The organism is Nocardia sp. NPDC004573, assembly GCF_053602135.1.
Genome location: NZ_JBSGDA010000002.1, coordinates 1 through 57,671 on the forward strand (window position 1 = coordinate 1; position 57,671 = coordinate 57,671).

35 protein-coding genes and 1 pseudogene (1 of these 36 running past the window's edge) are annotated in these 57,671 nt (G+C 69.1%); 25 read left to right on the forward strand and 11 right to left on the reverse strand.

Annotated features, from left to right (window positions below):
• Positions 1-336: pseudogene (locus ACWEKR_RS03515) on the reverse strand (hypothetical protein); the annotation flags it as partial.
• A 574-nt stretch (positions 337-910) separates the two neighbouring features.
• On the opposite strand from ACWEKR_RS03515, the gene ACWEKR_RS03520 reads away from it, so the two are divergent.
• From ACWEKR_RS03520 to ACWEKR_RS03570, 11 genes are all read left to right on the forward strand, one after another.
• Positions 911-7,492, forward strand: a complete 6,582-nt coding sequence (locus tag ACWEKR_RS03520; protein ID WP_452353434.1) for an acyltransferase domain-containing protein — start codon at positions 911-913, stop codon at positions 7,490-7,492.
• Positions 7,482-12,776: a type I polyketide synthase gene (locus ACWEKR_RS03525; RefSeq protein ID WP_452353099.1), complete on the forward strand. Its 5,295-nt coding sequence runs from the start codon at positions 7,482-7,484 to the stop codon at positions 12,774-12,776. The genes ACWEKR_RS03520 and ACWEKR_RS03525 overlap by 11 nt, the downstream gene beginning before the upstream one ends.
• Positions 12,773-15,763, forward strand: a complete 2,991-nt coding sequence (locus ACWEKR_RS03530) for a type I polyketide synthase (RefSeq protein WP_452353100.1) — start codon at positions 12,773-12,775, stop codon at positions 15,761-15,763. The genes ACWEKR_RS03525 and ACWEKR_RS03530 overlap by 4 nt, the downstream gene beginning before the upstream one ends.
• Positions 15,760-16,425, forward strand: coding sequence for a glutathione S-transferase family protein (locus ACWEKR_RS03535; protein WP_452353101.1), 666 nt, complete (start codon positions 15,760-15,762; stop codon positions 16,423-16,425). Before ACWEKR_RS03530 ends, ACWEKR_RS03535 begins: the two co-directional genes overlap by 4 nt.
• On the forward strand, positions 16,422-17,630 hold the full coding sequence (locus ACWEKR_RS03540) for a cytochrome P450 family protein (RefSeq protein WP_452353102.1): 1,209 nt from the start codon (positions 16,422-16,424) through the stop codon (positions 17,628-17,630). The genes ACWEKR_RS03535 and ACWEKR_RS03540 overlap by 4 nt, the downstream gene beginning before the upstream one ends.
• Complete coding sequence (locus ACWEKR_RS03545; RefSeq protein ID WP_452353103.1) at positions 17,627-18,259, forward strand: hypothetical protein; 633 nt, start codon at positions 17,627-17,629, stop codon at positions 18,257-18,259. The genes ACWEKR_RS03540 and ACWEKR_RS03545 overlap by 4 nt, the downstream gene beginning before the upstream one ends.
• A 437-nt stretch (positions 18,260-18,696) precedes the next feature.
• Positions 18,697-20,067: a toll/interleukin-1 receptor domain-containing protein gene (locus ACWEKR_RS03550; protein WP_452353104.1), complete on the forward strand. Its 1,371-nt coding sequence runs from the start codon at positions 18,697-18,699 to the stop codon at positions 20,065-20,067.
• Positions 20,028-20,444, forward strand: coding sequence for a VOC family protein (locus ACWEKR_RS03555; RefSeq protein ID WP_452353105.1), 417 nt, complete (start codon positions 20,028-20,030; stop codon positions 20,442-20,444). The genes ACWEKR_RS03550 and ACWEKR_RS03555 overlap by 40 nt, the downstream gene beginning before the upstream one ends.
• A 140-nt stretch (positions 20,445-20,584) precedes the next feature.
• On the forward strand, positions 20,585-21,337 hold the full coding sequence (locus ACWEKR_RS03560; protein ID WP_452353106.1) for an aromatic-ring hydroxylase C-terminal domain-containing protein: 753 nt from the start codon (positions 20,585-20,587) through the stop codon (positions 21,335-21,337).
• A 137-nt stretch (positions 21,338-21,474) separates the two neighbouring features.
• Entirely contained in the window at positions 21,475-22,428 is a 954-nt protein-coding gene (locus ACWEKR_RS03565; protein ID WP_452353107.1) for a DNA polymerase domain-containing protein, read from the forward strand.
• Positions 22,429-23,001: 573 nt separating this feature from the next.
• Positions 23,002-23,418, forward strand: a complete 417-nt coding sequence (locus ACWEKR_RS03570; RefSeq protein WP_452353108.1) for a hypothetical protein — start codon at positions 23,002-23,004, stop codon at positions 23,416-23,418.
• Between the two features lie 1,153 nt (positions 23,419-24,571).
• Here ACWEKR_RS03570 and ACWEKR_RS03575 read toward each other — a convergent pair.
• A complete protein-coding gene (locus ACWEKR_RS03575) occupies positions 24,572-25,522 on the reverse strand; it encodes a hypothetical protein (protein WP_452353109.1) in 951 nt (316 codons plus the stop codon).
• Positions 25,523-25,793: 271 nt separating this feature from the next.
• Here ACWEKR_RS03575 and ACWEKR_RS03580 point away from each other — a divergent pair, with 271 nt between their 5' ends.
• Complete coding sequence (locus tag ACWEKR_RS03580) at positions 25,794-26,396, forward strand: TetR/AcrR family transcriptional regulator (RefSeq protein ID WP_452353110.1); 603 nt, start codon at positions 25,794-25,796, stop codon at positions 26,394-26,396.
• A 394-nt stretch (positions 26,397-26,790) separates the two neighbouring features.
• Here ACWEKR_RS03580 and ACWEKR_RS03585 read toward each other — a convergent pair whose 3' ends face one another.
• The 3 genes from ACWEKR_RS03585 to ACWEKR_RS03595 all read right to left on the reverse strand — a co-directional run bounded on the left by ACWEKR_RS03585 (position 26,791) and on the right by ACWEKR_RS03595 (position 29,173).
• Positions 26,791-27,000, reverse strand: a complete 210-nt coding sequence (locus ACWEKR_RS03585; protein ID WP_452353111.1) for a hypothetical protein — start codon at positions 26,998-27,000, stop codon at positions 26,791-26,793.
• Between the two features lie 440 nt (positions 27,001-27,440).
• Positions 27,441-28,055 (reverse strand): class I SAM-dependent methyltransferase, encoded by a 615-nt coding sequence (locus tag ACWEKR_RS03590; RefSeq protein ID WP_452353112.1) that lies wholly within the window; start codon positions 28,053-28,055, stop codon positions 27,441-27,443.
• Between the two features lie 32 nt (positions 28,056-28,087).
• Complete coding sequence (locus ACWEKR_RS03595) at positions 28,088-29,173, reverse strand: aldo/keto reductase (protein WP_452353113.1); 1,086 nt, start codon at positions 29,171-29,173, stop codon at positions 28,088-28,090.
• 46 nt (positions 29,174-29,219) lie between these two features.
• Here ACWEKR_RS03595 and ACWEKR_RS03600 point away from each other — a divergent pair, with 46 nt between their 5' ends.
• The 9 genes from ACWEKR_RS03600 (at position 29,220) to ACWEKR_RS03640 (ending at position 47,921) form a co-directional block, all read left to right on the forward strand.
• Complete coding sequence (locus ACWEKR_RS03600) at positions 29,220-33,125, forward strand: non-ribosomal peptide synthetase (protein WP_452353114.1); 3,906 nt, start codon at positions 29,220-29,222, stop codon at positions 33,123-33,125.
• The gene (locus ACWEKR_RS03605; RefSeq protein ID WP_452353115.1) at positions 33,112-33,609 is read left to right on the forward strand and encodes an OsmC family protein; all 498 of its coding nucleotides are present in this window, start codon (positions 33,112-33,114) and stop codon (positions 33,607-33,609) included. The genes ACWEKR_RS03600 and ACWEKR_RS03605 overlap by 14 nt, the downstream gene beginning before the upstream one ends.
• Positions 33,606-41,093: an acyltransferase domain-containing protein gene (locus ACWEKR_RS03610; protein ID WP_452353116.1), complete on the forward strand. Its 7,488-nt coding sequence runs from the start codon at positions 33,606-33,608 to the stop codon at positions 41,091-41,093. The genes ACWEKR_RS03605 and ACWEKR_RS03610 overlap by 4 nt, the downstream gene beginning before the upstream one ends.
• On the forward strand, positions 41,090-41,812 hold the full coding sequence (locus ACWEKR_RS03615; protein WP_452353117.1) for a class I SAM-dependent methyltransferase: 723 nt from the start codon (positions 41,090-41,092) through the stop codon (positions 41,810-41,812). Before ACWEKR_RS03610 ends, ACWEKR_RS03615 begins: the two co-directional genes overlap by 4 nt.
• An 80-nt stretch (positions 41,813-41,892) precedes the next feature.
• On the forward strand, positions 41,893-43,098 hold the full coding sequence (gene hsaA, locus ACWEKR_RS03620; RefSeq protein ID WP_452353118.1) for a 3-hydroxy-9,10-secoandrosta-1,3,5(10)-triene-9,17-dione monooxygenase oxygenase subunit: 1,206 nt from the start codon (positions 41,893-41,895) through the stop codon (positions 43,096-43,098).
• A complete protein-coding gene (locus tag ACWEKR_RS03625) occupies positions 43,095-44,432 on the forward strand; it encodes a class I SAM-dependent methyltransferase (protein ID WP_452353119.1) in 1,338 nt (445 codons plus the stop codon). The genes hsaA and ACWEKR_RS03625 overlap by 4 nt, the downstream gene beginning before the upstream one ends.
• On the forward strand, positions 44,429-45,817 hold the full coding sequence (locus ACWEKR_RS03630; protein WP_452353120.1) for an FAD-binding oxidoreductase: 1,389 nt from the start codon (positions 44,429-44,431) through the stop codon (positions 45,815-45,817). Before ACWEKR_RS03625 ends, ACWEKR_RS03630 begins: the two co-directional genes overlap by 4 nt.
• Entirely contained in the window at positions 45,814-46,935 is a 1,122-nt protein-coding gene (locus ACWEKR_RS03635; RefSeq protein ID WP_452353121.1) for a class I SAM-dependent methyltransferase, read from the forward strand. The genes ACWEKR_RS03630 and ACWEKR_RS03635 overlap by 4 nt, the downstream gene beginning before the upstream one ends.
• 14 nt (positions 46,936-46,949) lie before the next feature.
• Positions 46,950-47,921, forward strand: coding sequence for a fused (3R)-hydroxyacyl-ACP dehydratase subunits HadA/HadB (locus ACWEKR_RS03640; RefSeq protein WP_452353122.1), 972 nt, complete (start codon positions 46,950-46,952; stop codon positions 47,919-47,921).
• 27 nt (positions 47,922-47,948) lie between these two features.
• On the opposite strand, the gene ACWEKR_RS03645 is transcribed toward ACWEKR_RS03640, so the two are convergent.
• From ACWEKR_RS03645 to ACWEKR_RS03665, 5 genes are all read right to left on the reverse strand, one after another.
• On the reverse strand, positions 47,949-48,710 hold the full coding sequence (locus ACWEKR_RS03645; RefSeq protein WP_452353123.1) for a TIGR03943 family putative permease subunit: 762 nt from the start codon (positions 48,708-48,710) through the stop codon (positions 47,949-47,951).
• Positions 48,707-49,708 carry a permease gene (locus tag ACWEKR_RS03650; RefSeq protein ID WP_452353124.1) on the reverse strand — a complete coding sequence of 334 codons (1,002 nt, stop codon included), beginning with the start codon at positions 49,706-49,708 and terminating at the stop codon, positions 48,707-48,709. The genes ACWEKR_RS03645 and ACWEKR_RS03650 overlap by 4 nt, the downstream gene beginning before the upstream one ends.
• A 50-nt stretch (positions 49,709-49,758) precedes the next feature.
• A complete protein-coding gene (locus ACWEKR_RS03655) occupies positions 49,759-51,195 on the reverse strand; it encodes an FAD-dependent monooxygenase (protein WP_452353125.1) in 1,437 nt (478 codons plus the stop codon).
• A 41-nt stretch (positions 51,196-51,236) separates the two neighbouring features.
• A complete protein-coding gene (locus ACWEKR_RS03660; RefSeq protein WP_452353126.1) occupies positions 51,237-52,037 on the reverse strand; it encodes an SDR family NAD(P)-dependent oxidoreductase in 801 nt (266 codons plus the stop codon).
• Positions 52,038-52,127: 90 nt separating this feature from the next.
• Positions 52,128-52,775, reverse strand: coding sequence for a TetR/AcrR family transcriptional regulator (locus ACWEKR_RS03665; protein ID WP_452353127.1), 648 nt, complete (start codon positions 52,773-52,775; stop codon positions 52,128-52,130).
• Between the two features lie 764 nt (positions 52,776-53,539).
• On the opposite strand from ACWEKR_RS03665, the gene ACWEKR_RS03670 reads away from it, so the two are divergent.
• Positions 53,540-54,877 carry a lipase family protein gene (locus ACWEKR_RS03670; RefSeq protein ID WP_452353128.1) on the forward strand — a complete coding sequence of 446 codons (1,338 nt, stop codon included), beginning with the start codon at positions 53,540-53,542 and terminating at the stop codon, positions 54,875-54,877.
• A gap of 219 nt (positions 54,878-55,096) precedes the next feature.
• Here the strand turns inward: ACWEKR_RS03670 and ACWEKR_RS03675 are convergent, their stop codons facing one another.
• The gene (locus ACWEKR_RS03675) at positions 55,097-56,062 is read right to left on the reverse strand and encodes a DMT family transporter (protein WP_452353129.1); all 966 of its coding nucleotides are present in this window, start codon (positions 56,060-56,062) and stop codon (positions 55,097-55,099) included.
• 274 nt (positions 56,063-56,336) lie between these two features.
• Here ACWEKR_RS03675 and ACWEKR_RS03680 point away from each other — a divergent pair, with 274 nt between their 5' ends.
• The 3 genes from ACWEKR_RS03680 to ACWEKR_RS03690 form a co-directional block, all read left to right on the forward strand.
• Positions 56,337-56,903 carry an RNA polymerase sigma factor gene (locus tag ACWEKR_RS03680; protein ID WP_452353130.1) on the forward strand — a complete coding sequence of 189 codons (567 nt, stop codon included), beginning with the start codon at positions 56,337-56,339 and terminating at the stop codon, positions 56,901-56,903.
• Positions 56,896-57,267, forward strand: coding sequence for a hypothetical protein (locus ACWEKR_RS03685; protein WP_452353131.1), 372 nt, complete (start codon positions 56,896-56,898; stop codon positions 57,265-57,267). Before ACWEKR_RS03680 ends, ACWEKR_RS03685 begins: the two co-directional genes overlap by 8 nt.
• 285 nt (positions 57,268-57,552) lie before the next feature.
• A protein-coding gene (locus ACWEKR_RS03690; protein WP_452353132.1) for an SCO2524 family protein crosses the window boundary here: on the forward strand, positions 57,553-57,671 show its start. It continues 1,732 nt past the right edge of the window; only the first 119 of its 1,851 coding nucleotides appear in the window; its start codon is at positions 57,553-57,555; its stop codon lies off the right edge, out of view.

Here is a 57,671-nt window from a genome sequence, read left to right on the forward strand (position 1 = left end):
GTTGGTGGTTGGTGTGGTGGGGGGGGGCCCCGCCCCCCCCCCCACGGCGAGGGTGCGCGTCATCGCCGAGGCGCGACGGGCGCTGTGCTCGCGCGGAGTGTCGTCGGCAAGCGGCTCGCGCAACAAGACCCGAGCGCGGCGCGGGTCGGCCTCGAAGTAGTCGGCGCAGATTTCCGGCGCGGTGCGCACGGCCGTAGGGAGATCGGCAGCGCCGGGGAGTTCGTCGAGCCGTGTGCGGAGCCCGTCTTCGACCCGGTCGTAGACGGCGGTGGGCAATTCCTTCCGGCTGCCGACGCTTTCGACGGTCGCCGGACCGATCCTGCAGCGTCTGGCCACGCCACAGCTTGGCAGTGCTCATCGGGTCCATCCTCGGCCCAGCTCATCCGGCCGACCAACCGGCGCCGACGGGCACGATGGGGCCGTTGACGAACGAGGCGGCGTCGGAAGCGAGGAACACCGCGACCGCGGCCATCGTGCGAGCGCGGTGTAGTGGTTCGCAGTGCGGAATTCGCTGACATCGAAACCGATTCCGCGCGCGCCGATGACGGCCACCCGGTTGCCGACGGGCCTCTCCTTGCGAGTCGGTTCCGGATAGGACAACACCATGGGCTGTGCACTCGGTCAGCTATCCCGCAGCTCGCTCGCGAGTCAGGTCCAGGCGGGTGCTCATGTCGAGCCGTAACCGGCCTTGGTTGGTGTCGGACCAGAACACCGGCCGAATCGCCCGACGCTCGCTGTCGCCGATCGGATCCCGGAAACCGGGATCCTGCGATCCGCTTGTAGACACCTGAAGCAGCCCTACGAATCCCGCGCTTTACATAGGTAATTCAGCAGGGATACCCTCTGGTCTGATTCGGGCGAGCCGCCGGTGGGTCATCGGGATAAGCCACGAACTAGATCGTTGCTGGAGGTGGTTTCACCCGTGTTGTCCTGGTCTATGGAATCTGTCCGGGACTGGCTCATAGCTAGAACCGCCGCCCTCGGCGGGCTGGATCCCGGTGCGATCGATGGACATGAGCCGTTTACCAGCTACGGGCTCGATTCGTTGATGTTGACGGCGCTCGCCGACGAGTTGAGTGAGGCAGGGGGGCACCCCGTGTCGCCAGTCCTGTTCTGGGCGCATCGATCGCCGATCACTCTGGCGCGCAGGCTGACCGGAGCCGGGTCGACCCCTCCGGTGCAGCGCGAAACGCCAGGTCGAGATCAGTCGATAGCGATTGTCGGTCTTTCTTGCCGGTTCCCCGGCGCTCCCGATGCGACGGCATTCTGGCGATTACTCAGCTCAGGTGCGGACGCGCTCACCGAACCGCCGGACGGTCGATGGGCCCGCGACAGTCCGCCGCGGGGCGGGTTCCTCGACCGGATCGACGAGTTCGACGCGGAATTCTTCGGTATATCTCCCCGGGAGGCTCCGCACGTCGATCCGCAGCAACGGCTCATGCTCGAACTGATGCAGGAAGCTCTCGATGACGCGGGCATTCCGCCTAGCGGTCTCGAAGGCAGCCGGACCGGAGTTTTCGTCGGTGCGATGTGGAGTGAATACGGGGCGGGAATCCGCGCGGACCCCGACCTGGTCACACAGCACACCTTGGCCGGAGGCGATCCGAGCATTATTCCCGCCCGATTGTCCTACACGCTCGGTGCGCGCGGGCCGAGCCTTCAGGTGAATACCGCGTGCTCGTCGTCACTGGTCGCGGTCCACCTCGCGGCCCAGAGCCTGCGTGAAGGCGAGTGCGATCTCGCGTTGGCCGGTGGCGTGAGCCTGATGCTGGCGCAGGATACGGTGCACGCGCTGTCCTGGCTCGGCGCGCTGGCACCAGACGGGCGGTCGAAGGCGTTCGACGCGCGTGCGGATGGATACGGCCGCGGTGAAGGTGGCGGCCTGATCGTGCTCAAACCGCTCGATCGGGCACTCGCCGACGGTGATCCGATTCACGGCGTGCTCAAGGGCAGCGCGGTGAACCACGACGGATTCAGTAACGGCCTGACGGCGCCGAGCCCGCTGGCCCAGGAATCCTTGCTGCGTAGCGCTTATCGCCGAGCGGGGGTTGCGCCCGCCGAGGTCGGGTACGTCGAGGCGCACGGGACGGGAACGGCGCTCGGTGACCCGATCGAGGCAAGCGCGCTCGGCGCGGTACTCGGCGTGGGCCGGTCTCGCGACCAGCTGTTGCCGATCGGTTCGGTCAAGAGCGCGATCGGCCATCTCGAACCTGCGGCCGGGATCGCCGGCCTGATCAAGGTGTTGTTGGCGATGCGGCATCGCACCGTGCCGCCATGCGGCCAGTTCGAAGAACCCAACCCGAATATCCCCTTCGATGAATGGGGTTTACGGGTCCCCACGCGGGCGGAGCGGTGGCACGGCGACGCGGAAGGTCGCCTCGTCGCCGGGGTGAGCGCGTTCGGCTTCGGCGGCACGAACTGCCATGTGGTCATCGAGAGCGGCGATGACGCTCCGGTCCACCTGCTGCCCCTTGCGGCGGACACCGAAGACGGCCTCCGTGCCGCGGCGAGGGAGCTGGCGTCCACTCGGGACCTGCCGCCGATCGCCCGACTGTGCGCCGCCGCGTCGGTCGAGGCGGTCGGCTCGCACCGGCTCGCGCTGTCCCTTCGCGACCGCGAGGATATCGCCCCGGGCGCGGAGAAATTCCTCAGCGGCCGTGCCGGAGCCGGAATGAGCACCGGGATTATCGACAGCGACCGGCCGAGGATCACGTTTCTGTTCGGTGGCCAGGGTGCGCAGTGGACCGGGATGGGTGCGCGGTTGTTGCGTGAGCCCGCGTTCCGGTCGGCGATCATGCGGTGCGAGACCGCACTGCGCCCCCACGTCGACTGGTCCCTCACCCGGCTGCTGACCTCGGCCGACGAGAGCTGGATCGAACGCACTGAGCTGGTCCAGCCGGCGATCTTCGCGATGCAAGTCGCGCTGACCGACCTGTGGCGATCACAGGGAGTCGAGCCGGATGCCGTCGCCGGGGTGAGCATGGGTGAAGTCGCCGCCGCGCACGTCGCCGGAGCGATCACGCTCGATGATGCCGCGCTGATCATGTGCAGGCGCAGCGCGATCGCCGGCGGGATGTCCGGCCACGGCGGAATGGCGGTACTCGACCTGTCCGCTGAGGAGACGACCGACCTGCTGTCCCGGCACGGCGGTGACGTATGGGTCGCGGGCAGCGCGAGCCCGGGATCCACGGTCATCTCCGGCGATCGAGCAGCAATCAAGGTGATACGGGACGAACTCACCGCGCGCTCGGTCGCGTCGGCTTGGATCAGGGTCGACTACGCCTCGCACAGTCCCTACGTCGACTCGGTGCTGCCCGACCTGCGGGCCGCGCTCGCCGATCTGCGACCCGGCGAGACCCGGATACCGTTCTATTCCTCGGCCACCGGAGCACAGATGAAGGGCGCGCTGCTCGATGCCGAGCACTGGGTGCGCACCGAACGAGAACCATGGCGATTCGACACCGTGATGGGACACTTACTCGCCGGCGGCCGCCAGATCTTCGTCGATGTCGACCCGCATCCGATTCTCGAGCCGGTGGTCGAGCAACACGGCGGCACGGCGCTGCCGACATTGCGCCGTGCGGACCGCGACCGCTCGACCTTGATCGAATCATTGGGCGCGCTGTACACCCTGGGAGCCGTCCAGCCGCCGCCAGACCAGGGCCGGACGCAGTTGCTGGTGCTCTCCGCCCGCTCTCGCGATTCCCTGCTGGCATCGGCTACCACGATGGCGCGCGAACTCAGCGGTGACAACGACATCGCCCTGCGCGATCTGTGTTACACGGCCGCGGTGCGGCGGGACCACCACGAACACCGGCTCGCGGTGACGGGTTCGTCTTCGAAGGAACTGGCCGATGCATTGCGTGCCGCGGCTGTGGGGACCGTACCCGGCAACACGTGGATGGGCAGTGTGGCGCGTGGCGAGCGGCGAGCGATCGTGTTCGTGTGCTCCGGTCAGGGGTCGCAATGGGCCGGTATGGGCCGCAACCTGTTGCGTGCCGAGCCGGTGTTTCGCGCGGCTGTCGAAGAGTGCGAGAAGTGGTTACGGCCGCTGACCACGTGGTCGCTCACGGCCGAGCTGACCGCGCCGGCGGAAAGGAGCCGCCTCGATGAGACCGCGGTCGCGCAGCCAGCTCTGTTCGCTGTCCAGGTGGGGATCGCGCGGCTGTGGCAGGCATGGGGGCTTGCGCCGGACGCGTTGATCGGCCACAGCGTCGGCGAAGTCACCGCCGCGTACCTGGCCGGGGCGCTGTCCCTTGCCGAAGCGGTCGAGGTGGTGTATCACCGTGGCCGGTTGATGCAGGCCGCGGCCGGAGAAGGTGGGATGGCATCGGTGGAACTGCCCGCCGAGCGGGTGCGCGACCTGCTGAGCGAGTACCAGGGTGAACTCACGATCGGCGCGATCAACGATCCCGATTCGACCGTCGTTTCCGGTGACGCCGCCGCGCTGGCCGACTTGCTCGGGCGGCTACGCGGCGAGGGGATCGCATGCCGTCAGCTTCGGGTCGGCTACGCGTTCCACAGTGCGCGGATGAACCCGGCCGGGCGCCAATTGTCTCAGGCGCTCGGCTCGCTTACTCCGGGGCCGAACCGGTTGCCCGTCTACAGCACAGTCGCCGGGAAGCTCATCGATGATCAGCGATTCGACGCGGACTACTGGGTACGAAACGTGCGGGAGACCGTGCGGTTCGCGGACGCCATGGACGGCGCGATCTCCGACGGGTACCGGGTCTTCCTGGAGATCGGGCCGCATCCGGTTCTGCTGGAGAACGTCCAGCGATGCCTTGCTGCCCGCCGGATCGACGGTCACGCCGTTGGTTCGTTGCGCAAGGGGGAGGACGAGCGATCCGCGCTGCGCCGCGCGGCCGGGGCACTGTACGCCGGTGGCTGCTTGCCGGATTTCGCTCGGCTATTCGAAACCGGCAGGGTCGTTTCGCTGCCCGCTTACCAGTGGCAACGGAAGCGATACTGGCTCGCGGCCGACCGGCGCACCGCGCTCGCCGTCGAAGACGACCGGTGCCATCCGCTGCTCGGCACAGGCTTGATCTCGGCGGTAGAGCGGGGGACCCGCTACTGGCAACGCGCGCTGGACCCGGTGAGGCTGCCGTATCTCGCGGACCTCACGGTGCGCGGGAACACCGTGATCTCGGCGGCTACGTTCGCCGAAATGGCGTTGGCAGCGGGAGCCGAGGCGTACGGCACCAAGGACATCGCCGTCACCGACCTGGCGTTCGAGCGCATGCTGGAAGCGACCGCGGCCGCGGTGCCCACGACCCAGACGGTGATCAGCACGCGGGAGGGACTGTTCCAGGTATTCGGCCACCACGGTCCGGATTGGGTGCGGCACGCACTGGCCACCGTCGGGCCGGACACCGAAGGGCCGGATGTGCGCGAGGAGCCCGCACTGATTCGGCAGCGCTGCACCGCGCACCGGGACCGGACAGAGCACTACCGCGTGCTGGCCCGGGCGGGGCTGGGAATCGGGGAGCACCTTCGTGGGGTATCGGAACTCTGGGTCGGCCAGGAGGAAGTGCTGGCCAGGCTCGTGCTACCGGAGCAGCCACATGGTCGAGACACCGATTACCGCATCCACCCCTCGGTGCTCGACGCCGGTCTGCAGGCGCTGATCGCCCTGTGCAACGGTTCGTCCGGAAGCAATGTGGTGACCGGGATCGGTCGGTTGCGAGTGCATCGGACACCGGTGGGCCCGGTATGGGCCCACGGCCGATCAGCGGAGTCGGGCGGCGACCTCTATCTGCTCGACGACGACGGCCGGGTGCTGGTGGTGGCCGAGGGCGTGCGCCTGCGGCCGCTCAAAGATCCCGGTCCCGTGGCGGATTGCCTGTACACGGTGGAATGGCGCGAACGAGCGGACCGACAACCGGTGCGAGATCCAGCCGGGTCGTGGATCGTGCTGGCGGGCGAGGATCGTCTCGGCGCCGAGCTCGCGGACGAGCTGAGGGCTCGGGGCAAGCAGTGTGAACTGGTGACCGCGCGGAGAGCGGACCGGACCGGAACAGAGTCTCTGCGGGCGGTTCTGACCGGATCGGCGCCGGCCGGGGTGGTGCTCATCGGAAGTCTCGGCAGCGCGAGCGTGCGGGGCGTGGCCGACGCGCTGGTCGGCATGGGCTGGCGCGATCAGCCACGGCTGTGGCTGGTGACCCGTGCCGCCCAGGCGGTCGGCGAGTACGTCTCGGCGGTGGATGTCGACCAGGCGTCGTTGTGGGGACTCGGCAGGGCGATCGGGCTCGACCATCCCGAGCTGTCGGTCACGCGGGTGGACCTTGCCGCGCGGGCGACACCCGATGACGCGGCCACGCTGGTGACGGTCCTGCTCAGCGATGATCGGGAAACCGATGTCGCCCTGCGTCCCGGTGGCCGGTTCGTGGCCAGGCTGGTCCGCGCGCCGGACGTTCGTGAGCGAGTGGCGGCGTTGCGGACGGACGGCGCATACCTGATCGTCTGCGCGGATGCCGCACTCGCGGAGTCGTTCGCCAAGTGGATGGCCGACCGTGGTGCGCGCAACATCGTGATCCTGGACCGAGATGGCGCGATCGGGCCGATCAGCTTTCCGGGGGTAAAGGTGTCGGTTCTCGACATGTGCCCGACCGACGACCACGAGACGTACGGGCTGATCACCGAGATCGAGGCTGTCTGGGGCCCATTGCGCGGGCTCGTCCACGCCGCGGGTGAGGACAGCGCGTGGCGGTGGCATCAACACACGCTCGACCGCGAGCTGGATCTCTTCGTGCTCTGCTCGTCGGTCGCCTTGTTGTTCGGGTCTCCGGGCGACTCGATAGGAAGCGCACGGTCGAACGCGATCTCCTACCATCGCCGTGCCCGCGGCCTACGTGCACTGAGCCTGCACCTCGCCCAGGCGGGCATGGCGACACACGGCATCGGCAATGTGTCCTCGGCAGATCTCGGGCGAGCGTTGGACCACGGGGTATGCGCGGATCCCGGTCAACTCGCGGTGATGAGGCTGAACCTCCGCCATTGGTTCGAATCGTTTCCCAGCGCGGCGGGGACACCGCTGTTCGATGAGATCGAATCCCGTGACTCCGGGATCACCACCGCGTTCGCCGACAGGCTGGCCGCGACCAGCGCCCCGAAACGGGCGGGGTTGATCGAAGAGCACCTGATCGAACAGGTCGCCCTGACGCTGCAACGAGACCCCCCGAGCCTGAGCCGGCAGTCGACGTTCCAGGACATGGGCATGGACTCGCTGATGGCGGTGGAGCTACGCAACCGGCTGGAATCGACGCTCGGCGTCCGGTTGTCCGTCGCGCTGGTCTTCACCTACTCGACCATCGCCGCGCTCGCGGAGTTCGTCGCGGACGAACTCGCGGTGACCGGCACTCCGGCCGGAGAACCGGACCCGGACGATCGGCCTTCCATGACAGCGGACATTGATCTGCTCTCCGACGAGGAAGCCGAGGCCATGCTGCTGGAGAGCATCCGGCTCGTCGAACAGGAACAACATGACGACTGAGCAGACATCGCCGGTGAAAAAGGCTTTGGCGGCTATGCGGACCCTGCAGACCCGGCTGGACCGGGAGCTGATGGCGAAGACCGAGCCGATCGCCGTCATCGGCATCGGCTGCCGTGTGCCGGGCGGCTGCCGTGGCCCCGACGAGTTCTGGCAACTGCTCGACGATGGCGTCGATGCGATCACCGAAGTACCACCGGACCGGTGGGTGGGTGAGGTCGGAAGTCCGGCGCGCTGGGGTGGCTTTCTGTCCGATGTGGACGCATTCGACGCGGCCTTCTTCGGCATCGCGCCCCGGGAGGCCGAGGCGATGGACCCTCAGCAGCGCCTGCTGCTTGAAGTGGCCTGGGAGGCGCTGGAACAGGCAGGCCACGCTCGGCTCGACCGGCTGGCCGGCTCGAGAACCGGTGTCTTCACCGGTGTTGTCGTCACCGACTACGACCGGCTGAGCCTCGGAAACCGGGACATCTACACGGTGACCGGCAACGGGCACTCGTTCCCCGCAGGACGGCTGTCCTACGTGCTCGGCCTCCAGGGACCCAGCATGGTCGTGGACACGGCGTGCTCGTCGTCGCTGGTCGCCGTACATCTGGCAGTCCAGAGCCTCCGTTCGGGAGAGAGCGAGATGGCGCTGGCCGGTGGGGTCAATGTGATGCTGGCCAGAGACATGACCGACATGCTGGCCAGCTCGCGCGCGTTGTCCGAGGATGGGCGATGCAAAACCTTCGATGCGCTGGCCAACGGCTATGTCCGGGGCGAGGGCTGCGGGATGCTGGTCCTGCGACGGCTTTCCGACGCGGTGGCGGACGGCGATCCGGTGCTGGCGGTGATCCGTGGTTCCGCGGTGAACTCCGACGGCCGTTCCTCCGGGCTGACCGCGCCGAACGTCGCCGCGCAGAAGGCTTTGCTCCGTCAGGCGTTGCGTAGCGCTCGCGCCGACGCGGCGGACATCAGTTACGTCGAGACGCACGGCACCGGAACGCCGCTCGGCGATCCGATCGAAGTGGACGCGCTTGCCGAGGTGCTCGGCGGGTTGCGGGACGATGGTTCGCGTTGCGTGCTCGGCGCGGTGAAGACCAACATCGGGCATCTCGAGGCGGCCGCCGGAGTGATAGGACTGATCAAGGTCGTGCTCGCGCTGCAGCGGGAGCGTATCCCGGCGAACCTGCACTTGCGCACCGTCAATCCCAGGATCGACCTCACCGGCACCGCCCTGGTACTGCCGAGGGACCCGGTCTCGTGGCCGAAACACGATGGTGCGACGCGGATGGCGGGTGTCAGCTCGTTCGGGATCAGTGGCACCAATGCGCACGTCATCGTCGCCGATCCGCCGGAGTCCGCCGAGCCTCCCGCGACCGAACCAGGACCGGCTCTGGTGCCGATCTCCGCGCGCGATGCCGGCGCACTGACCGATCTGGTCGCCGCGTTCCGCGCCGAGCTCGACGAGCGGCAGGCCGAGGTCCCGGATATCGCGTACACCGCTGCTGTCCGCAGGCATCATCATCGGTACCGGGCCGCCCTGGTGCTGCCCGGCGACGGGCCGCCGCGACTGATGCCCGGCCCCGAGCCGGACGAACAACCGCGAGTGGTGTTCGTCTTCTCCGGCCAGGGCTCGCAGTGGCTCGGCATGGGGCGTGCGCTGCTCGCCGGTGAGCCCGCGTTCCGAGCGGCTGTGGAGACCTGCGACGACGCGATCCAAAGCGAGACCGGATGGTCTGTTGTCGATGAATTGACTGCTGAGCCCTCCACGTCGCGGCTCGACCGGGTGGACGTCGTGCAGCCGGTTCTGTTCGCGATGGAGGTCGCGTTGGCGGCACTGTGGCGATCGAAGGGCATCCAGCCGGACGCCGTCATCGGGCACAGCATGGGTGAGGTGGCCGCCGCGCATGTGGCCGGCGCGCTCACGCTGACCGACGCGACGCGCATCATCTGCCGCCGCAGCCAATTGCTGCGCGGACTGGCCGGGCGCGGCGCGATGGCGCTGGTGGAACTGCCGATCGAGCGAGCGAGCACGGCGCTGTCCGGATTCGCCGACCGAGTTTCGATCGCGGCGAGCAACAGCGCGCGCTCGACCGTGCTCTCCGGCGACCCGGACGCGCTGGACGAGATTCTGGCCGAGCTCACCGGCGCGGGGGTGTTCTGCCGTCGGATCAAGGTCGAGGTCGCCGCGCACAGCCCCCAAGTCGATGCCATCACCGATGAGCTGAGTCGCCAACTCGGTGCGCTGACGCCGGAGGCCACCACGGTGCCGATGTGGTCGACCGTGCTCGGAAAGGTCTGCGAGGGCGCCGAGCTGGATACCGCGTACTGGATACGCAACCTTCGCGAACCCGTGCTGTTCGCGGAGGCGGTTCGTGACTGCATGGCACTGGGGCGCACGATATTCGTCGAACTGACTCCCCACCCCATCCTGCTGCCCTCGATCGAAGAGGACGGAGGCCTGGCCGTTGCGTCCGGCCGTCGCGAACACGATGAGCGCGTGGTTTTCCTCGAATCGCTTGCCGCGCTGTATGTCAGGGGCTGCCAGGTGGACTGGCCCACGCTCCACCCGCGCGGCGGACGCTGCGTGCCACTGCCTGCTTACCCGTGGCGGCGCCAGCGGTATTGGGTGGATCGAATTCCGGCCGCGCGCGCCGACCACGGGCATCCCTTGCTCGGCGAGCCGGTCAGCCCGGCGACCTCGCCGGGTACCCGGATCTGGGAGCGCGAGCTGAGTCTGCCGTACCTGGCCGACCACATCGTGGACGGCGCGGTGGTGTTCCCGGCGTCGGGCTATGTGGAGATGGCGCTCGGCGCCTGCGGACGGTCGAGGGTGTTGGAGGACCTCGCATTCGACCGGATGGCGATTCTCGCAGACGACGGCTCCGGGCACGTCCAGTTCATCGAGTACGCCGACCGTTTCCAGGTGTACCACCGAGCGGCAAGAGACGAACCGTGGGTTCTGTGCGCGCACGGATCCGTCCGTCCCGGGGACGGCAGGCCGCCGATGGCCGAGCCGCCATCGTCGGTGCGCGACCGGTGCGGCACCGAGGTAGCCGTAGCCGAGCACTACGCGCGGTATGCCGGGCGAGCTATCGACTACGGCCCGGCCTTCCGTGGTGTGCAACGAATCTGGACCGGCGACGGTGAGGGTGTGGCCCTGGTCGAGTTGACCGGGTCGTCCTCGGGGTATGTCTGCCACCCTGCCCTGCTGGACGGTTGCTTCCAGGTACTCGGCAGCGTGCTACTCGACCGGCGAGCGAGCGGCGGGGTCATTCCGGTTCGGATCGACCGGCTCCGAGTGCACCGGCCACCCGGTGGCCGTGCGTGGGTACACGCACGCGCCCGGTCCACCGAGGACAGTGGGGATCTGCTGGTACTCGACGACGACGGCACCGTGCTGATCGAGGTCGAGGAGTTGACAGTGGCCAGGCCTGCCGAGCCGGCGCCGTACCGGGACTGGCTCTACCGGGTGGCCTGGCGCGCCGCAGAGCGGCTCGTGGCCCCGGATGCCGGCCACGGGCCTCTCGGGAAGTGGCTGGTGCTCACCGATTCCACCGGCGTCGGTACGGCGCTGGCCACGCTGCTCGAACAGCGTGGCCAAACCTGCGTACTGGTCGACAAGCGGGATATCGACATCGCCGACGACGCCGCGTGGAGCGCGTTGCTCGACGACGTCGCCGCCGGTGGCGAAAGAGCCTGCGTCGGGGTGGTGCATCTGTGGAGCCTGGACACCACAGGCACCGAAGACGTCACCGCCGACACGCTGAGCGCCGATCAGCACATCACCGGACTCAGCACAGTGCGGCTCGTCCGCGCGCTCGCCCGCCTCCGGTTGCGGGACCATCCTCGGCTGTGGCTGGTCACCAGAGGCGCACAGCAGGTGGGCCCCGAACCGGTCGAGGTGTCCCAAGCGCCGTTGTGGGGATTGGCGAGGACATTGAGCGTCGAGCATCCCGAACTGGAGTGCGTGCGGGTCGACCTCCGATCGGGGTGGGGGCCGACACGTTGCGCCGACGAACTCCTTCCCGAGCTGGTCGGGGCGGACGGCGAGGACGAGATCGCGTTACGGGAGGGAGGGCGCCATCTGGCGAGGCTGGTACGGGCATCGCTCGAGCCAAGGGGCGTCGAACTGTCCTTCGCCCGGGGCACGTACCTGATCAGCGGCGGGCTCGGCGGGCTCGGGATCGGTTTGGCGCGCTGGCTGGCCGCGCACGGTGCGCGGCACCTCGTGCTGGCCGGACGGCACGATCCTGTTCCGGACGTGCAGGCCAGGATCGACGAGCTCAGGAGGGAGGGCGTCGAGGTCGTGGTCGCGCGGGCGGACGTGGCCCGGCGCCAGGACGTCGCCGCGATGCTCGCGGACATCGACGAGCGGCTGCCGCCACTGCGCGGAGTCCTGCACGCGGCCATGGTCCTCGACGATCGGACCATTCTGGAACTGGACGCCGAACGGTACGACCGCGTGCTGGCACCCAAGATGCGGGGGGCATGGAATCTGCATGAGCTCACCGAAGACCGGGAGCTGGAGTTCTTCGTGATGTACTCGTCGGCCTCCGCCCTGCTCGGCTCGCCCGGACAGGCCAACTACGCGGCCGCCAATGCGTTTCTCGGCGCGCTCGCCCGGCATCGGGAACACGGTGGCCGAAAGGCCCTGTGCGTGGATTGGGGGTTGTACTCGCAGGAAGGAATCATGGCAGATCGCAACACCGAAGGGCAGCGACTCGCGCATCGGGGGGTCGGCACCCTGACCCCCGAACAAGGCATGGACATCCTCGGTCTGCTACTGGGTGGCCCCACCAGCCAGATCGCTGCGGCCAATCTCGATTTGCGGCAGTGGCTGGCGTACTACCCGGTCCTGGCCGGTGCGTCGCTGTTCGCCGAACTCGGTGCGGATGGCCGGGAGAGTGCGGGCCGTCCATCGGATCCCGCGTTCACGGACCGGCTGCGCGCGGCGACACCTGCCGAACACCCGCGCTTGATCGACGACCTCGTCACCGAGCAACTCGGCCGGATCCTGCACCTCGACGCCGATGCGATCGACCGGAAGGCGCCGCTGACGACCATGGGCGTCGACTCACTGATGGCGCTCGAACTGCGGAACCGGCTGGAGGCGGGGCTGGGGGTCCGGTTGTCGGCGACGCTACTGTATACCGCACCCACGGTGCGGGCATTGACCGAACAGCTACTCGACGTGCTCGGCATGGGCGAGCCCCAGGAGGCCACCGACGAGTTCGAGGACCTCGGCGACCTGCTCGCGCAGATCGACGGCTCGATCGAACGGCTCGAACGCAGGCAGCTGCCGTGACCGTCATCGATGAGGAGGGCTACCGCTCGCGTCTGGCGAAGGCTGCTTCCGCGCTGCGCAGCCTGGAGGCCGAGGTCGCGCGGCTGACGCGGCAGCAAACCGAACCTGTGGCCGTGATCGGCATGGGCTGCCGCTTCCCCGGCGGCGTCGACGACCCGGAATCATTCTGGGCGTTGCTTTCCGACGGCGTCGACGCGGTGTCCCAGCGACCAGTTCGCGCCACTGACGATGCCCCGAGTACAGGTGCCTTTCTCTCCGCTGTCGACGGTTTCGACGCGGCGTTCTTCGGGATCGCGCCGAGGGAGGCCGCGGCACTGGATCCGCAACATCGGCTGCTGCTCGAAGTCGCGTGGGAAGCGCTCGAAGATGCCGGCGTGGTGACCGAGCGGCTGGCCGGTAGCAGAACCGGTGTGTTCGTCGGCATGAGCAGCAACGACTATCTGCTGCTCAGCGCCAGATCCGGCGCGATGGGCGCGTACGCGGGCACCGGAACGGCCCACTGTTTCGGGGCGGGCCGGTTGTCGTACCTGCTCGGACTGCGTGGGCCGAGTCTCGCGGTGGACACCGCGTGCTCATCGTCGCTGGTTGCGGTACACCTGGCGATCCGCAGCCTGCGGACAGGAGAGAGCTCGCTCGCACTCGCTGGGGGAGTGAACCTCGTTCTCGACGAGTCGGTGACTCAGATGGTCGCCGACCTGCAGGCGCTGTCGCCGGACGGCCGGTGTCGCGCATTCGACGCGCGTGCGAATGGGTTCGTCAGGGGCGAAGGTTGCGGAATCGTGGTGCTGAAGAGATTGTCCGACGCGCTGGCTGACGGTGATCGAGTGCTTGCTGTGCTACGGGGTTCCTCGATGAACTCCGACGGTCGCTCGGCCGGACTGACCGCGCCGAACCCCTTGGCGCAAAAGGACATGCTGCGTCAAGCGTTCGCCGATGCGCGTGTGCGCCCCGCCGACATCGGATACGTGGAGACCCACGGCACCGGAACCGCGCTCGGGGACCCGATCGAGATCGAGGCGTTGGCCGAAGTTTTCGGCGAACCGGAGCCGGACAGCAGCGGTTGTGTGCTCGGGGCCGTCAAGACCAACATCGGGCATCTCGAAGCTGCGGCCGGGATCGCCGGATTGATCAAGACCGTACTAGCGTTGCGGAATGCGGAGATTCCCCGCAACCTGCACTTCAGCACCCTGAATCCGAGGATTTCTCTGACCGGAACGCCATTCGTGATCCCGAAGACAGCCGTCGCATGGCCTGAGGGAGATCGGCCACGGATCGCCGGCGTCAGTTCGTTCGGCATGAGCGGCACCAACGCGCATGTCGTCGTCACCGAAGCGCCGACGCCCGAGCAGGTGCCACCGCGCGCCGGGCCGGTTGTGCTCCCGTTGTCGGCGCGGAGCCCGGCGGCGCTGACCGAGCTGGCTTCGGCGTACGCGAGTGTCCTCGAGCGGGGCAACGATCCGCACGACATCGCCTACACAGCGGGGGCACGGCGCGATCATCACGAGTGGCGAGCCGCGGTGGTCGGCGAGTCCGGGGCCGAATTGGCCCAGAAGCTGCAGGCCTTCGCGCGAGACGGTGTCACCGCGGCACGAGCCGACGCACCGCCCGCGCTCACCTATGTCTTCTCTGGACAGGGCTCGCAGTGGGTCGGCATGGGACGGCAATTGCAATCCAGCGAGCCGATCTTCGCCGCTGTGCTCGGTCGATGCGATGAGCTCATCGCGAAGAACGCATCGTTCTCACTGCTCGCGGAGCTGGCCGCGCCACCGGACCGGTGGAGGTTGGCGCGCACCGAGATCGCCCAGCCCGCGCTGTTCGCCTTCCAGATCGCGCTGACCGCCCTGCTGTCCTCATGGGGCGTACGACCGGACGCGGTCATCGGGCACAGTGTCGGTGAAATCGCCGCAGCACACGTCGCGGGTGCGTTGAGTCTCGCGGAAGCCATCAGGATCGTGGTGTCGAGGGGCCGCATCATGGCGCGGGCAGCCGGTTCGGGGACGATGGTCGCGGTCGAACTCACCCACGATGAGGTCGCGGCCTGGTTGTCCAGGATCGACACCTCGGTCGCGGTGGCCGCGATCAACGACGACAGATCCGTCGTGCTGTCCGGCACGGTGGACGAACTGCACACCGTGCTCGGCCCGCTCCAGCGACAAGGCGTTCGCTGTCGCCGGCTGCCGCTCGACTACGCGTTCCACTCGCCGTCGATGGCTCCGCTGGCCGTGGAACTCGCGCAGGAACTCGGCACGGTCGAGGCCGGCCGGACGGCGTGCCCTCTGTACAGCACGGCACGCGGAAACCGGATCGCCGGAACGGAATTGACCGGGGATTACTGGGCGGACAACGTCCGGCATCCGGTCCGGTTCGCCGAAGCCGTGCACGCTGCGGGCAGAGATGGGCAGCGACTCTTCCTCGAGATCGCACCGCACTCTGTGCTCTCCGGTCATGTCGCGAACTGCCTCGGCGCGCCGGCGGCGATACCGACGCTGCGCAAGGAGCGCCCCGAAATGCGCAGCCTGCTGAACTCCGTCGCCGACCTCTATACCGCGGGGTATCCGGTGGACTTCGCCGGCTTTTACCCGGATCGCCGCCCGGTGGTGTCGTTGCCACACTATCCGTGGCAGCGCAGGCGTTTCTGGCTCCAAACCCCGGAACCACCGCGCGAAGAGGTCGCTGTCGAGCCGGCGCATTGGCTCGAGGAGCTGATCGGGCTGCCGGACGGAGAGCGGGAGGCAGCGATCGAGTCAGCGGTACGCGCGGATGCGGCTGCCGTGCTCCAGTTGGCTTCGACATCCGATGTCCCGGTCGACGGCAAGTTCATGGAACTGGGCATGGATTCGCTGATGACCGTGCAACTGCGGCACGAACTGGCCGCGCGAACGGGCCTCGCGCTGCCATCCACCCTCGCCTTCGATCACCCGACCCCACGGGCGATCACTCGATACTTGCTGCAGATACTCGCGGAGCGCGAACAGGATGGATCATGATCAGGGTTTACGGGACAGCCACCAGCGCGTGTACGCACAAAGTGCTGATGGTGCTGGCGGAGAAGGATCACCGAGCCGAGCTGGTCGAGGTGAGTGTTCTCAAAGGACACGACAAGTCGCCGGAACACCGGCGTCGTCAGCCTTTCGGTGAGATTCCGGTACTCGAAGACGACGGGTTCCTGCTGTATGAATCGCGGGCGATCATCCGCTATCTCGATCAGCGGCTGCCGGGCCCCGCGCTGACGCCGGATGACCTCCAGCTGCGCGGGCTGATGGAACAGTGGATCAGCATCGAGCAAAGCTATGTCAGCGGCCCGGTGTGGGAGCTGGTCCGTGGCGGCCCGGTCTACGAGATCATCCGGAGCAGCCCCGCCGCTGCGCTGTTGCCGCCGCCGCCGGACCAGGACGCTATCGCCGCTGCCCGTGCCGCACTGGCGACACCTTTCGACGTCGCGGACGCCACGCTGTCCGAGCAGGAGTTCCTCGCCGGTCCCGAGTTCTCACTCGCCGAGGTCACCTGGCTGCCCTACTTGCAATATCTGGTCGCCTCCAACGGCGCGGACCTGATCGAGGCGCGGCCGAACCTGGCGCGATGGTGGCGGGAGATCAGTGGAAGGCCGACTTGGCTTCGAGTCGGCAAGGTGCTGGAGCGACCCGAATGAACCAGTTCGACCTGTGGGGTGAGCAGATGCGGGTCGATCCGTTGCCGACGCTGGCGCAGATGCGTGCCGAGGCGCCGATCGTCCGGCTGTTCAATCCTCACCAGGGGGCGCCCGAGTGGCGCGTGACCCGCTACGGCGACGTGGTCGAACTGCTGCGTGATCCTCGTTTCAGCAAGGACAAACGGAAACTGTCCGATCAGGCGCGCTCGAGGTACTTCCGGGTCACCGAGTTCGACCGGCTGGACAACCACATGCTCTACGCCGATCCGCCCGAGCACAGCAGGATGCGCGCACTGGTGGCCAAGGCCTTCACTCCCCGCCGAATCTCGCAGCTGCGCCCGCGCATCGCCGAGGCGACGGAGAGTCTGCTGGACCTGGCCGAGCAGCAGGACTCGGTGGACCTGCTCGACGCACTGGCATTCCGGTTGCCGATCACCGTGCTGGTCGAGCTGATCGGGGTTCCGATCGAAGACCAGGAGCGCTTCCGGGAGTGGACCAGAATTCTGATCGCTCCGCCGTCGGACGGAAACTTCGACGCCCTGCGCCGGATGGCGATCGAGTTTCAGCAGTACCTCGAGGAATTCCTCGCGCTGCGCCGCAGGCACCCCCGCGACGACCTCACCAGTGCGTTGATCGAGGCGCAGACGCATGGCGACCGGCTCTCACCGGTAGAGCTGATGAGCATGGTTTTCCTGCTCATCGCGGCGGGTTTCGAGACGACGGGCAACCTCATCGGCAACGGGGTGTGGGCGCTGCTCCGTCATCCAGCGCAGCTGCGGCGGCTGCGTGACACGCCTGAGCTCATCGAACCGGCCATCGAGGAGGTGTTGCGATACTGCCCGCCAGTGGCAAACAGCACCGGGGCTTTTCCGCTGACCGATGTCGAATTCCGAGGCACGGTCATTCCGGCCGAGGAACTGGTCGTCGCTTCGCTGCTGTCAGCACATCACGATGACGAACGGTTCCCCGAACCCGACCGGTTCGACGTCACCAGGTCACCGAACCAGCATCTGGGGTTCGGCCATGGCCTGCACTTCTGTCTCGGATCGTCGCTGGCGAAACTCGAGGCGCAGGTGGCCATCGGCACCCTGGTGCAGCGCTTTCCCGGACTGGGGTTCGCGGCCGATCCCGACACCTTGCGATGGAAGATCGGCGTCTTCGTCCACGGCCTGGAACGCCTCCCGGTGACCTGGGAGGCGCGATGACGATCCGGGTGCGCCAGGCGGCGTGGGACGACCTGGACGAGATCATGGCCGTCGAGCAGGACTGGGAGGAAGCCCAACGGGCGAGCCGGGATCAGATGACCGCTCGCCTGCGCGTGTTCCCCGAAGGGTTCTGGATTTTCGAGCAGGACGATGAGGTCGTCGGAACCTTGATGGGCTTCCCCATGCACTACAGTCCGGACAAGATCGCCGAGCTCAGCGATTGGGATACGGTGACCGGCCACGGCTACTACCCGACGATAGACCTGGACGCCGCGAACGCCATCTACCTCGCCTCCGGCTCCCTGAAGCGGACCGCGCGCGGCGGAATGGCATACGCGGTGATGATGGAGACCCCGGTCGAGCTGGCCGAGCGGTTCGCGCTGGACTATGTTCTCACCGGAGCCAAGATCCCCGGCTACGACGCCTATTGCCGCCGGTTCGGTGAAATCGACGCAGCCGACTACGCGTTTCGTCAGCTCGGCGGCTGCCTAGTCGATCCATTCCTGGAGATGTACCGAGGGCACGGCTATCTGGTGCCCGACCGACAGCACATCATCCCCGACTATTATCCAGATCCGCCGAGCAGGGATTACGGCGCGATCGTCGTGCGGAACATATCCGGTCGATGATCAGCTGAACGACCATCCGTATCGGGAGACGCAACCTGGGCCCGTTCCGGTTCGATGTCGCCGAACTGCCATCACGAATGACTGCCCCATCCGGACGGCACCGGCGGACGTGATCCGCTGCGGCTCTACGCTTTCGCACTGCGAGCGATGACGGCCGCCGCTCGTGCCCGCGTGAAGTATCTGCATCCCGCGCGTACCGCAGCGTGATGGACCACGACAGACCTATTGGTCTGTGATACCGGGCAAGGGTGGTAACCGAACTTTTACCGCCCGGCGAGGGAGGAATGCAGTTCTCGCGTTGTGTGGTCGGCGGATCGGCGAGGAGAATCTTCATCGGCTGACTTTTCGCTGGGGTTGACGGGATAATGATGGCCGTTCAAGATCTCGCCGCGCACTGAGGGCTCGTCAGCAGTCCCGTTCGGGGAAGAGGGGGGTACATGAATCGCTATCGGATATTTCTCAGCTACCGCCGGGACGGCACCCACCACTTCGTCGGTCGGCTGCGCGCCACCTTCGAGAAGGAGCTCCCGGACGACCTGACTTTCTTCGACCGGGACTCGATCGACGTCGGGGTTCCATTTCGCCAGGCGATTGTCCAAGCCATCGCCGGATCGGCCGTGGTCATCGTGGTGATCGGGTCGGAATGGCTCAGCGCCCACAACAAGAGTCGACTGCACGCACCCGACGACCCGGTACGCATGGAGATCGAGACGGCACTGAGCCTGGGGAAGGTGGTGCTACCGCTCCTGGTGGACGATGCCGGACTGCCGCACCCGAACGAGTTGCCCCCGAGCATCCGGAACCTGCTCGAGCACAACACGGTCCGGATCAGGTCCGAGGTATACGACGACGACACGGACAGGCTGGTCCGTATCGTCGACGGTCTGGTCGCGCAATCCGTCCCGGAGCGCAGAACCGACAGCGGCACCGTGTTTCCCGACACGGGCGAGAGCGCCAGCACGTATCTCAACGTGGCGATCGCGGGCATCGCGATCCCGCTGTTCGTCTGGTTCGTGTTCCGAGTGCACGGTGAGCTGCGCGATCTGCTCTCGGTGCTCTTCGGCGTCTCCGTCGTCTCCGGGCACTTCTACATGATCAGCCGCGGCGACAAACTGGCGATCGATGCGGGCGGAGTCGAGGTCCGCAAAGTCGGCGTGGTCCATCGCTTCTCGTGGCGCGATATCGACAGGTTGGCGATATATCCCACCGGGAAAAGCGTCTTCCTCGTCGCGCGGATGGTCGACCCTCTGGTACAGCAGAAATACGGCCAAGCCAGCGGTTGGCCTCGCTGGGACAGCGGAACGGGACAACTGCTCATCTGCGATCTGAAAGTGGAGGCCTACCGTAACGCAGGTAAGGACGGCGGATCCATCTCCTTCACCACCGACCGATATTCGGGCGGAAGCGAGTATGTGCTGGAATCGGTGAAGCGGTACCGGCCTTACGGCGGATTCGGGGGTCTACCGCCGCCGGTGCCCGTGTCGGATCCGGTTCCGCGCAGGGCGATCGGCGTGGCAGTCGCTGTGGTGCTGGCCGTCCTCGTCACCCTCATGGCCGTATCGGTGGCCCGATCGACGGATACGGCGTCGACCAGAAACCGGCATTTCGGGCTCGCTCCGACGACTTCCGAAACGGTGAAGTCCGGCGAATACGGAACCGCTCGTCGTGGCATCGACCGAAGCCTGCCTGCCGCGCCACCCGAGCCGCAGGGTTCGAAGGCCGCACCACGCGGTCGAGACGCCCGGGTGGTCGTGACAGGATCTCGATCATGCCCATCTCCACCAGTTCGTTCGACCATGTCCGTCTGACAGTGACCGATATCGACAGATCCCGTGCCTTCTATGACGCCGTCTTCGGATGGCCGATCGCTTGGGAGTGTTCCGCGGACGCGGACGAAGCCACCCGTGCGCGATTCGGGTTCCTCTTCGGCGGTGTGATCTACCAGATGGGTGATGCGCTGCTCGGACTTCGCCCGGTCGCCAGTGATGAATTCGACGAAGACCGAGTCGGACTCGACCACCTCGCCTTCGCCCTCGCCACTCGGTCGGAACTCGATTCGGCCGCTGCCTTGCTCGACGAACTCGGCATCGCCCACGCGGGAGTGAAAGACCTCGGCCCCATGTACATCTTGGAATTCCGCGACCCGGACAATATCGCGCTGGAATTGGTTGTACGGAAACAGTAATCGCGGTGCACGGACGGCCATCTCTCGATATCGCCGCCGCCTACTTCGACCTGCGACCGCGACAGGTCATCGTGCCCCGCATCGGGGTCTGAATTCCGCTCACCGCAGCAGTCGGAGCGGCGCGTGTCACCGAGAAGGCCATGTCAACGATGCGCGCGATCGGTAGTGGCGAGGATTCCGGCGAGGATGACGCGCAGGCCGTGGTCGAACTCCGTGGCCCGATCGGCGGTCGAGGTGTCGGTCACCATGCGCGCGGTTCGGGGATAGCGGTCGGCGTCGATGTCTCGTCCGATATGGTCGAGCTCAGAGGGATTGCCGTCGATGTACTGCTGCACGCAGGCGCATCCGACGAACTGCTGGATACCTACGAATCCGAGCGCCACCCCACCGCCGCCCGCGTCCTGCACAACACCCGCGCCCAGACCGCCCTCATGCGCCCCGGCGCGCACACCGACGCGTTGCGCGACATCATGGGCGATCTGATCGATATGGACGCGGTCCGGCGTCGACTCGGGCTCATGATCACCGCGCTCGATATCCGCTACGACACCGAGTGCAATCACGAACTCGCCGGTGGCCGCGTGCCCGATGCCGACCTCACCACCGTGGAGGGCGCTACCCGAGTCAGCCGCCTGCTGCACGGCGGAAGACCGGTTCTGTTGCTGCTCAACGGAACCGACCTTTCGGCAGTATCGGAGTGGGAAGACCGGATCGAGATCGTCCGTGCCCGCACCCGCGACGACCACTGGGCCGTCCCCGGGATCGGCGACATCCCGACACCTGGCGCGGTTCTCGTGCGCCCCGATGGCTATGCCGGCTGGGTGGCCGATGGACCGACCACGTCCGGCTTGACCGAAGCGCATACCACCTCGGTGGGCGCACTGGCCTGGTAGGGACTCCCGGATTCCTGGTTCGCATCCGGTCCGGCAGGTGTCGAGGCTTCCGCAGTTCCCGGCCTGCTGCTGCAACACCCCGGCATTCGCCACCTCCGGTGATTGACCGGCGCCCGGTGGTCGGGAAGGGTGGAGCGATGACGGAAGTCGAGTTGCGTCACGGGGTCGAACTGTCCAATCTCGATCAGCCGTTGTTCGATGAGGCTGAGGCGAGCAAACGGGATCTGGTGGACTATCTGGAGTTCGCCGGGGAACGGTTGCTCGGGGTGCTGCGCGGACGGCCGCTTTCGGTGGTGCGGGTGCGGCCGGGACAGGAGCCGTTCACACAGAAGAACCTCCCGAAGTACACGCCGGGGTGGGTGGCGCGGACGAAGGTCTGGGCGGAGAGTTCCCGGCGGGAGATCACGTACGCGCTCTGTGACGACCTGCGGACCCTGATCTGGTTCGGTAATCAGCGGGCGGTCGAGTATCACCCGACCCTGTTTCTCGCGGCATCCGCACCGGAACCCACACATCTTGTGCTGGATCTCGATCCCTCACCGGGACAGACTTTCGCCGACGCCGTAGCAGGTGCCCGGCTGATCCGGGAAGCGCTGGCCGCGGACGGATTGGCCGGAGCGGTGAAGACGAGCGGTTCCAAGGGGCTACACGTGTTCGTGCCGGTGGTATCGGGGATCGATGTCGAGGACGCGGCCGCGGCGACGCGGGCCGTGGCGGCGCGAGCGGAGCGGATCGATCCGTCGGTCGGCACGACAGCGTTCATCCGGGAAGATCGTCAGGGCAGGGTCTTCCTCGACGCCACCCGTGCGGGCGGTGCCACTGTGGCCGCCGCCTACAGCCCGCGTATCCGTCCGGGCGTCACCGTGTCGTTCCCGCTGCGGTGGTCGGACCTCGACGAGGTGAAACCTACTGATTTCACGGTGCGGACCGTGCCGGATCTGCTCGGCGACAGTGATCCATGGCAGGCGGAAATGCCTCCTCCGCAGCGTCTTCCACCGGATCTGGTCGAAGAGGGCCACACGATTCCGGTGGCCCGGGTTCAGGCCATGCACGAGGGCAAACGACGTGCCAGAGCGCGGCGCGGCGAATGATCTGCGCAGTACCAGGCGCGTTCGGTCCATGCCGCAGTGCGGCGTTTCGGCCCGCCGTCGTCGCCGCACACCGTACCGACAGACCGCACCATTGCGGGGCGTCGTGTTCACACGGTCATGCTTTGTGTCCGGCCGTACGCCCCGCCGAACTACCCGCCCCCTGGACCTACCCGCGTTTCGGGCGGTGGATCGGCAGCGGATACAGTCCGGATCGATAGGGATCGCAGGTGGGTATCGCATATGTTGTCAACGCGGCTGTCGCACCCGCTACGCCCGACGCCGGTGCGCCCGCGACCTCCACCGCTCCGAAATAGGAGCCCGCAAGCACCCCGGCACTGCGCGCTGGCCGTGCAGTGCCGGGGTGTCCGGAAGGTGGCTCTGGCTCACTTCCGGTGGTGCCGGGCTATGCGGGCAGGATGCGGTGCCGCAGGAGCTGAAACTGGGGTCTGTCCAGCCATCGGCTCTGTCTCGATTTCGGTCCGAGCGCAGGACCTGATCGACGAAGCCGCTGCCCGGATGCAGCAACCAGCGTCACACCGCCGCACTGAGAGCATGGGGAAAGGAACGATTGGCATGACGGTCGAGAATGGCCTCGAGGCCAACCCATTATCCAGCCGTTGGAGGTCCACGATCGACCTCCTCGCCGCCAGCCTCGCCACTCACCTCGGTGAGCAGGTGACCGTAGTCAACGCGAGCGAGGCCGAGGATGGGTTCTCCTGTCTCGTCCGAGGTCCTGAGCCGTCCGGTCCGTCCCTCCAGGTGTCGTGGGAGGGAGTACTCGGCATGCAGTACATCGACGGACAGCCGGACATCAGCGTGTCGGTGTTCCTGTACAGCCGAGGCCGCCGCCTGCGGCTCGACGACCAGCCTGGCAGCTACCTGGAGATCGTTTACGCGGGCCCTCTCGACGGCACGGGGACCTGGCGCGACCTGGGCTGGCTGCAGGACGAATTCGGCGAGTTCGAGACACACGATCATTACGGCGACTGACCGGCTCCTCGGCATGTCGGGGACGAGTTCCGGGCGATGCCTTCGGTGTTACCGACTTGGCGGACGGCGCGTCCTGCGGGCGTGGTCGATGGCGGTGCCCGCGCCATGGCGGAAGGGGCGGGGGTGAGCCAGGTGAATCCACTGCGTGGGCGGCGCGCCGGATGCGTCTGAAGTTGTCGGGGGTTGCGGAAAGTGTCGGTGCGGGAGGGGAGCAACAGCCAGTCCGGGTTGGGTTGTCCGGACGAGGGGAGTTGGGCGAAGACTACGCGGATGGATTCGACGGTGTGGGAGTGAGAGCAGGAGGCGCCGGCAGCTGCGGTCGGATTTCGGTGCAGGGTGGGTGCGTTGGCAGCGGTCGCGGCCTGCCACTCACCTGAATGCAGTTGCAGTCTGCCACCTGGACCTTTGCGTCAGGGGCCGAGCTGTCGGAGGCAGCTCCGGAGGCCCTCCGTCAACCTGTCAACGGTTGTATACAGTCATGACAACGGTTGACGAGCATGCCGACCCGTGGTCGACGGCTACTACATCATCGCGGCCACGCTTCTCCTCCGATCCGAACCTGCCCGCCCCCACCTACCGGAACTCCCTGTGCCGATCCGCCTTCATCCGGTGGCGACATGGAACAGCGGATCGGCCTAGCAGCCAACATCCACGCGTCCCCCCGGTCGCCAGGCGGCTTCTGCACGGCAGCGAGGTGAGTGCCGGGATCCGCTTTCCGGTGCTTCACCGCCGCACCGATTCGGATGGCCCGAACATGCACGTCCAAGATGATGAACGCCGAAGCAGCGATGCGGGAACGGTGGAAGCTACCTGAACACCGTCGGGGACCGCAGCCACTGCGCGTGCACCCACACCGTCGCGGCCGCCGGCCACCGCTGCTGTAGACGCGCCGCCGACCGGAGCCGGGGTGCGCCCCTGCACGACCGCGGCGGCGAGCACGGATTGGCGTGTCGCGGAGCGATCCACCGGCCCGCGCGCGTCATCCAGCGGCCGTCGGCGGGGGCGGCGCCGTCGTGCGCGAAGCTGTGGATGGTGGGGGAGAGTGGACTGCGGCTGGTATTGCGCCTGAGGCGGACGTCGATCTGGAATTGGGTTATCCGGACGAGGACCGTCCTGCCGGTTGACCTTGCTGCCGTCGCGGGTGGGCAACCGGTCAACTGGGCTGGGGCCGTGGTGGGTGCCCGACCCGCAGTTGGCAGCCGATCACCGAGGTCGGGACGGTGGTGCGGATGTCGTGTTCTATCCACTTCAGGGGACCTACGGCCATAGCGTAGATACTCGACGCTCGAGCCGTTTCCCCCCGTGCGCGATGCGCCTTGATGATCGCGGCGACACTGGTGATCAGTTCGCCGACCAGATCGGATTCGACGGGCGGGTCGTGAACTTCTCGGCACAGCTGGGCCAGAACGTGCGCTGCTGTTTCCAGATCCGGTGTGGGCGGTCGGAAGATGAGCGGGCGTGCGCGGCTCCCGGCGACAAGTGCCGACATACCCAGTTCGTGCGAGGCGACGGCGAACGGCCCTCTCGCGTCGGGCTCCGTCCGCCACGACCAGACCGCCAGCACGCCGGAGACACGGCTTGCCGCCCATCGCCATACCGCGCGCTCGATGCTCCGAACACGTGCCAACGCCTCATTGAAGCCGCGGACATCAGCCAAGGCATGCGCCCAAAGCTCGGGGTCGGCCGACAGCGCGGTTTCTCGCGCCGACGGTTTGATCGCACGCGGTAATTTCCATTCGGTCTGCGCGTCGGCCGCTGCTTGCGCGTCGTCCTCCCACCCGTCGCGCAGATCGGGCAGGCTCAGGCCCGCTCCGACCTCGAGGTCGGTGATCGCCGGACCGAGACGTGCGGTGTGGGCGTCACGCCACTGGGCGAGGTAGCCGGCGACATGACCGTCGACGACGCTGACTCGTGGCTGCAGCGTGGCCCCGGTCGCCCGCATCCGGTGTATCCATTCGACCTCCGAGAGGCTCACCGCCGCGGCGGCGCGTAGCGTGCGCCGCAGCATCCGATGATCCGAGCCGTCACTGTCTTCCAAGCGCTCGATGCCGGCCAGCATCTGCTGCTCGAAACTCGCCCCCGGCCGAGGCAGCCCTGGCGCCACCGACCGATAGAGACAAAGGTCGCAACTGGTCAACGTGCCGGGATCCGATCAGTCGACGGACCGACGACCACCGGTCGCGAGATAGTGCCCTTTGCAGGTTGTCGGAGCTCGAGGATTCGTCCGCTCATTCGGTCTCGAGCCTCGAGCACCATGCACTCGCGCCCGGCCACCACGAGCGCGCGGCCCCCACCAGACGACCGCCGCCAGAACCCAGTTCCGCATGCACACAACATCTCAGATACATGATGCACGTCAATGTAGTCTTATCGGCGTGACTGTCAAGGGACGACGCGCCGAATACGCCGAAGCCACCCGGGCTGCCCTCGTGGAGACGGCCCGTCGGCTGTTCATCGAACAGCGGTACTCCGACCTCTCCGCCGACGAGATCGCTCGCGCCGCCCGCCTGACCCGAGGCGCGGTGTACCACCATTTCGGCGGCAAGCAAGGACTCTTCGAAGCCGTATTCGAGGAGGTCGAGCAGCAACTGACCGAACGTCTGACGAGCGCGATCATCGAGCCGGGCGACCCCTCCTGGGACACTGCTGTCCATGCCCTGAACGTGTTCCTCGACGAATGCACCGACGCGGCCTATCAGCGCATCGTGCTGCAAGAGGGGCCGTTGGCGCTGGGCTGGGACCGGTGGCGTGAACTCGACGAGCGCTACATGGTCGGCCTGATCCGCGACTCGGTGGACCGGCTGATCCGAGCCGGCGTTTTCAAGCCCCGATCGACCGAACTCACCGTCCGTGCAATCTACGGGCTGCTCACCGAACTGGCCTGGGGTATGGCCGACACATCCGACCGGAGCACGCGGCGTGAAGCGGGACAGATCGCGCTCGACATGATCGGTTCTCTCCGCCGCACCACCGAGTGACGAGGGACGTTCCCACGTCCCATCCGATCGTGGCAGAGATGTTCGAGAAGCCACCACGGCCCTCGGCGACGATCTGCCGGAACCATATGCCGCGTGGCCTAAGCAACCAGCCGCTGCTGCGCGAGCCGGTGCCCGACCTCGCGGCGCTCGCGGGGGCCGTGCGCGACCTGGGCATCCGGACCGCCGGAACCCTCGACTTCCTGGCGCGTTCGGCGGCCGTCGTCGGGCGGCGCGGTTCTCGAGTCTGCGCTCGCGCTGCCCGTCTGACGCGAGGTGGGGTGCAGGTCCCGAGGGGTCGCACATCCGCACACCGAGCCGAGCGGCTGGGTCTCGAACGGCGCGCCCACGCGCGCCGTCCGAGTGCGGACACGCCGCCTCGCGGCTGATCCCGATGTCACGCGAGGCAGATCAGGAACGCGTTGACGTTCACCGCGGGCGGAAGGATCCAGGGTAGGCACGGCGGGGCGGAGAACCCGGCCATGGCCTCATGTCGTTGCTCCGCGCCCGGAGCGGGCGTGGATTCGGCGGTGGCCGTGCCGGAAGCGGCGGCGATGGCGGGGGCCATCGCCAGCGCGATCACCCCGGCATGCAATTTCTTGTTCATGACGAACCTCGCTGTCGTCGTGCCGGGCGCCTCCCTGCCCGGCTGTTCGGTTGCCGACGGATGCTCTGGCCGCCGGGGCGACCGGCGACCGGGCGGGACATGCCGTCCCGCTTTCATCGATTACCTCGCTCTTCGAGGCGCTCCGCAAGAGGGCGCCGAAATCTCGGTCGCGTGGAAGGCTCTCCATGCCGATTGCCAGAAAGCATTCTTCTATGAGAAGAATCTCGATCTCGGAGGTGTTTCGACCGACGAGAGGTTCGCGACATCGGGGACGACCGGGCCCGGATCGACGTGGGCGGCGGATGGATGCGACACGGGCAAGCGATTTCGGCCCGGGCGGGCAATGGGCAACTCCCGCTCCGCAAGGCACTGGATGTCTCGACGCCGGCCGTTTCGGTGTGGCGCGGCCGGTGCGGGCGGCGCCGAGACCGAGGTGGGCTTCAGGCCGGGCGTGCGGCCGTGACGAGTTGGTAGGCGCCGTCGACCCGCTCGGCGCGCGGATGGTGAAAGCCTGCCGCCTCGAGCATGGCGACGAGCTCGGCGTCGGAGTACAAGCGCACGCGGCCCGCCAGCGGCGCGGGCATGACCGAGCGCGGCGGCTCGGGTGCGACGGTGTGCAGGACGAGGCGTCCGCCCGGCGCGAGCACGCGATGCAGTTCGGCGAGCACGGCGGGAACGGAGACGAAGAACAGCACGTTCATCGCGGTGGCGCAGGTGAACTGCCGGTCCGGCAGAGGCAACGATTCGGCGGCCGCCTCGAGGACCTCGAGCCGGCCCTCGCGCACGGCGTCCGCGTTCGCCGACTTCGTCAGCGCCACCATGTCGGCGCTGTGGTCCACCGCGGTCGTCCGGCAGCCCGACTCCAGCGCTCGCGCGGCGAAGGTGCCGCCCCCGCAACCGATTTCGAGAAGCCGGTCGTCGGGGGTGAGGTGCAGTGCCGCGAGCGTGTCCCGGAAGATGTCGTGATGGGACTTCATGTCCCGCCACATCCGCCGGGCCAGCGGCCCTCGCGGTCGGCGCAGCAGGTGGTCGACGAACAGGTCGAAGAGAGCCAAGATCGTTTCCTCGGGGGTGTCGGTGCTGGGTGTCAGGATCTGGAGCGCGACTCGACGCGCATGTCTCCGAAGAGGGTCCGGCGCGCCATGGGGCGCGCGAGCACGTTGTGCGGATAGCCGGCGGTGATGGCGGATGCTTCCCGGAGCCGGTCGAGATGGTGGTCGTCGAACTGGACGGTCAGCGCGCCGAGATTGTCCTCGAGTTGCGCGAGGGTGCGTGCGCCGAGAACGGGCGCGGTGACCCCGGGTTGCCGCAGCGTCCATGCGAGGGCCACCTGGGCAGGTGAGCGGCCTAGTTCTCGGGCGACGCGGCGCACGGAGTCGGCTATGGCCAGGCTTCGTTCGCTGAGACCCTCCCCGGCCAGGATCAGGTCCTTGCGGGAGGTGCCCAGCGTCGGCTTGCGTGGCTGCGACGGCAGGTCGGCGCGGGTGTACTTGCCGGTGAGGACGCCACCCGCCAGCGGCGACCAGGCGACGACGCCGAGGCCGAGTTCCCATGCCATCGGCAGCATGTCGTGCTCGGCGGTGCGCTCGGCCACGTTGTACTCCAGCTGAACGGCGATCATCGGTGTCCAGCCGCGCAGATCGGCGATGGTTTGCATGCGGGCGATCTGCCAGGCGGGGGTGTTCGAGATGCCGACGTAGAGTACTTTTCCCGCGCGCACCAGATCGTCCATGGCGCGCAGGATTTCCTCGACCGGTGTCAGGTCGTCCCACAGGTGCAGATAGAGCAGGTCGAGGTAGTCGGTGCGCAGGCGGCGCAGGCTCGCCTCGACCGAGGCGATCATGTTCTTGCGATGGTTGCCGCCGGAGTTCGGGTCGGTGAGCCGCCGCAACGCGGAGTACTTGGTCGCGAGGACGAGGGTGTCCCGGTCGGTGGCGGCGAACTCGCCGAGCCACTCCTCGGCGGTGCCGCCGGTGTAGTTGCCCGCGGTGTCGAAGAAGTTGCCGCCGCGGCTGACATACGCGTCGAAGATTCGGCGGGCTTCCCCTTTGTCCGCGCCCCAGCCCCAGGCGGATCCGAAGGTCAACGTGCCCAACGCCATCGGTGATACGCGCAGTCCCGACCGCCCCAGCAACCGGTAGCAGTCCAACGCATTGTTGAAAAAGATTGTCATTACTGGTTAGTGTAGGCGCGTCGGATTTGCCGAGCAAGGGCTGGAGATGGCGACCACCGTGGATGAAGTTCGCCGTTGCGCTGCAACGGTTCTGGGAATCGATGCGCGCGAGATCGGGGCGCGGCGCCCGTTGCAGGAGCTCGGACTGGATTCGTTCCTCGCCGCCCGTCTGCATGTGCGCCTGGCCGAACGCACCGGAGTCCGCGTTCCGCTCGCCTCCTTCGTCGGAGCCACGATCGAAACCCTGACCGCCGAAGTCGAGAATCGCGGCCGGACAGACGATCCCGCGCCCGGCGCCGATCCGGAGCCGCCGACCGCCGACGTGCCCGACGCCGTCGACGAGGAGGAGCTCACTCCGATCCAGGCGTCCTACTGGGTCGGCCGCGAGGAAGGGATGCCACTGGGCGGGGTGGCCACGTTCTACTACTTCGAGTTCGACCGCGATCCGGAGCGGTTCGTGGCGGCGGACGCGTGGTCGGAGGTCGCCGCCCTCGAGGCGGCGTGGCACAAGGTCGTCGCGCGGCACGACATGCTGCGGGCCGTCGTCACCGACGACGGCAGGCAACGGGTGCTACCGGCGGGAGATCCCTACCGCATCGGGATCACCGATCTGCGGGATCCCGGAAGCGACGCCGCCGCCGAATTGGCGCGGCTGCGGCAGGAGAAGTCGCATCAGGTGCGCGATGCCACGACCGGACCGTTGTTCGACATCCATGCCGCGCTCCTGCCGTCCGGTGCGATGCGGCTGTTCGTCGGCTTCGACATCATGATGCTGGACATGGCGAGCTGGATCCAGCTCATGCGTGAGTGGGGACTGTTCGTCGCCGATCCCGGCGCCGCGGTGCACAAACCTTCCACCACGTTCCTTCGCGTGCTGCGCGCACGCCGGACAGCCGAAACAGAGCGGCGAGAGCGAGACAAGGCGTACTGGCGACAGCGACTGGCCGCGCTGCCGCCCGGTCCTCGGTTGCCCTACGCCGCCGCGCCGGAAACGATTCGCACCGCACGTTTCCGCCGCCATGAGGAACGGCTGAGTCCAGCTCACTGGTCGGCGCTCACCGCCCACGCGGCGCGGCGTGGGCTCAGTCCCACCGCCGTGCTGCTCGCCGCCTTCGGTCTGACCCTGTCCCGCTGGGGCGCCACCGACGCGTTCTGCCTCAACGCGACCCTCTTCGATCGTCCCGATAACGTGGACATCGACGGGGTGGTCGGGGATTTCAGCACTACCGCGCTGGTCGAGATGCCGTCGCCGGACCCGGATTCGTGGCACGGCTTCACCGATTTCGCCCGTCGCGTGAACGCGCGGTTCTGGGCCGATCTGGAGCACCGTTCCTACAGCGGTGTCGAGGTCCAGCGCGAGCAGTTCCCCGACCTGGCCCCGCGCCACCCGGTGGTCTTCACCAGCGGCGTCGGGCTGGGCCAGGCCGACCGCGCGGCGGCGGGGTGGCTGGGCGACGAGATCTTCGGCGTGTCGCAGACCCCGCAGGTGACCCTCGACCACATCGTCTGGGACGAGGCGGGCGGGCTCCGGCTGGCCTGGGACGCGGTCGAAGCGGCCTTCCCGGCCGACTTCGTGGCCCGGATGCTCGGCGCCCATGCCCGCCTGTTGCGTCACCTGGCGGAGGACGACCGGGCGTGGGAAGCCGTCGACCTGGGTTGGAATCCGCATTTCGAGCAGACGCAGCCGCTCGCACCCGGGCTCGGCGCCGGGCTGCTCATCGACCCGCAACGCGAGCAGTCGGCGGCGCGGCCCGCGGCCGCGGCGGTGCTGTCCAGCCGGGAGACGCTGACGCACGGCGAGGTGTCCGCGCGGGCGCGCGCGCTCGCCGGGCGGTTGATCGCGGCCGGGGTCCGTCCGGACGACCGTGTCGCGGTCCTCGCCCCGAAGTCGACGGCACAGATCGTCGCCGTCTACGGAGTGCTCTGGGCGGGAGCGACATTCGTGCCGGTCGAGCCCGAGTGGCCCGCGGCGAGGATCGCCTCGGTCTGTCGCCGTGCCGGAATCACCCATGCCGTGGCCGCGCCCGGCGTCGAACTGCCAGGGAACGTCACCGCGCATCCGCTCGAGGCCGTATCCGGCGCGGTGACCGTGGATCAGCCGGTCGCTACCGCGGACGACGCTCTGGCCTACGTCATCTTCACCTCCGGATCGACCGGTGAACCGAAGGGCGTCGCGATCGAACATCGCGCCGCGCGCACGACCATCGACGACATCAACGACCGCTTCGGCATCGGCCCGAGCGACCGGGTCCTGGCCCTCTCGGCGCTGAGTTTCGATCTGTCCGTGTACGACATCTTCGGCGTGCTCGGCGCGGGCGGGGCGCTGGTAGTGCCCGAAGCCGAGCGGCTGCGCGACCCGGGGCACTGGTGCGAACTCGTGGCCGCGCACCAGGTCACGGTGTGGAACACCGCGCCCGCGCTCGCCGAGATGCTCGTCGAATACGCCGAGGCGGATGTGGCGGCCGCGGCGCGGCTGCGCTCATTGCGGGTATTCCTGTTGTCCGGTGACTGGATTCCGCTGTCGCTGCCCGACCGGCTCCGCTCGGTGATCGGCGAGCATGTGCGCGTCATCAGTCTGGGCGGTGCGACCGAGGCCGCCATCTGGTCGATCTGCCACCCGATCCGGCAGGTGCGGCCCGAGTGGACCAGCATCCCCTACGGCACGGCGCTGCGCGCGCAGTTCTTCCTCGTGCTCGACGAGGAGGGCCGGCCCTGTCCGGTCGGCGTGCCCGGTGAACTGCACATCGGAGGAGCCGGTCTGGCGCGTGGGTATGTCGGCGACGACGAGCAGACCGCGCTTCGTTTCATCCGCCACGACCGGCTCGGCCTGCGGCTGTATCGCACCGGCGACCTGGGCAAGTGGCGTCCCGATGGGACCATCGAGTTCCTCGGCCGCGTCGACCGGCAGGTCAAGGTGCGCGGCCACCGCATCGAACTGGGCGAGATCGAGGCCGTGCTGGCCCGGCATCCGGGCGTGCGCCGCTGTGTGGCGGCGGCGGTGCCGGGGGCGGATGACCGGCCGCAGCTCGTAGCGTACGTCACCGGCGGCGACGCACCGGTCGACACCACGGGACTCGCCGACCACGCGGCGCGGCACCTGCCGCAATACATGGTGCCTTCCCGGTGGGTGCCGTTGGACGCCTTGCCGTTGACGTCCAACGGCAAGGTCGACCATGCCCGGCTGCCGAACCCGTTCCGTCGCGACGCGACCACTGCGGCGTCCTGGATACCTGCCGAAGACGGTCGAGCGGCAACCGTTACCGACGATGATCGGCCCGGGTCCGAAAAGCGCGCTCCAGCACCACATCCGGTGCGATCAGCCGTCGTCGCGGCCGACGAGGACCCAGTCGCGCCGGCCGGAGCTGCGCACCGGGAGCAGGCGCCGACACCGGTCGACGACTGGCTGCTGCACGCGGCGCGGCAGGCCGAAGCGCTCGGGTTGACGCTGACGCTGCGTGCGGAACCCGTCGATGGCGCCGCCACGGACCACGCGGCGGAGTGGATCGGCCGACTGCACGCCTCGGCCACGGCCGCCGGGCTCACCGCCGAAACGCACTTCGGCGACGCGGCCGAACTCGTCCTCACTGCCCCGGCCGCGACCGCGACGGCCGTCCGCGCACGCGTGGAGGCAGTGATCGTCGAGGTGTTCAGCGATCTGCTCGGCCCCGGCATCGCGGTGACCACTCCGTTCCACGATCTCGGCGCGACCTCCCTGACGCTGGTCCGGGCCCATCGCAGACTGCGGCATCTCACCCCCGCGCTCACGGTCCCGGACATCTTCCGGCTCGGCACCGTGCGGCGCCTGGCGGACTGGATCGCCGACCGCGCTGCACCGGACCCGTCGGCGACCCGATCCGGTGCCGTGCCGATCGATCTCACCGGCGCCGCGGCGCGCGGACGCCGTCGGCGGGCGCATCGATCGAAAGCGAGGCTCGCGGATGTCGTTCGCTGACACGGTATTCCGGTTGCGTTCCGCGGCGAGCCGCGCGACCGACCGCAGACAGCGGTTCACCGTGCGTACCGAACACCGCTCGGGCACGCCGACCGAGATGCGGGTGCGCATCGGCCGCCACAGCCTCGTGGTCGACGAACCCGTGGCGGCCGGGGGCGGTGACGCAGGTCCGGACCCGATCGGAACGGCCTTGGCCGCGCTGGGCACCTGTCAGGCGGTCACCTACCGCTTCCACGCGGCGCGGCTGGGCATCGCCATCCATTCGCTGTCGGTGGACGTCACCGCCCAGGTGGATCTCGGTCCCGTGTTCGGGCTCACGGACCCGGCCCAGCCGGGACGCATCGGTGTGCGGGTCCGGATCGACGGCCCGGACGCACCGGCCCGATATCGGGACCTGCATCGGCTCGTGGAGGCCTCGTGCCCGGTGCTGGCGATGATGCGCGGACAACTGGCGGTGGACTCGGAAGTGGAGATCGAATCGTGAACGAAGACAACGCCGTCGCCGTCATCGGAATGGCGTGCCGGTTTCCGGGCGCACCGGATCTGGCCTCTTACTGGGACCTGATCGCCTCGGGCCGCGAAGGACTCACCCGGTTCGAGGACGCGGAGCTCGCCGCTCGCGGCGTGTCCGCCGAACTGCGCGCGCACCGCAATTACGTGCCCGTCGGCGCGGTTATCGACGGCCAGGACCGTTTCGAACCCGAGCATTTCGGCATCACGGCGCGCGATGCCGAATTGATGGATCCACAGCTGCGGTTGCTGCTGGAATGCTCTTGGGACGCGCTCGGTGACGCGGGATACCGCGCGGGCGGGGGCCTCGGCGCGGTCGGCGTTTTCACCGGGGCCTCGCGCAGTGACTATCTGGAGCACAACCTCGCGGCGTATCGCTTGAACGCCGAACGGGATCCGATCGGCCGGTTGCAGGCGGAGACGGGCACGCTCACCGACTATTTCCCGCAGCAGATCGCCTACCGGCTCGACCTCACCGGCCCAGCGGTGGCGGTGCAGGCCGCCTGCGCGACCTCGCTGGTCGCGGTACACCTCGCCGCCCAGGCGCTGTTGTCGGAGGAATGCGATGCCGCCCTCGCCGGGGGCGCGTCGTTGATCGTGCCCCAAGGACGCGGTTACCTGCATGTGCCCGATGCGGTCTTCTCCGCGGACGGCCGCACGCGGGCGTTCGGCGCGGACGGCACCGGCATGGTGCACAGTCAGGGCGTGGGCCTGGTGGTGCTGCGGCGGCTCGCGGACGCGCTCGCCGACGGCGATCCGGTCTACGCGATCGTGCGCGGCAGCGCGGTCAACCACGACGGCGGCGGCAAGGCCGGATTCACCGCGCCGTCGGCGGCCGGGCAGGCGCGAGCGATCGCCGAGGCGCTGGCGGTCGCCGATGTCGGGATCGACGCGGTCGACCTGATCGAGGCGCACGGCACGGCGACCGCATTGGGTGATCAGATCGAGCTGTCGGCGCTGGCCGCGGTGTTCGCCGACCGAACGGCTCCGCAGCCGATCGCGCTGGGATCGGTCAAGAGCAACATCGGCCACACCAACAGCGCGGCAGGCATCGCCTCGCTGATCAAAGCCGCGCTCGCCCTGGACCATCGGCGCATTCCGGCGACGCTGCACGCGCGTCCGGCCCATCCGGATGTGGAGCGCCATCGCGGCCTGTTCGAGGTCGTCGAGCACACCCGGGACTGGCCCGAACGCGACGGCACCCGGATCGCCGGGGTGAGCTCGTTCGGGATCGGCGGCGCCAATTGCCATGTGGTGCTGGAACAAGCCCCTGTGGGCAGCGAGTCGAGCGACCCCGATCCGCGCACGCAACTGCTCTTGGTCTCGGCGGTCACGGAAGCCGGTTGCCGGGAACAGATCGCGCAGGCCGGCAATATCTCGGCCGAAACCGGAGCCGACCATGCCTACACGGTTTCGCGGGGGCCGCATCCGGAGTCCGGGTGGCGTGCCACCGCACTGTTGTCGGGCGATGATCCGCGGCCACGGCCCGTTGCCGCCGGACGGGTACCGTCGCAGCGCCCGGACATCGTCTTCGCGTTTCCGGGCGCCGGTGCTCAGTATTCGGGCATGGGGGCCGGGCTCTACCGCGACGAGCCCGTGTTCGCCGCCCGGATCGACGAATGCGCCGAAGCGATGCGGTCGTTGCTGGACTACGACATTCGCGAGATCGTGACCGGCCGCGCCGCGCGGCAGGACGTCGACCGCGTGCGCTATGGACAGCCCGCCCTGTTCGCGGTGTCGCTCGCGACCGCGGCGACGCTGCGTCACTACGGCATCGAGCCCGACGGCGTCATCGGCCACAGTCTGGGCGAATACGCCGCCGCCGTCGTCGCGGGCGTGCTGAGTCCGCCGGACGCCGCGCGGTTGGTGGCGGTCCGGTCCAGCGCGCTGGCGGACACCGCGCCCGGAGCGATGCTGGCGGTCACCCTCGGTGAAGAGGATGTGCGCGCCGCTGTGTCCCGGTACCCCGAGATCGCGCTCGCCGCCGTCAACGGCCCGGACGCCTGTGTGGTCTCGGGACCGGTCGACGCGATCGAGGCGCTGTCGGCGGCTCTCGGTCGCGCCGGGATCCCCGCGCACAGGCTGCGGGTCGACGCCGCTCTGCATTCTCCCGCTGTCGCGGCGGCGGTCGCGCCGCTGCGCGCCGCGGCGGCGGAGGTGCCGTCGGCTCCGGCCGCATTGCCGCTCTACAGCACCCGCACCGGTCGGCCGGTTCGTGTCCTGGACGCCGAGCACTGGGCACGGCATCTGCGGGAACCGGTGCGCTTCGCGGCCGCGTTGCAGGCCGCGACGGCCGCGACGCCGACAACCGTGGTCCAGGTCGGTCCGGGCAGTTCCCTCGCCGCGCTCGCGCGCCGCAACGCGCCGCCTACGCTGACCGCCGCGCTGACCACCCTGGCGGACCCCGGGGAGCAGGCCGCTGGCCCGGCCCCCGATCGGGCGGCGCTGCTCACGGCAGTCGGTCAGCTGTGGTGTACGGGCGCGGCTGTGGACGTCGAGGCGTTGCATCGCCGCCGCCGCACTCGCCTGCCCGCCTACCCGTTTCAACGCCGCAGTCTCTGGATCGACCCGCCCACCGAGACGGCGGCGACCCAGCCCGCAGCCCGGAACGGCGCCGGTCCGCAGCCCGGCCCGGACGGAGGGATCGGGGCGCCCGCGGTGGTGCTCGCACCGTCCGTGGCGCAGGCTCCGGCGGCCGTGGAGCGGTCGGCGGTATCGCCCACCCGTGCACCGGTGCTGCCCAACGGTCGGCCGGTCGCGACGGAGTCGATCCGTCGGCCCGAATCGCCGGCGCGCAACGACAGCCCGCAACCGGCGCCGGGTGTCCCGTCGCCCGACCTTGTTGTCGCGCAGGACAGCCCGCAACCGGCGCTGGGTGTCCCGTCGCCCGACCTTCGTGTCGCGCACGGCAGCCCGCAACCGGCGCCGGGTGTCCCGTCGCCCGACCTTCGTGTCGCGCACGGCAGCCCGCAACCGGCGCCGGGTGTCCCGTCGCCCGACCTTGTTGTCGCGCAGGGCAGCTCGGAGCCGACTGCGCCGCCCGCCCCGGGGCCTGCCGTGTCGCCCAGGTTCGCGACTGCGGAACAGGAGCGGATCGCCGCACTGTGGAAAGAATTGCTGGGTGAGCCGGTGGTGGACGCCGACGCCGACTTCTTCGCACTCGGGGGCACCTCCATGCTGGCGACCAGGATGCTCGACATCCTCAACGACGGCGAGCACACCGATATCCGCATGCGGGAACTGCTCACTCACTCGACCGTTGCCGCCTTCGCGGTGCTGCTGCGAGATCGCCGCCCGGCGGCGCCCGTCGCGGTCGCATCGGAGGCACCCGGGCCGCCCGCGACCGAGATCGCACGTCCGCAAGACGTGACCAGCGTGGAAAGCACCTTCCCGCTCACCCGGGTACAGCACGCGTATTGGGTCGGCCGGTCGGGTGCATTCGGGTTGAGTGACGTGTCCTGCCACATCTATCTCGAATACGACTGTGACAAGCTGGATCTCGATCGCTACGAGCAGGCGTGGAACCAGGTGATCCACCGGCACGAGATGCTGCGTGCGGTCATCACCGAGGACGGGCGCAACCACATCCTCCCCGAGGTGCCGCGATTCCGGATTCGCCGCCACGACCTCACCGGCTCCGCCGCCGAGGCCCGCGAGGGCACGCTGTCGGACCTGCGGCGTCGTCTGTCGCACCGGGTGCACCGCCCGGACCGGTGGCCGCTGTTCGACGTGCGGGCCGCGCTCCTGGACGACACCACCACCCGGCTGTTCGTCGGCATCGATGCGCTGATCTGCGATGCGGGCAGTTTCCTCGTCCTCGACCGCGATCTGCGGCTGCTCTACACCGACCCGGCTGCCGTGTTGCCGCCCCTGCAGACACGCTTCGCCGATTTCGTGGCGCATACCGGTGCCCGCGCCGAGTCCGCGGACCGCAGGCGAGCGATCGACTACTGGCAGCGCCGGATGGACAGCCTGCCCGGCGCGCCCGCCCTGCCGACGCGCACCCGCACCCAGGCCCAGCCGTGGTTCGCCCGCCGGGAGGCCCGGCTCGCGCCGGGAGAATGGGAGGGGCTGCGGCGGCTGGCGGCAGACCACGGCGTCACGCCGTCCGCCGTACTGCTCACCGCCTACTCCGATGTGCTCGCCGCCTGGTCCGGTGACGAGCGGTTCACCCTGTCGCTGACCCTGATCGACCGGCCGGTGGCGCTGCCGGGAATCGACGGCGTGGTAGGCGATTTCACCACGCTGCTGGCTCACGAAGTCGATCGCACCGAAGGCGGCGCGTTCGCGCAGCGCGTCGCGCGCACCCAGCGACGACTCTTCGACGATATCGATCACCGCGAGTACTCGGCGCTGGACGTGCTCGCCGAACTGTCCACCCGTACAGGGCAGCGCCGGTTGCTGCCGGTGGTGTTCACCAGTGCCCTCGATGCGGCCCATCTGGTCGACGGCGCCCCGGATCTGGAGTGGGCGGGCCGAATAGCGCACGGCGTGAGCCAGACACCGCAGGTATGGCTCGACCATCAGGCGTTCGTCCATGCCGGGGGAGTGCAGCTGCAGTGGGACGTCCTGGAGACCGTGCTCGATCCCGCGGACGCCGACACCGCGTTCACCTCCTACGTGGAGTGGCTGCGCCGCCTCGCCGGTGATCCGGAAGCGTGGACCGCACCGGATTCCGGGACGCGCAGCGGTGATCGCGACGAGGACGTGGCCGCCGCGGTCACCGAGATCTGGGCGCAGGTCCTCGGTGTCGAAACCCGGGCCGTGCAAGCCCATTCCACCTTCGTGGGTCTGGGCGGCGATTCGGTGCTGGCGGTGCGCATGGCCACCATGGTCCGCACGCGGCTCGGTGTGGCGGTACCCGTGGCGGAACTGGTCGGGGACCTCTCGTTCGCCGATCTCGTCGCGTTGATCGCGCAGCGCCGTTCCGGGATCGCGGCGACGGCGGTGGAGCTGGCGCGGCAGGCCGACCCGGCGGCGCCGTTCCCGCTCACCCCGCTGCAGCAGGCCTATTGGGTGGGGCAGCAGCACGGATACGCACTCAGCTACGACTCGGCGCACAACTATGTCGACTTCCGGCTCACCGGAATCGATCCGACCGTCCTGGACGAGGCGGTGCGCCGGCAGGTGGAACGCCAACCCATGCTGCGGGCGATCTTCCTGCCGGATGGCACCCAGCAGGTGCTGCCCGTCGACGATCCGCGACTGGCCGCGCTCCCGATCATCCATCTCGACCTGCGATCGGCCGCGGCCGAGGACATCGACCAGCGGCTGGCCGCCATCCGCGCCGATGTGCAGCGCACCGGTCCGCGGCTGAATCCCTGGCCGTTCGCCGTCACCGCCGTGCGGCTCCCGGACGACGAGCTGAGCTTGCACATCGTGTGCAGCCTGCTCGTGGCCGACGGGTGGTCGGTGCAGCTGATGTTCACCGAGTTGTTCACCTACCTGGACGAACCCAATACGGTGCTGCCGGCGCTCACCGCCCACTTCGGCGACTACGTGGAGACCATCGGGCGCCAGCGCGGCGAACCGGAATGGCGAGCACAGCGGGACTGGTGGTGGGAACGCATCGATGATCTTCCGCCCGCTCCCGCGTTGCCCCTGGCGGCGCCGTTCGATCAGGTACGTCCGGACACGCTGGAACGGCGGGAATTCCGCGTATCCGGCGAGCACATGGCGGTCCTGCGCGACCGCTGCGCCGAGCACAACATCACACCCACCACGATGTTCGCCACCTGCTGGGCCGCGGCGCTGGCCCGGATGGCGGGGCACCGCCGCTTCCTGCTCAACGTGCTCTATCTCAACCGTCTGCACCTGCCGCGCGATCTCGACCACGCCATCGGTCCCTACGCGGGGACCGTGCTGCTCGACATCGCCCTGCCCGCGCGGCCGACGTTCCTGACCGCAGCCCGGACCGTGCAGGAGTCCATCGCCACCATGCTGGACCACGGACAGGTCACCGGCGTCGAGGTCTTGCGCGAGCTGGCACGGCGCAGGCGCGACACCGGGCCGCAGGCGCCCGTCGTCTTCCACAGCACCCTTGGGCTCAATCCGCCCGGCGGCACCCCCGACACGGTGGTCGTCCGCGATTTCTATCAGCGTGTCCGCACGCCGCAGGTGGCCTTGGACATGCAAGTGTTCCAGTGGGACTGGGACGACTCGGTGGTGGTGAACCTGGACGCGGTCGCGGAACTGTTCCCCCCTGGTGTGCTCGACGCGCTGTTCGCGCAGGTGTGTGACATGATCACCGCGCTCGTCGACCGGAACGGCACCTGGACCGCGCCGCTGGAGGTGCCCGATGCCGAACAACCCGCGCACATCGACGCCGCACCGGTCCGGACGGTGGCGAGCGGCCCGCCCGCCACCGACACCGAGCGCGCCGTCGCCGAAGTGTGGCAGCGGATGACGGACGTCCCCGGTGACCTCGACCGCGGCACCGACTTCTTCGCTCTCGGAGGCGACTCGGTACTGGCCATCCGGATGCTGAATCGACTGCGCGCCGAACTCGGCCTGGCCTTGACGCCACGAGAATTCCTCGCCGATCCCACCCTGGCCGCGGTCGCCGCGTCCGCGCGACGCGAAACCGCGGAGCCGTCAATCCCGGGTGACTGTGTGGTGCCGCTGCGCGACGGCGCCGGACGGCCGCTGTTCCTCATCCACCCGACCGGTGGCGATGTGCTCTGTTATGTCGATCTGGCCCGCACGCTGGACACCGGCATACCGATCATCGGGATACAGGACCCGCAACTGGCCGGCGGCCCCGGCCCGGAGACGATCACCGAGCTGGCGCGGGTGTACGAGGACGTCGTGCGCGCGCACCAGCCGACCGGTCCCTACCGGATCGGCGGCTGGTCGATGGGCGGAATCATCGCGCACGAGGTGGCACGCGGGCTGCGCGCGGCCGGTGACACCGTCGAGGCGCTGGTTCTGCTGGACTCGAACATCGCCGATCGCATCCACCATGTCGACGGACGCGGTTTCTGGACCCGCTACCTCGGCTCACTCGCCGCCTACCTCGACCTCGAAACCGGCACGCCCGGCGCGGATTTCGACGGGCTTGCGGACGAGCAGCAACGAGAGGAGATCCGGCGCCTGCTGGCCGCGGCCGGCCTCGTCGAGCGGGGCGACCCGGCCGACCAGCGGGTCAGGGAAGACATCTTCCGGCGTCATCTGCGTGCGCTCGGCACGCATCACACGGGTCATCTCGACGGCGACGGGCTCGAGATCCTCCTGGTGCGCGCCGAACTGCCCGCGCCACACAACTCCGGGGTCGGCATGGGAGTCGACGACTGCTCCGATCTCGAGGACCTCGGATGGGCAGCGCACACCGACGTCGTCATCGACACCCGGCCGGTCGCGGCCCACCACTATGCGCTGCTGCGCCCGCCCGCCGTGTCGACGGTCGCCCATCTGGTGTCGGAACTGCTCGCGATCCTGGACGATTCGGAGAAGCCGTGACCGACGACTATGCCGCCGCCGCGGAGTTCTACGACCTCATGGCCACACCGTATGTGGCCGGCGTGGAACCCGTGCTGGCGAGATTGCTGGCCGAGGTGGACACCATCGCCGGACCGGTGGTCGATATCGGTGCCGGCACCGGCCTGTCCACGATGCTGGTCGCCGACGCGTTGCCCGACGCGCGGATCGTCGCGGTGGAACCGGCGGCGCCGATGCGCGCGGTGCTGCTGTCGCGGCTTGCCGCCCGCAAGGACCTGCGCGAGCGGATCACCGTGCTGCCCCGCGGCTTCCTCGATACGCGACTGCCGACGGGGTGTGCGGCGGTGGTCGCGCTGGGCGTCATCGGGCACTTCGATCCCGCCACCCGGCCTCGGGTGTGGAGCGCTGTCGCGGACGCGCTCGCTCCGGGCGCCGATGCCGTGGTGGAGGTGCAGCGTCCCGGGCGCGTCGAACCGTCGGCGGAACGCCGATACACCACCGCCAAGGCCGGTGACCTGCGGTACGAGGGCTGGAGCCGGGCCGACCCGCTGGACGCGGAGTCGCTCGTCTGGCGGATGACCTACCGCGCCTACGACGGCGACCAGCTGGTGCAGGAGGTGTGCACCGAGCACCACGTATGGCCCGCCGACGTCGACCGCCTGACCGCCGAGGCGCGTACGGCCGGTCTGCGGCTCGCCGATGTGGACTCGGCGACCGGGCTGCTGCGCTTCACCCGCTGACCGATCGCGCCATCCGTGCCGCCCGGGAACGGCCGGCGACGGCCCACCGGATCACTCGACCCGTTAGGGAGGACAACGTAATGACCGACGACGCCACCGCCGTGGTGCTGGCCGCGGTCGGCGATCTGCTGCCGACGCTGCGCAAGCGCGCCCAGGACACCGAGCTGGCCAGGCGGATCCCGATCGAATCGTTGAAAGACATCACCGCTACGGGATTCTTCGGCCTGCTGCGCCCGCGGCGCTACGGCGGGCTGGAGGCGCATCCGGCCGTCTTCTACACCGCGGCGGCCGAACTGGCCTCCGCATGCGGCTCGAGCGGGTGGGTCGCCGCTGTCCTCGGTGTGTCGCCGTGGAATCTGGCGCTGTTCGACGGTCGCGCCCAGGACGAGGTGTGGGGATCGGGCGTCGACGTCCCCCTGTGCTCCTCGTACGCCATGACCGGCACCGCCGTTCCCGTCGAGGGCGGTTACCGGCTCAGCGGCACCTGGGGTTTCGCTTCCGGCTGCGACCACGCGCGGTGGGCGTTGCTGGGCGCGCGGGTGATCGTCGACGGTGAGCCGGTCGATTCGGGCACGTTCCTGGTGCCTGCCGGTGACTATCGGGTGTCGGACGTGTGGCATTCGGTGGGGTTGCGCGGCACCGGAAGTAACGACATCCATGTCGACGAGGTGTTCGTGCCCACACACCGGGCGCTGTCCTCGGATGCGGTGACCGCATGCCGCACGCCGGGCCGGCAGGTCAACGCCGGGGCGCTGTACCGGATCCCGTTCGGCTGTCTGCACACCAGCGCCATCACGGCGGCCATCGTCGGCATGGCGCGCGGAGGGTACCAGGCGTATCTCGAGCAGCAGAGCGGCCGAGTGCGGGCGGCGTTACCCGGCGACGCGCGAAAGGACACCGGTTACCGCGGTGACCAGTTCCGCGACGACCCGGCCACGCTGGAGCGGATAGCGTTCGCCGCGACCGAGATCGATGCCGCCTGGCGCCAGCTCACCGGCAACATCGAAGACATGTACGCGCTGGCGGCGGCCGACCGGCCCATCGGACCGCGTGATCGCTTGCGGTTGCGCCGCGACCAGGTCCGCGGCACCGAGCGCGCCGTGGCCGCCATGGACCGGCTGTTCGAAAGCTCCGGCGGCCGGGCGTTGCGGTCCGACAGCGCAGTGCAGCGTTTCTGGCGCGACGTGCACGGGGGCCGAGCGCATGCGGCCAATGATCCCGAGCGCGTGTACCGCATGTTCGCAGCTGCCGAGCTCGCGGCCGCGTCGCAGGCGCACCAGCCGTGACCGATGAACTGGCCGCCGTACTCGGACGGCACCCGTGGGTGGACTCGGCGCGGTGGGACGAGCGGCGCGCGGCTCTGGTGGTGCGTCCTGCCCCGGAGGCCGTCGCGGTGCGACCTGGGCCCGGCGCGTTGCTCGTGGAGTATCTCGAGCACTGGCGGCACGTGTACGAGTTCGTCTACTCCTCCGGGGAGTTGCGCCACGATGACGATCTCGATCTGTCCGGATGGCGCGCCTCCGACACCGGTGCGGCGTTCCCGCGCGAGCACATGCTGGAGTGGATCGATCACGCTGTCGGGCTGGTGCGGCGCGGCCGACCCCGGACGGTGCTCGAGATCGGCTGCGGCAGCGGGCTTCTCGTTCACCGGCTGGCTCCGGCCACCCGAGGCTACGTGGGCCTCGACCCGGCCGCGCCCGTGGTGGAGAGGCTGCGCGCTCGACGCCTGCCGGGCGTCTCGGTGCTGCGCGCCGCCGCGCACGAGCTCGCCGCCGACCGGGTGCGCGCGGCATTGCGTGGGCTGGACGCGAGCGGGCGGCCGGACTGCGTAGTGCTCAACAGCGTGACCCAGTGCTTCCCGGACGAGCGCTACCTCACCGCTGTGCTCGACGACGCGCTCGACGTCGTGGCACCCGGAGGCGCTGTCGTCGTCGGTGACATCCGCAATCTCCTCGGGGCCCGGGATTTCGCTCGATGGCTGGAACTGGCGCGCGATCCCGGCCTGAGTGCCGACGATCTGGCGCGGCGGGCTGCCGCCCGGCTCGACGCGGACGAAGAACTCCTGTGCGATCCTCGCCTCTTCACCCGGATCGCCCGCCGCCATCCTCGATCGGTGCGGGCCGCCTGCTACGCCAAACCGATGCGAGACGATACCGAGCTGACCCGATACCGCTACGACGTGGTGCTCACCGTGGACGCGCCGTCGCCGGGCCCGCACCGTACCGTCGCCTGGCGCGAGTTCTCCGGCCGCGACGCCGCCGACCGGATCGCCGCGCTCGCCGACATCGTGCGCCGGGAGGCGGCCATGGTCACCGGCATACCGAACGCGCTGCTCGTCCCCGACGCCGCGGACGCGGTCGCGCCCGCTGCGCTCGCGGCGGCGCTGCCACCGGATTGCGCGGTCCTGCTCGATTCGGCCGACGCGCGGCTGCTGGCCGCAGGCCGCCCCGAGCACCAGCCGGAGATGGACGCCGAGCCGCCGCTCGTCGCCTGCAACGACCCGTTCACACGCTATGTGCGCCGCCGGATGCCGGAAGTCCTCGCGGACTATCTCGAATTACTGCGCGGCGCAACGGCACCGCCTTCCATCGTCGTCTCCGAGGAGTTCGCCGCCACATGACCGCTACCCGATCGACGGACTATCTCGCCGACCTGCGCGCGACCTGCCGAGGCGCCGTCCTGACGCCGGGCGATCCGGGATACGACCTGGCCCGGCAACGCTGGAATTCGGCCGTCGACCAGCGGCCGGCCGCCGTCGTACGCTGCGCCGGGGTTCCCGACGTCCGCGCCGCGGTCACGAGTGCGCGGCGGCACGGCCTGGTCGTGTCGGTGCGCGGGGGCGGCCACGAAGTCGCGCGTCACCCGGCGGCGAACGGCTCGCTGCTGCTGGACTTGTCGCGGCTGCGCACGATCACCATCGATCCGATCGCCCGGCGTGCCACCGTCGGCGCGGGCGTCACCTGGGCGGACTTCGATCGCGCCTGCCACCGGCACGGCCTGGCCGTGACCGGAGCGGACGTGTCCACGGTCGGCGTGATCGGTTCGACGCTGTGCGGCGGCAGCGGCTGGCTGCAGCGGATGGCGGGCTTCACCTGCGACAGCGTGCGCTCCGCTCACGTGGTGCTGGCCGACGGCCGACTGGTGCACACCACCCGGGACCAGTACCCCGAACTGCTGTGGGCGCTGCGCGGCGGCGGCGGCAATTTCGGTGTCGTCGTGTCGGTGGAGTTCGCACTGCATCCGATCGGCTCCGTGCACGCGGGCACGCTGCTGTTCCGGCTGGAGTCCGGGCGCGCCGTGTTCCGCGAATTCCGGGAGCTCTGTGCTGAAGCCCCGGACGAGCTGGCGCTGCGCGCGACCCTGCTGCACTGGCCGCCCACCGCGCCCGAGGGGCCTGCGATGGCCGCGGTGACGGTCGCGTACTTCGGGCCCGACGACCGGGCCCGCGCGGCCTTGGCCGGACTGAAACGCCTGGGCGAACCGGAGCTCGACCTCATCCGGTCGCTGGATTACCCGCAGCTGCAACGCAATACCGAGCAGGCGTTCCACGAAGGTCACGGCACCGCCACCGGAACGGAATGGCTGCGCGCGTTCGACGACGACGCCATCGACGCGCTCATCGACCTCGCGGCCGACATGCCCACCCCTTATTCGCTGGTCTCGGTCCATCAACTCGGCGGCGCGCTGCGCCGGGCGCCGGTGGACGCGACCGCGTTCGGCTACCACGACGCCGCCTACCACGCGGTCATGTTCTCCGGCGGGCCGGGCGGGACGGATCTGGACCCGTCACGCCGGTGGATCGCCGAGGTGGTGGCCGCGCTGCAGCACTGTTCTGCGGGCGGGCCCTATATCGGGATCCTCGACGACACCGCGTCACCGGAACGGGTGCGCCGCGCCTACCATCGCGATTCCTATCCGCGACTGCAACAGCTCAAACGCCGCTACGATCCCGACAACCTGTTTCGCTGCAACCACAACATCCCGCCGCTGAACGAGGCGCGATGACCACCGGCGAAGCCATCGACATCGCTGCGCGCGCCGCCGCGGCGATCGCCGATTTCGATGCGCGGCACTGCCTTTCCGCGCGCGGTGACCTCGATCTGTTCGGCCTGCGCGCCATGGCCGCCGCACTGCGACCGGCGCTGTCCGGCGGCAGGGCGCGCACCGAGGACGACATCGCGGCGGCACTGGACGTCGCGCCACGACATCGGTGGCTGCTGCGGCGCTGGCTCGGCGTGCTCGCCGCGCACGGATGGCTGGAACATGCCGACGGACAGACTTTTTCGTCACTGCGGGAGGCCACCGCGCCGCAACGCGCCGATCTGGATCGAGTGTGCGCCGACCTCGGGTTCTCTCCGCAGTTGGCGCGCTTCTTCGCGGCTGCCAATCGCCATGCGCTCGATCTGTTGCGGGACCGAGTGCTCGCCCAGGAGTTGTTGTTCCCGGACGCCGACCTGCTCACCGCCGAGGCCGCGTACCGGGACAACCCGGTGAACCGATACTTGAACGCGGCGGCGGGCGCGATCGTCACCCGGGCCGTGGACGCACTCGCCGCCGACCGTCACCCCGTCCGCATCCTCGAACTGGGCGCGGGTATCGGAGGCACCACCGCCGACCTTCTCCCGGTACTCGACGGCTTTCCCGTCGAATACCACTTCACCGATGTGTCGTCGTTCTTCCTCGACGCCGCCCGGGCGCGTTTCGCGCAGTACCCCTGGCTACGGTTCGACCTGCTCGATCTCAACGCCGAGTTGCCGCCGAAGCGGTCCTTCGACGTCATCCTGGCCGCGAACGTGTTACACAACGCCCACCACTGCGGCGCGACGCTGGGCCGGCTGCGTGAGGTGTTGCGCCCCGGCGGGCACCTCGTCGTCATCGAGTCATGCCGGGAACACTGCCAGTTGCTCACCTCCATGCATTTCCTGATGTCCGCCCGCCCCGGCGGTGTACGTCCCGGTCGCGACGACGTGCGCGCGGGGACCGACCGCATCTTCCTGACCGAAACCCAGTGGCGCGCCGCGCTCATCGCGGCCGATCTGCCCGCCCGGCTGGTTCTGCCCGGGCCGGAACAGGCGTTGGCCGCGCACGGCCAGCGCATCTTCGCCGCTCGAGCCCCACGGTGACTGAGGAGTCCGTCATGTCCCCGCGCCCTGCCGTCGCCACCGGCCACGGCGTTTCAGACCATTACGAGGTGGGCCGGGAGAAGATCCGGGAATTCGCCCGCGCCGTGCAGGATGCGCATCCCGCGCACTGGGACGATTCCAGTGCCGCCGCGCTCGGTCATCGTGGCCTGGTCGCGCCGATCACGTTCGCCTCGGCGGTCGGCTCTCTCGCGCAACGGTCGCAGATGCGGGCCGCGCTCGACGGATACGATCCGGCCCACCTGCTCCACGTGGATCAGGACATCCGCTGTCACCGGCCGGTGGTCGCGGGAGATCGGCTGACGCACGAGGTCGTCGTCGATTCCCGGCGGTCCACGCCGAGCGGTGACCTCATCGCCGTCACCACCGTCATCCGCGACGCGATGGCGAACCCGGTGCAGACCGTGCACACCACCCTGGCCGGACGCGCTCGGGAGCTGGCACCGACCGTGCGGGCCATCACCATGCTCGACCTCCCGGCACCGGCGTCGGCCCGGCCCGCACCGCGAGCCGTGCGATCGACCTCGCTCGCGACGGAGGCGAACGCCGGGGTAGCCGTGCCGGGATTGACGGTGGGCCGACGCTTCCCCCGGCGCGTGTTCCGCTTGTCCCGCGGTGAACTCGTGCACTACGCCGGTGTCTCCGGCGACGTCAATCCGATTCATTGGAGTGACGAGGCCGCCCGGCACGCGGGTCTGCGCATGGTGACCGCGCACGGCATGCTGACGATGGGTCTCGGCGCCACGTGCCTGAGCGAATGGCTCGGCGTCGCGGACGGCGTCGTCGGCTACTACGTGCGGTTCGCGAGCCCGGTCCCGGTGGCGCCCGACAGCCTGGCCGAGATCTCCATCGGCGGCATGGTCCGATCCGTCGACGACGCCATCGGGCGGGCGACCATCTCGCTCACCGCGCAGTGTGACGATGTAGCGGTTTTCGCGGGGGCCACCGCCACCGTGCGCACGAGGTGATCGACGCCCCTTGCCGCCAGGGTGTCTTCATCGATCTTGTTCGTAGCTGTGTTCCGGCGCGGCCACCCGCTGATAACCGGTGACGTGGAGAGTCGGTACGAGCTCGGGATCGTGTTGCGCGCTGCCCGGCTCGACGAAACCGCGGACCTCGAGCCACGCGTCGTCCTCGATCGACTCGGTCATCCCGGCCAAGTGGACCTGCACGTATCGGGCATCGCCGACACAGCAGGTGATGACTACTCGGGCGAGGTCGGCGTCGGGAGTGCCAGGATGCCGCCGCCCGGAATCGTCCGGCCGCATGACGAATCCGCTGACCATCACCTCCCTGCCGTCGAGCGAGCGATCGGCGTCGAGCAGCGCCCTGTTCACCAGTTCGACGAGCCGCAGCGTCGGCACCGCGTCCGCGGGCAGCGGCGGAAACGACCGCTGCTCGGTTCCCGCGCCGGATGATTCGCGCGACACGACCTGGACCCGGCTGCTGGTCGACGCCGCTTGGGCGCCCAGCGCGGGCGGAGCGATGAGCAGCAGCGCGGCAGCCGGAAGCAACAGCAGCCAGTGGACCCGGCCGCTGCCGTGCGCGTGGTCGTGCTCGTCGTCGGCGGACGCCGCGCCGTGCCTGATGTCGCGCCCGATGGCCACCAGTCCCAGCAGAATGAATCCGACGCCGCTGACCACCAGGAACGGATACAGGCTCGGCTTCACATAGCGCAGGTACGAGCCGTCGAGCGCGGTCCACAAGACCGCGCCGCCGATCAACAGCAACAGCAGATTCTGCGTCTCCCGCCTCATCGGGCGCCTCCCAGCAGAACGTATCCGGCGATCGTGCCGCACACTACGGCCACCACGAAAGTCAACGGAGCGAACCGCAGCGCGAACGAGCGCCCGAACGCGCCCGCTTGCATGGCGAACAACTTCACATCGACCGCGGGGCCGACCACCAGGAAAACCAGTCGTGGCAGCAGCGGCAACGCCGACATGCTCGCCGCGACGAACGCGTCGGCCTCCGAGCAGAGCGCGAGCGCGATCGCCAGCACCGCCAGCACCACAATCGCCAAGACCATCCGCCCGGCCAAGTGTTCGTACCAGGTGGGCGGAACCAGCACGTGCAGCGCGGCGGCGGTCGCGGCGCCGAGCACCAGAAACGCACTGGCCTGCAACAAGTCGTGGCGAGCGGCTTCGGTGAAGACCTCCCATCGGTTGCGGCCCACCGCGCAGTGGTCGCGCCTGCCGCCGGGCAGCAGCCACGCCGGCCGCCCGATCCTCGACCAGATCAGTCCCATCACCACCGCGGTGGCCAGCGAGCCGGTGAACCGCGCCGCGACCATGCCCGGCTCGCCGGGAAACGCCACCGCGGTGGCGATCAGCACGACCGGGTTGATGGCGGGCGCGGACAACATGAAGGTCAATGCCACCGAACCCGGCGCCCCCTGCTCGGTGAGCCGACGCGCGACCGGCACCACCCCGCACTCACAGCCCGGCAGCGCCATTCCGGCCAGCCCGGCCACTCCGATCGCGGCGGACTCGTTGCGCGGCAGCACCCTCCGCAGCACCGCGGGCGAGACGAACGCCGCGATCGCGCCGCTGACCAGTACCCCCAGCACCAAGAACGGCACCGCCTGCACGAACACGCCTGCGAAGACCGTCACCGCGGTCTGCCCCCGCGCCGATGATCCGACTACGCGGGCCAAGGGAGCTTGCAGGCCCACCGCCAGAACGATCAGCGCGGCGAGCACGTAGGTCGAGGACACTCTCGTCCGTACCGAGTTCAGCGTATTCTGCGCGAGCACGCCTACATCCTGTCAGCACGCACCGTCGAAAGGAGTTGTGGTGCAGTGCATCATGCCGCGCGCTCGGACCAGACCCGCGGCACCGGTCCGGTGTCTCGGCTGCCGACCCAGGCAAGGTAGCCGTCCGGCCGCACCAGCGCCGCTGTCACCCCCGCCCACTCCGGCCGGTCGTGAATCGGCACCGCCCGCGCGAGCGGCAGCTCACCGACCGGCGCCAAGCCGCCGGCGATGTCGACAAGGACGTGACGTGCGTCGGTGAGAGTCGCGAACAGCGACCGGCCGTCGGCGAGGGCCAGGTCCGGGGCGCGGTGACCGGTCAGGGCGTGCGCCCCGGGTGCGGCGGGGTAGGCCACCGACAGTCCGGACAGCTGCTCGGCGAGCGTGCGAGCGAATTCGGGCCGGTCGCCGATGAGGTCGGACAACATGGTGCGCAACTGCCTGCCGTCCGGCGAGAAGGAAGTCATCAGTGCCGCCTGGGCTTGGGTGCTGCGCAGTGCCCGGACGCCGATCGGGTGCCGTTCGGTGTGATAGGTGTCCAGCAAGCTTTCGGATGCTCGCCCCGATATGGTGGCGGCGAGCTTCCAGCCGAGATTCATCGCGTCCGCGAGGCCGAGATTCATCCCGACCCCACCCGCGGGCATGTGCTGGTGTGCCGCGTCACCGGCGAGCAGTACGCGGTCGGCTCGGTAGCGTTCGGCTTGCCGCGAGGCGTTGCCGTAGCGGGACAACCACTTGGGGGAGTGCATCGCCCAATCGGTGCCCGCGATCGCCACGGTCTTCGCTCGCAGTTCGTCGAGGGTGAGGGCGTCGCGCCGATCGGTTCGCAGATCCTCGGGCGTGATACCGATCAGGCGATAGCAGCCGCCGGGCAGCCGCACCACCATGAGCAGGCCCGCCTCGGTCCAATCGCTGAGGACGGGCTGCGGCGGCGGGTCGGCGAGTTCCACGTCGCCGAGCCAGCCCAGCATCGTGGTTCCGGTGCCCGGATAGGCGATGCCCGCGGCCTGCCGGACCGTGCTGCGGACACCATCGCATCCCACGACCCATTCCGCTTCGACGGTGGTTCCCTCCTCGAGGTGCACGACGACCGACTCGGCGCGCGCGGTCAATCCCACGACGCGGCGCCCGCGCCGGATGTCGGCTCCGGCCGAGCGAGCGTGCGTTTCCAGGAGTTGTTCGGTGCGCTCTTGCGGAAGTGACAGCGTGAACTGGTACGGGGTGTCGAGCAGCCGGAAATCCAGCCGGGCGCCCAACGCGGCGAAGTGGCCGCTCGGGATCCGGCTGCCTTCGGCGAGAAATCGGTCGAGCAGACCTCGCGACGCGAGCATTTCCAGCGTGCGAGGGTGGATCGCCAGCGCTTTCGAATTCGGATCCGGCTCGGCACGCGCCTCCAGAACGAGCACGTCGACGCCGCCGAGGCGCAGTTCCGCCGCCAGCCACAATCCGACCGGACCCGCGCCGACCACGACGACTTGGTGATGACGCACACCCGACCTCCTTTTCAGAAGTCACCACATGGTGGTGAGAATCAGCTTTCGTGGTGGAATCGGCTGCCGAGATCGGTGCCGAGGCGTTCGGAGTCGAGGAAGCGATGAACGGGCGCCACCAACCTCGGGGCGAGGGATCCGACCGTGGCGAGCAGTCGCGTCTCGATCGGAGCGACGACGATCTCGTCGACGTTCTCCCGGATGGCGCGGACGACAGCGTCGGCGACCTGCCGCGGCGTGGCCGTGCGCATTCCGGGGGGAAGCCGGCTGCCGCTCTCGGCGAACATCCCCGCGTCACGGACGAAGCCCGGTTCGACGATGGACACGCCGATTCCGGCTTCGCGCAGATCGTGCCGAAGGCCGAGGGCGAAGCCGCGCAGGCCGAATTTCGTGGCGTTGTAGAGACTGACGCGCGGTGCGGGCAGCAGGCCCGCGACCGAGCCCATGAAGACGATGTGCCCTTTTCCGCGGGTCGTCGTCCGTTCCGCGAAGTCGCGGGCGAGCAGCATCGGCGCGCGCAGGTTGACCCCGAGGACACGGTCGATGTCGGCTGCGGAGAATTCGAGAAGATGCCCGCCCGCCGGTAGACCGGCGTTGGCGATGAGCACGTCCACCGGCCCGGCCTGGTCGAGCAGGCGTGGCAGGTCCTCGTGTTTCGACAGATCGGCGGGAATCACCGTGGCGTCGAGTTCGGCGGCGAGCGCGCACAAGGTGTCGGCGCGACGGCCGGTCAGCACCAGAGCCGCACCCTGGGAGGCGAGTTCACGCGCCACGGCGTGACCGAGACCGCCGGTGGCGCCGGTCAGCAGCACTCTGGCGGACGCCAGATCCACTGGGGACATGATCGGGTCCTTTCGTATCGTCGGCGTTCGGCTCGATCGAGGCGGCAGGGCGTCCCTGCTTCGGAAGGGCATCCGCCCTGCCTGCCCGGTTCAAGGGGTGGAAGCGGCTCCGTAGGCGCGGAGAAAGGCACGGACGCCTGCGGTCACGTCGGCTTCGATGGCGCCGGGCTCGGCAGTTACGGCGCCCCAGAAGGTTCGGTCGTTGGCCTCGCCCGCGGCGAGCAGGACGAAGTGGACGGCCGCGCGCTGGGCATCGTCGAGGTGAAGCACGCCCCGCGCGGCCAGCTCGGTGAACTTCCGGGCCAGCGCGGCATGCACCGCGCGCGGGCCGGAGTCGAGCCACGCGTCGAGGACCGCGCCGGGGATGTGATCGGCCTCGGCGCGGATCTGGCGGACCAGGGCGAAGTGGTGCTCGTCGCCACCGACGACGAAGGCCAGGCCCAGGGCGATCAGATCGGCCTCGAGATCCACGACCTCGCCGAGGTGGTGGTCGATCGCGGCGCATCGGCTGGCGCGCGTATGCGCGGCGCTGTCCACTATCACCGCGGTGAACAGCTGTTTCTTATCAGCGAAGTGCTTGTAGATCGTTCGCGTCGAAACCGCGGATTCGCGTGCGATGGCGTCGACGGAGGCGCGGGCATAGCCGTCGCGGCAGAAGACCGCCCGGGCTCCCCGCAAGATGGAAGCGCGCTTATCCGATCGCAATCCGCGGTGCACCGCCACGTCCCGGGTCGTCACGAGCGGTTGGCCCGGTCGCTCGGATGCGCTGCCGCGCCGCCCGGTTCGCGTCGTGGGATCGGTACGTCGGCGGTGATCATCCGGCATTCCTCCTGCATGTGTGCGGCGCAGCGAAGCGGCGCTCGGGCTGCCACGAGAAGAGTACAACGATCACTTTACCCGGTGAGTCGACGCGCCGCCAGGCCGCCGGCCCGGCGAGAAGCTCTGCGCGACAACTATTCCCGTTTCCCGTGAGCGGCGAGTTCGCGATGTGTGCGACTTGCCGGGGTGTACGCGGCGGTCAGGTTCCCACCGGGGTCGGGGTATGCCCGCCGGTGATGCCGTGGGCGCCGCGGCAGTGCGTGAGGCAGCGGCTCGCCCGGGCGGGATCGCCAATCGTCTTCCGGACGCTGGTGCGGCGAATTCCCACCCTGCGCTTGGCGATTCGTTCGAAGAAGTGCAGTTCGAGCACGGCCGGGTGCCTGCGGGTTGCACGAGCTGCCGGTGAGCTGGTAGATCGGCGCCACCGCACCGTGACGTCGTCCGGCCTTCGCCGCGGCACTCGGATTCCATGCCCGACGCGGGCAGGGGCCTGCGCCTGCGCCATGGGCAGTGCGACAGTAGCGGGCCGTTATCTGACACCGGCCGGATTCATATCCGCAGTAATCGTGTTACTCTACGGTAGGTCAGCGGCTGTGACATGTCTCATGTCTCATGTCGAACAGCTATCGCGGCCGAGGCCACTCCGGCGACGGTGCCGGGTGGAATTCACGGAGAGTTGATCGATGTATCGACAGCATGGGCGTTCTCGGGTGGGGTTGCGGCGCTGGGCCGCTCCGGTGGCGGTGGCGGTGGCCGCGGTGTGCGTCGCCGTGGTGACCGGGGTGGGGATGGACACACGCGAGGCCGCGGCCGCCCCGGTGGGCGACTTCTATGTGCCGCCCGCGCAGATCCCGCCGGAACCGGGCGCGATCATCAAGACCGCGCCGATGGCGCTGTTCGCGACGCTGCCCACGGACCAGGGATGGCCGGGCAAGGCGCAGCACGTCATGTACACCTCGCGGCTGCAGGACGGCTCGCCGGTCGCGGTGTCGGGAACTTTCATCGACGCCACCGGTCCCTGGCAGGGGCCGGGGCCGCGCCCGACGGTGGTCATCGGCCCTGGCACCTCCGGTCAGGGCGACCGCTGCGCGATGTCGGTGGCCTTCTCCACCGGGGTCACGGTGTACACCGACCCCTCGCCGGGACTGTCGGCCAATCAGGAGCTGCCCGCCTCGGTGGTGTGGAGCGCGCTGGGCGCGCGGGTGCTGGTGACCGATTACATCGGCCTGGGCACGCCGGGAATCCATACCTACGCCAACCGGATCGAATCAGCGCATGCTGTCCTCGACGGTGCACGTGCCGCGAACGACCTCGCCGGAGTCGGTCCCGACACCCCGCTGGTGCTGTGGGGTTACTCCCAAGGCGGCGGCGCCACCGCGGCAGCGGCGGAGCTGCAGCCGGAGTACGCGCCCGAACTCGCCCTGAAAGGGACCTGGGCCGGGGGGCCGGTCGCGGATCTGGCCGCGATCCTGGAGCGTATCGACGGCTCGCTCATCAGCGGCGCCATCGGATTCGCGATCAACGGTCTGCTCGCTCGCTATCCCGAACTGCAGAAGGCGGTCGACCGGGTCACCAGCCCCGCGGGGCGCGCGATGCTGGAGACCCTCAGCGACGAATGCATCGGCGACATCATCACCCGCCACGCCTTCATGAAGACCGGCGCGATGACCGATGACGGTCGCTCGCTGACCGAGCATCTGGCCGCGATTCCCGAGGCCGCTCCCGTCCTGGCCGAGATGCGGGTCGGCAACCGCACTCCGGCGACGCCGGTGCTGATCACCAGTGGCCTGAACGACGACACCGTCCCCTACGGCCAGGCGCGCCGGCTCGCCGAGGATTGGTGTGCGAAGGGCGCTACGGTCACCTTCCGCACCAACGACCTGCCGCCGATCCTGCCGGGCGCCACCATTCCGAACCATTTCGGACCCGAGATGATCGACGGATTCGGTCCCGACAACGCGATCACCTATCTGCTGGATCGCCTCGCCGGGAAGCCTGTCTCCGGCTGCACCATCGACTGAATATCGTTCTGCCCACGCCCAGCGGACCTCCTGAACCGGCTGCACGCGTCCGCCCGGCCGCAGCGCGACCGTGATCGCGATCCGGAACCGGATGCTGCATGCCGAGCCCGCGCCGTGACGAGCCGGTCGCGGGCTGGCCCGAAGGGGGCAGGGCAGTGTGATCGCGTTCGGTCACCAGCGTGGCCGTCGGCCGTCGAAGGCGAACGAATACGCGGGCTTTCAGATGGCGTGGCCCCGAAGGACGCTCAGCCGTTTCCGGACGGTGACGACGATCCTGCGCCGTGCGGAACCGGATGTGGATGCCGCGTAGGCGCAGGCGAGGATCAGGGCGCAGCCGAGCAGCTGCGGCATCGTCGGGTGTTCGCCGAGGACGACAGCGGCCAGGCCGATCGCGCCGACGGGGGTCAGCAGCAGCATCGCCGCGCTCGCCGTGCTGCTCAGGTGGGAGGTGGCCAGGGCGATCAAGAGCCAGCCACCGATCTGCCCGCACACCGCCGTCAGGGCCAGCCAACCCAGCGGCCCCCAGCCAGGCGTGTAGGTGACGCCTGGCCACACTGCCCCGACGACGGCCGCGGAGGCGAGCACGACCCGGTAGGACTGCACCACCTGTCCGCCGTGCCCACCGCGCCGCAGGAGGAAGAGGAACGCCGCATAGCACAAGGCGGCGAGGAGGGCGTGGGCCGTTCCCCGGGCGGGGGCGCTGCCGGTGGCCCCGGTCTCGAGGATGCCACCGGCGAGCAGGATGCCCGCCGCCATGAACGGCAGCACGACGAGGAACGTGCGCCGGACCGGCTCGCGGTCGATGAGCAAGGCCAGCAGGGGAACGACGACGACCTGCGCGTTCACCAGCACCGCGGTCAACCCGGCGCCGACCTCGGCGATCGCTTGGGTCCACAGCAGCGCGTCGGCGGCGAACAGTACCCCGGCGACCGCCGCGATCGCACCGCGTCGCCAGGGCAGCGCCCCTTCTGTGGCGCGTTCCGCGGGGGCGAGCGGCCACAGCAACGGCAGCGCGAGCAGGCATCGGAAGAACGTGGCGGTGGCCGGCGAGGCGCCGGACAAGCCGATGAAGATGCCCGATGTGGCGACGCCGAGCGCACCGACGGCCATCGCCGACCGAGGCCGAGCCCGAGCCGCGCGCGACACCGCCCCGAGGACTTGTCGCCGTTCGGCGATATCGACCATCGCTCGACGCTACAACCGGAGAATCGAGGGGAGCATCCGGATATTTCGTGCCGGGGGAGTGCCGAGCCGGTTCGGGGAGCGCTGCTGCGAGCTCGGCGCGGTGTGCTGAGATTCGGTGTGAATCCTTTGACGACGTCCGGTCCTCTCATAGATGTGCCGGCAACCGGGCCGGCACGGATCGAGGAGGTTGTCGTGATCGTTGCCGCCATCGCCGTCGCCGTTCTGCTGGTCGGCTGGTGTAGCGTCACCCTGTTCCGCCGCTGGAGCCGTTCCCGTGACTGACCACGTCTGGCCTGACGAGCAATTGGTCACCGCCGCCCGAGAAGGTGACGTCGCGGCCATCACCGCACTGGTGTCGGGTTCCTACCCGCATGTTCGCCGGTTCGCCCACACCCTGTGCGCGTCCGCCGAGGACGCGGAGGACGCCGCGCAGGAAGCGCTGATCATCCTGTATCGCAAGATCGGGACGTTGCGGGCCTCCGGCGCGCTGGCCTCGTGGATGTTCCGCATCGTCCGCAACGAGTGCCTGCGGCAATGGCGCATGGTGACCCGGCACTTCGAACCGATCCCGGATTCCGCCGTGGCGTCCGCCGAGGACGAGGCCGTGCAGCGGCTCGAAGCGGGCCGGGTGGCGGCGGTGATCGCCGCCCTGCCCGCCGACCAGCGGCGGGTGCTGATCATGCGCGACGTCCAGGGATACAGCGGCCGGATGGTCGCGCACATGCTCGGGCTGAGCGTCGCGGCGATGAAGTCACGTCTGCACCGCGCCCGGGCGGCGGTCCAGCACGAGCTGCGGAGTACACCGCGGCCGACTGCGGAGAGGAGCGAAGTACATGACTGACGAGCGAAGTTTCGCCAGCGCCTCGGTGCCCCGGCACCTGGCTCGCGGCGTCATCGGATTCGGCGCGCTGATCGGCGCCATCGCATTGATGCCGGCCGTCGGGGCGTTCGGCTTGCTGCTCGCACCGGTCGGATTCCTCGCCCTGCGCGGATGCCCGACCTGCTGGCTGATCGGACTGACGCAGACCGTCTCGCGGGGCCGCCTGCAGCGGTCGTGCACCGACGGTCGGTGCCGATCGACCACAGCCGGACACGGCGGGGCCGAGCACGGGACCGGCGATCGGGTGCCTGCCGCGTTCGTCTCTCTTTCGTCCGATCACGATGTGACAGAACGGTTTGCGCGCGACTTCGTGCGGCAGAACTGACGCAGCCGTCGTCCACCGAGCCCGAGCGCACGTCATTTCGGCGTGCGCTCGGATTTCGTCGGCGGCCGCGTCACGGCCCGAATTGCTCCGCCGACGCCACCGGCTCGAGTGCGCGGATCTTCGGTTCGCTCAGGCCGACGCGTGCGGAAGCGTCTGCGCTGCTGGACATCTCGCAGCAAACACAGCGTCGTAAACGGTGCTTGGCTAAGTGAACTCGGCGGGGCACACTCTAAGTAACGACGTCCGGCGCAGCCGGTCGAACGCGGGGGCGAGGTCCGACAGCAGATGAGGATTCGGCCGAGGCAGCAGCTGCTCGAGCTGTGGCGAGCGGTGCTCGCCTGTTCCTACCCGGACGGGAAGTGGATCTGGGGTGGACGCGACGGCGCCAACTCGATCAGCGACGC

Bases quoted from the DNA above. Each gene is read 5' to 3' on its own strand.
- ACWEKR_RS03535 (WP_452353101.1), top strand. From the start codon at position 15,760: ATGATCAGGGTTTACGGGACAGCCACCAGCGCGTGTACGCACAAAGTG.
- ACWEKR_RS03595 (WP_452353113.1), bottom strand. From the start codon at position 29,173: ATGACAATCTTTTTCAACAATGCGTTGGACTGCTACCGGTTGCTGGGG.
- ACWEKR_RS03540 (WP_452353102.1), top strand. From the start codon at position 16,422: ATGAACCAGTTCGACCTGTGGGGTGAGCAGATGCGGGTCGATCCGTTG.
- ACWEKR_RS03545 (WP_452353103.1), top strand. From the start codon at position 17,627: ATGACGATCCGGGTGCGCCAGGCGGCGTGGGACGACCTGGACGAGATC.
- ACWEKR_RS03630 (WP_452353120.1), top strand. From the start codon at position 44,429: ATGACCGCTACCCGATCGACGGACTATCTCGCCGACCTGCGCGCGACC.
- ACWEKR_RS03600 (WP_452353114.1), top strand. From the start codon at position 29,220: ATGGCGACCACCGTGGATGAAGTTCGCCGTTGCGCTGCAACGGTTCTG.
- ACWEKR_RS03555 (WP_452353105.1), top strand. From the start codon at position 20,028: ATGCCCATCTCCACCAGTTCGTTCGACCATGTCCGTCTGACAGTGACC.
- ACWEKR_RS03570 (WP_452353108.1), top strand. From the start codon at position 23,002: ATGACGGTCGAGAATGGCCTCGAGGCCAACCCATTATCCAGCCGTTGG.
- ACWEKR_RS03670 (WP_452353128.1), top strand. From the start codon at position 53,540: ATGTATCGACAGCATGGGCGTTCTCGGGTGGGGTTGCGGCGCTGGGCC.
- ACWEKR_RS03525 (WP_452353099.1), top strand. From the start codon at position 7,482: ATGACGACTGAGCAGACATCGCCGGTGAAAAAGGCTTTGGCGGCTATG.
- ACWEKR_RS03685 (WP_452353131.1), top strand. From the start codon at position 56,896: ATGACTGACGAGCGAAGTTTCGCCAGCGCCTCGGTGCCCCGGCACCTG.
- ACWEKR_RS03640 (WP_452353122.1), top strand. From the start codon at position 46,950: ATGTCCCCGCGCCCTGCCGTCGCCACCGGCCACGGCGTTTCAGACCAT.
- hsaA (WP_452353118.1), top strand. From the start codon at position 41,893: ATGACCGACGACGCCACCGCCGTGGTGCTGGCCGCGGTCGGCGATCTG.
- ACWEKR_RS03645 (WP_452353123.1), bottom strand. From the start codon at position 48,710: ATGAGGCGGGAGACGCAGAATCTGCTGTTGCTGTTGATCGGCGGCGCG.
- ACWEKR_RS03585 (WP_452353111.1), bottom strand. From the start codon at position 27,000: ATGAACAAGAAATTGCATGCCGGGGTGATCGCGCTGGCGATGGCCCCC.
- ACWEKR_RS03560 (WP_452353106.1), top strand. From the start codon at position 20,585: ATGTCAACGATGCGCGCGATCGGTAGTGGCGAGGATTCCGGCGAGGAT.
- ACWEKR_RS03550 (WP_452353104.1), top strand. From the start codon at position 18,697: ATGAATCGCTATCGGATATTTCTCAGCTACCGCCGGGACGGCACCCAC.
- ACWEKR_RS03565 (WP_452353107.1), top strand. From the start codon at position 21,475: ATGACGGAAGTCGAGTTGCGTCACGGGGTCGAACTGTCCAATCTCGAT.
- ACWEKR_RS03605 (WP_452353115.1), top strand. From the start codon at position 33,112: ATGTCGTTCGCTGACACGGTATTCCGGTTGCGTTCCGCGGCGAGCCGC.
- ACWEKR_RS03660 (WP_452353126.1), bottom strand. From the start codon at position 52,037: ATGTCCCCAGTGGATCTGGCGTCCGCCAGAGTGCTGCTGACCGGCGCC.
- ACWEKR_RS03675 (WP_452353129.1), bottom strand. From the start codon at position 56,062: ATGGTCGATATCGCCGAACGGCGACAAGTCCTCGGGGCGGTGTCGCGC.
- ACWEKR_RS03635 (WP_452353121.1), top strand. From the start codon at position 45,814: ATGACCACCGGCGAAGCCATCGACATCGCTGCGCGCGCCGCCGCGGCG.